The organism is Alteromonas sp. KUL42, assembly GCF_006538325.1.
Classification (GTDB): Bacteria; Pseudomonadota; Gammaproteobacteria; order Enterobacterales; family Alteromonadaceae; genus Alteromonas.
Genome location: NZ_BJKK01000012.1, coordinates 57,672 through 115,342 on the forward strand (window position 1 = coordinate 57,672; position 57,671 = coordinate 115,342).

The following is a 57,671-nucleotide window of genomic DNA, read 5'->3' on the forward strand; positions in this document are numbered from 1 at the left end:
AACATTACGCCGATTTCAGTGTTCAAATAAAAGCAGTAACTGGGAAGGATTTGAGTAACGCGGCATTTTTTAATAGCACATTAGACAACATAAAGCGTATTTTGCTGGATGGATTGAAGCCCTAGCTTTTCGAAATGACACTTTAATGTAATTGTGCCGTAATAGGTGACAGCGGTTCAATTACAGCGGTAATAACGACGTATTGTCAGATAAATACTCTGCCAATTTTTGTGTATTCACTATTTCTACACCACCATATTTCTTTTCTATCAAATTTAACGTCAATAACGTGTTCAATGCCTTATGTGCGGTTAGCACAGTAACCCCCAAGCGCTCAGCATAGTCACTTTGCCTTAGTTTTATGAGCCTCTGGTTAGACATCAGATAACCTTGATAAATAAGCTTTGCCAGTTGCACGTGAGTAGGCAGTCTTCGCATGTCGTCTAAACGCTCAAGTACAGTGTGTAATTTAATGGCCAATGAGCGCGTGATGAACGTAGATACTATGTCATGGGTTGAAATTAAGCGTTTATAAGCAGGCTCTGATATTTGTAAAATACGACAGTCATTAATGGCTTGAGCATGATGAGTACGCGCTAGTGAAGCATAAAGTGTAAATTCGCCAAAGGTTTCCCCACGCGTAAGTGTAGTTGTAATTTGATAACTTCCATCTAAACCATAGTTACCAATTTTGACCTCCCCCTCTACCACAATGGATAAACCGCTATTCTTACTTCCTCTGTTATGAATGGTTTGTGTCGCACAATAATGCTGGCACTTGCCAAAAGGCATACACAACGCAATAAGCTCTTCAGGCATTACGGTTTGCGCAACGGTTTGTACATAAGACATTTTATTCAAAATATATAGTTGTATATATTTTCAAACGTTAACCTAGTGTTAAATTTATTGCAATTAATTAACAGGAATGCAGGTATGTTTTATCAGTGGGTCATCCTTAGCGTGTTTGTTACCTTCGCGTTACTTGAAGCAAAAAATGGCAAACTGTTTAAGAAAGAAACGGAAGTAAGCGATGACGGAAAAGTAGAGGCCATCGGCACCCTTTTACTATTTGTGATCACACAGCCTTTGGTTTTATTTTGTGCTGGCGCACTGATGCTGGCGCTGTTTCCTCAATATAAAGGTGTTCTCGAACAGCGCTCTATATTCTTGCACATTGCACTACTGCTTATTTTCGACGATATGATGCAATACTGGTGGCACCGCTTGTCTCACTCAACACGCTTTCTTTATAACTTGCATCGGGCACATCACAATGCCAAATACATGAGTGTACGCATTATTTACCGGAACAATTTCTTCTACTACTTGTTTATGCCGTCACTGTGGTTCTCTGGTGTACTTATTTACCTGGGCCTTGGGTGGACATATGCGTTCTACTTAGTGGTGAAACTTACCGTAATTACCGGTGCTCATGCAGAGTGGAAGTGGGATAGAATTTTGTATCAAACAACATGGCTTCACCCTCTTGCTTGGTTAGTCGAGCGCACGATTTCCACACCATCAACACACAGCGCACACCACGGGTTACGTGCAGATGATGGCGTAACGAATTACAAAGGAAACTATGGAAATCTACTATTCTTTTGGGATGTGCTATTTGGTACGGCTAAAATAACGCGTCGATATCCAAAAGAATACGGCATAGAGGGTATGTTTTATGCGAACTGGAAAGAGCAACTATGTTGGCCACTGTATAAGACACCACGGAAAGCACAAAAGAGTAAAAATGTAGCAACACAAACGGTATCAAACCACTTGCAACAAGAAAGTGAAAGTAGATGATCAAGCCCTAACTGCCACAAGACGTGTTAAACTTGTGGCAGTTAAAGCCAAATAATTACCAAAGCTGATGAACAACCAACCGAATAACCCACTACACGGTTTAACTTTAGAAAATATACTAACCCAACTGCATGAGCGCTATGGATGGGATGGGTTGCATTACCGTATTAAAGTGAATTGCTTTAACAATGACCCTTCCATTAAGTCTTCACTGAAGTTTTTGCGAAAAACACCTTGGGCAAGGGAAAAAGTGGAACAGTTGTATATACAAACTTTTGTCCATTCCACTTAAATTAGCGCTTGCTAGGTATCAAACTAATTGACCTTAGTTTTACAACTCAACCAAAGCGCGTTATAACCAACACGCTCTAATCTTTTGACGACAAGTTTTCTTTTACCTGTCGCGCATCAAAGCTTGAACTTGAATCAGGGCGCGTACCACGTCCCAACTGAATATCCAGTGCGCTTTCAATGACACTTTTCTCCTGACCACCTACAAAGATGCCGGTAGATAACGTCGACTCAGGATAGGCGCGGGTACGGCAGGTCACAAGACCACAATCCGTCACTCGGGTATAACGCTTGGAAAACCCAGTTTCTGGCTCAACGGAGACCCTCTCGCGGTCGACCATGGTTTCACGATTTGCAACCACAAACCAATCATAACCTTCGTTAAGCGTCACTTCTGCTGCGCGTAACATGGCGTAATCCATTGCCTTGGTTTTGTCACTGCCCTTACCTTTAAAATACACGCGATATTGAGTGTCGGTCAGTTTGGTTTCCGAATAGCCGTATCCGCCATTTTCTGCCGCGCGATAGGCAGGCTGACTAGCACAAGCGGCCAATGTTAATCCCATAATCAGCGTTGCAAATTTCATTACTGTCTTCATCTTAACCTCCAACGGCAGTTATTGCTGCCAGTTCGTTTGAATCGCGTTTTGTTCTTGCTCCCGATTTAGCGGGGCACCCTGCATTATCTCGTCCAGCACGTTATCCAGCTCAGTCACTGAGGCTGCCGTTTGATATTCACCAAGTTGCCCTACAGGCTTATCCAGTGCTACTGCAGCGCGTTGCTGCCAACTGCCCTCTAGCTTACATGCAATCATGACGTCATAGCGCTCCGTGCCAGTAACGGTGAATTGTCTGCATAGTGCTCCGTCTTTATTCAGGAACGACAATTGCGGCATTACCGTTTGCGCGCCAGCCTGATATGGCTGCCCACTGGTTTGGCTATCCAGCACTGCCGCAACTTGTTGCCATTCGCTGTTGCCAGAAGACTGGCCATCCATTAGCTGCTGCCAACCCAGCAAACCGACGAGCGCGACACTGGCAGCCATCGCCATACCGCGTAACCAACGCACATTGCTTCCTTGAGCAAACATTTTCTGGTCGGCATTCTGAGTCTTGCACCTAACAAAGCTGGCTACGTTGCTCTCTTGTTCGGCGTCACACAACGCTTCTACATGAGCTGGTACCGGACTATTGGTTGCCTGTTCTGCGGCGGTTTTCACAACATGGTCCACCATACTCAATGCCGCCAAGCGGTCACACAATGTGTCATCCTGGGCTATGGCATCCCGCACCCGCGACATTTGCTGTTCATCCAGTTCGTTGTCTAAAAACGCGCTGAGTTGTTCATCGGTAATCTTCATGCCGTGACCTCATTGCTTTTATCCAAGTTCAGTATTTGTGCCAGCTTAGTTCTGGCCCTTGCCAATCGACTCATGACTGTACCCGACGGTACCGACAACACGGTCGCAGTATCCTGATAAGACATCCCCTGTACCGCCACCAAAGACAAGACCTCACGCTGGTCATCAGGCAGGGTCGCCATTGCGCTTTCCACCTGCTTTAGCGTGATATCGGCGGTGATTTGTGAAGTCGCATCAATGTCTGTCTGTTGCAGTTCTGGTTTGTGTACTGCGGCCTGTCGCACTTTGTTCGCTCTGTACTCATCAATCCATAAATTGCGGCATACCCGATAGGACCAGGCCAGTAATTCAACGTCTTCCGGGATCGGCTTACTCAGTAATTTTTCCACGGTGTTTTGTAATAAGTCGTCGGCGTCAGCCATGCTACCCGTCAGCGAATATGCAAATCGTCTTAGAACAGGCAGCATACTTTTGAGTTGTGCCGATTGTGTTGTTGTCATTGTATTTTCCTACACTGCAAGGAGGTGAAATGCCCCCTCAGGATTGCCTCTTTTATAGGGTTAACGAGGCAGCGTTTATTTTATTCCCTTTAATTGGAATTTTTTTTATTTATTTCGTTAACCCAACATATGTACCGGTTATCCGGCTGACGGAAATCGCTTTTCTAATACTGTCTTCATTGCTAGATGAATATAAAGCCGGTACCACCCTTTTCACTTTTGTATTAAGGTGTCGCTATGAAGTTTACTTATCCCAATACGTTTATGCGCAAGGTCATTCTTACCGCTGTTGCACTAACGAGTTATACACCTGTTACAGATGCACAAGTCCTGCCATCGGTAACGCGCACCGTCACTCAACCTATTGAGGACATATCCCGACGGGCGGCTAACGAACGTATTACAGACCGTATTAAACCACGTGTTGCACCGGCCTTACCCGATTTGCTGCCAGAACTCAAAACCACATTGACCACCGAATTATCACAGGCCTTATTACCCGTAAAGCAGGCACTTAATGTCGTCAATTCGATACAGCAAACGGTAATAAGGGAAGAAATTACCCCTCAAGGCGATCTGGCTATTGCCAGAGAGTGGGTGTTGTATGTCTCTGATGCTGACTTATCCTTGCTGGCAGAATCTTCATTCACTGTAGTTAAACAGCGCTACGTGTCATTACTGGACAACTGGCTTGTCAGTATCCGCGTGCCTGATGAATTAAATTCTGTTCAAGCGATGCAAGCGTCACTGCCAGCGCACCTGCAAACTCAGCTGGGCCGAAACCACATCTATCTTACTCAGGCGGGTTCAGCGTCAGGCACAATGAATAGCGAACAGAACAAATTAAATTCTGCAGCACAGTTGTGCAATCAGCCCTCTCGTATTGGTATGCTGGATTCAGCCATAGAGATGCATCATCCGCTGTTAACAAGCCTCAGCATTACGCAGCAACGTTTTTTAGATGAATCCCTTCCCATAAGCCAGGCTCATGGCACGGCGGTCGCAGGTATCCTTCAACAGCAGCTATCTCAGCGCAGTCAGGTTTTTAATGCGGCGGTCTTTTATTCCAGAACCCAGGTTTCCCAAGGTGCCAGCGTGTTCGATTTAATCAGTGGTATGGACTGGCTGTCGAAACAGCAGGTATCCGTTATTAATATGAGTTTTACCGGGCCACAAAACCCGTTGCTGGCGAAAGCCATTACACGGCTATCTAAAAGCGGTATTACGCTGGTTGCGGCGGTAGGTAACGCTGGCCCTGCTGCACCGCCTTTATATCCTGCGGCGTTCCCAGAGGTAATTGGCGTCTCCGCCGTGGATGCAAACGGTACAATATACCGCTGGGCAAATCAGGGCGAGCAGGTAGCGGTTTCTGCGTCAGGCGTCAGTGTTATCACTGCTCGAATAAACGGTGAAACAGGCCCTGAAACCGGAACGTCAATGGCCTCGCCTGTTATTGCGGGCTGGCTGAGCCACTGGTTAGCCTGTGAATCTTCTGAAGCAACCGGACTTGTTGAATTACCCCACCAACTACGCGATCAATTACAGGATAAGGGCGAGCCAGGATGGGATCCGGTGTATGGCGAAGGCGTCTGGCTACCCTAGATCAATTGCGGTTAAAAACTGGCAGTAAATCCCACATTGGCTTGATTTTCCTGATAGTCGGCAATCGCCAGATTCGACTGATAGTCTGCAAATTTTGCCCCCATATCCAGTGCAATATGCTCAGTAAGTTCATAACTGACTGTTAAGCCCAGGGTATGCTGACGATCGGTACGCTTAGTCACAGACAGAAACGCTTCTGCTTCGCTGTAGTCCCTGTACACAAACTGATACTGGGCTTTTAATGAAGTGGGCGCGCCCCATAATTGGGTGGGGTAAGTCCAGCTCAGCTGCCCGCTGTGTCCGGAAAAATCGAGTCTGTCAGTGTCCGCATCTTCGTATTGGTAGGTGTAACCGATGTTAATCATTTCGCAATCCAGGTTTGGCAAATAAAACCACTGCGTAGACAACTGCCCACCCTTAGCATCACGCTCAGGCAACGAATCAAAACGCTTTTGAAGGTAGTCAGCACTGACATGCAAATAGTTTTTTGCAGTAATGCTGTTTTGCCAGCTTACGCCCGATTGTTGGTATTGCATAAAGTCACTACCTGCTAATGTTGCTTCAGCCAGGTAGCTGTGCACACCCCATTTCCCCACGCTGGTTTGCCAGCCAGCCCCCACATTTAAAGTGGTAATAGCCAGATTAAAGTCTGTCGCATCCTGATAATGCGTGCGCTGATGGTTCACGCCAGCATTGAAAGACACTGCATCTGTAGCCTGCCATTCGGCGCTGAACTTACCTTTCAGATAACCGGCATAATCAGATTGATTGCTGGCGCGATCCAGTTCATTAACGGTCACGTTGGAATCGTACTGAGCACCTGCTTTCAACTCACCTTTATAGGTAACACTTGCCATCACAGGTACGCTGATTAAAACAAAGGTGGTAATTGATATTAATTTCTTCATCGTTAATGTCCTCAACAGCTTAAACATCGAATTAGAAGTGCAATAGCGTAAAAGCAAAGAGAGAGGCCTTCTGACCTCCCCCTTTTTACGAAGGACTAGTTACCCAGAATTGAGCTAATGTTTGCAGTTACTGCATCGTTAACGGTATTTGATACCGCACCTTCTACAGCAGTAGACACACTGTTGTTAACTGTGCTGTTTACTGTTGCATTAACCGAGTCACTGACTTGCGATACCGCTGAAGTAGATACCGACTGCGCAACACTTGTTGATACTGCTGAGGCGACCACTTGCTCAACAGAAGCTGTATCGGCTACCTGCATTACTGTGGCAGTATCATTGGTGTTTTGTAATGTGCCTTCAATTGAACCACCCGTATTCACCAGCGTATCAACTCCAGTTACCACCGTAGTGTCAACGCTGTTTCCAATACTACCCTGCAATGATTGTGACAATGCTTCCACGGGCAGGTTGCCGGCTATTTCAGTACCTTGTTCAACGGCCGAATCCATCAAGGCTTCAGCTTTCTGTTCTGTTTCGCCTACAGCATCCCCAGACTCTTCCGCGGTATCAGCAATCTCGGAGGCGGAATCTCCAGCCTGCTCCGCAGAGTTTTCTGTCATTTTCTCGCTGGAATCATTTGTTGCCTGTGCATCTGATTGATTTGACAACGATAAAGACAGCGATGAAGGTGCACCTTGCTCGATGTTAATCGACGCTTGAGAATCAACCGAGGTAGATTGGTTAATAGCAACATCTGTTTCAACAGACTGCGCCATTGCAGCACCATATGTAAGGCCCATCGCCAAAACCAGTATAGTAAAAGTGAACGTTTTCATAATCATCTCCTGTTATGTCACATTGACATTGAGTTAACGGAGACGCGTTAGGTTTTATTCCAATAAAACTGAAATTAATCGCAAATTGTGATTAAAGAAGCATGTGAATAACTTAATGAATATCTCATCACCTTTTTAAACCAGAAAACAAAACAAAGTTTTGTAGTTGGTATACATCACACCTAGAAAACCACCCTGTTATGTTATAACATTTACTAAATCTTCATTACTACTTTTAAGAATACCGTGAACAAGCAGTTTTTATTTTCATTATTCGTCATATCTAACAGCGCTTTAGCGCAAGATTTAGCACAAAATAGTACAACGCATACCTCAGGCTCTCCTGAAAATATCGAGCATATTGAAGTAAAAAGGTTATGGCAGCCTTATCGTGGAAACGTGCCACTGGTAGAAACACCACAAGCAGTTGATAGAATTAATGCCGACGCATTAGAGGTAGAGGGGATCACTCGCTTTATGGAAGCGTTGGAGTTATCGCCGAGTATTGTTAGACAAAATAACTCGGGCGGTATGTTTGACAGCTTTGCTATTCGTGGGTTTTCTGGTGATGAAAATAATCCTACAGGTTATTTAGTTAATGGTTTTAACTCTCGTGGTTATAACGGTAATCGTAGCACCGCAAATGTTGAAACCATTGAAGTGATGAAAGGGCCAGGTTCAGCGTTATATGGTCAAGGTGAACCTGGTGGCACCATTAATATCATCACGAAAAAACCGCAATTCGACAGACAAGGTTACCTTCAGGGAACCTTTGGAAATTTCAATAAGAAGCAATTTGAGTTTGATTATACGGATGGCTTAAATGATGAAATGGCGTATCGCTTAAATGGTTCGTATGAAGATTCTGATACCTATCGCGACCATGTTTTCATAGAAAGCTTCCATTTTAATCCATCGTTCTTATGGAATATTTCTGATAACACTAGCTTTAGCTATGAAATGGAAGTGCTTGATCAGAAAAAGCCTTTAGACCGTGGCGTATTTGTTTTAAATAACGATTTCGATTCCGTTGATGCTGAAGATTTTTACGGCGATGTTCGAGATGGCGCTCACGTTGTAGAGGCGTTGGGGCATCAGTTACTTTTCAACCATAAGTTAAACAATAATTGGCACGTATTGGCTGGCTTGGCCTATCGAGACTCATCATTTAAAGGTCAGTCATCAGATACTGAACTATCTAGTGGTCGTCAGCTTGTGTACACCAACCCAGACTTACTATCTCGCCAACGAAGAGAACGTGACTATCAAGCAGAGGATATATCTACTCGCTTCGAACTTAGTGGTGAACTAGCGCTTGGCGGTTTCAAGAATAATATTTTAATCGGCTTAGATTATTATCAATTTGAACTAGATACTGACTATCGTGTCTGGCGTACAGCATGGGGATCAGGTGATACTACTTATGCCATTGATCCAAATAATCCAGACTATACTCTAGAACAACCTGTAGCCTCTCCTAAAACACAAACAGCGGAGGAGCAAAAAGGTTTAGGCTTATATGCTCAAAACCTCATTGAGCTTACCGAAAACGCAAAGCTGTTACTTGGTTTCAGAGTTGATAACTTCGAGCAAAGTATCTTGAATATCGTAAATAATGAATCTCAAGAACAAGAGCAAACAGAAGTCACCCCTCGTATCGGTTTTGTCTATAAATTGAATGGCTCGGTCAATTTGTATTCAAGCTATGCGGAAGGCTTTAGACCAAACCCAGGCCTTGATGCTGACCGAAATGCTTTTGAGCCAGAAGAAACAACGTCTTTTGAGATAGGTGCAAAATGGGAAAATATTGCGAAAAGATTCTCAGGTAACCTTGCTTTATTTGATGCCGAAAAAACGAATATGTTAACGGCAGAGCCTGATACGGGGCTTTCTGCCACGTTGGGTAAAGTTGAAAGTCAAGGCGTTGAATTCAACTTAAACACGGTGCTAACCGACAATACGAGTATTGAATTTGCCTATGCGTATACTAATGCTAGAACAGCAAACGATGTGATCAACTCAGATTGGGGTGTCCCTATTCCAAAAGGGTCTCGTCTTATCAATATCGCCGACCATATCGGCCATATCTCATTGAAGCACCAAACCAGTTTAATGGGTAAAGAAACCTATTTAGCCACAACGATAAATTATATTGGAGATCGTTTAGGCGAAACTACCGACGCCAATTACATCTTACCGTCGTACACATTGGTAAATGTGTCAGCGGTCGTAGAACTCAACAACCAGTTGAGCTTAAGGTTAGACATCAATAACCTGCTTGATGAAGCGTATTTTGAGAACTCATACCACAAATTATGGACAATGCCTGGTTCGCCAATTAACTACAGTGCGAGTGTTAAATATCGATATTAACCCATTACTGTAATTGTCTAAAACAGCGAATGCCTGAACAGTCAGTTCAGGCTATTTTTTGTTTGTATAGCTTAATGTTTAACGATGAATAATTTAAAACCCCTTAAAAGTCGCATTCCATCAATCGATATTCTTCGAGGTATGGTGATTTTGCTTATGCTAGTAGATCACGTGCGAGAACGTTTTTTTCTGCATATGCAAGTTGCAGATCCAATGATTATTGATGAGACAAGCCACGCACTATTTTTTACCCGTTTTATGGCGCATTTTTGTGCACCTGTATTCATTTTTTTAACAGGACTAAGTGCTTGGTTATACGCCCACCCCACCAATAAACCACAACGCAATGTCAGATCGTTTTTACTTAAGCGAGGTCTTTTCATCATTTTGTTAGAAATAACCGTGGTGAACTTTTCTTGGTTTGGTAGCTACGACGCATTGTATTTGCAGGTTATGTGGGCCATTGGTTTAAGTATGATTGCGTTAGCACTTCTAACGTACTTACCACACCGCATTATCGGGCTTATCGGCATTGCCATTATCTTTGGCCACAATGCGTTAGATTTTATTACTTATACACCTAACGAATTTGGTTATTCTTTGTGGACAATCTTACATGACCGAGGCTATTTGTTTGCTGGCGAAGCGTTTAAAATAAAAGTGTCCTACCCAACATTGCCTTGGATTGGGGTTATTTGCTTCGGATACTTTATTGCACCTATTTTTTCTTCCAAATTTGATACGAATAGAAGACAGAATATTCTAATGCGCTTGGGCGCATTTAGCCTTGTTACACTACTTGTCGTTCGCTTAATGAATGTTTATATTGAGCCAGTTTTGTGGACTCACTTTGATGACTGGTTATTAACCGTGCAATCCTTCGTTAATTTTACGAAATATCCACCATCGTTAGGCTTTTTGCTGCTTACATTGGGTATGGCTTTTATCGTATTAGCACTGCTAGAAAAGCACAGTGGCGACAAGTTAAACTTCTTAAGACATTTTGGCTCGGCGCCTATGTTCTTCTACATCGTGCACTTATATGTTTTGTTGGTGTTATACCAGATACTCGTAACTACATTTGGTGCAAATAAAGGAATTTACTTTGGCGTAGATGATGTTTGGCAAGTTTGGGCAATTGCAGTTCTGCTAAGCTTAGCACTGTATTTACCTACAAAAAGGTTCGCTAGCTTTAAGAAAAATAGTCGACAAGCTTGGGTGAAATACATGTGACCTAGTGATGTTTTCTATACATCACTACGATAGCTATTGGTCGCAATAAACCTGATCGCGATTAATAGTAGGAAATCGCAGCGTTGACGTTCTACTTCTTGTTTACTTATTTTCTTTCTGTTCTGCCCATCAGTTTAATTAAAACGACGGGCAGACAGAATTAGATGCGCTATAGCTTAAGCATCGTTATACAGTGTTGTGATCCACTTTTCTTCGTTAATAAAGCTCCAACTCCAATCTGCCCATTTTTCATCAAGACCTGTTGCTTTCACTTCATCTAATGTTTTCCCCGCTTGTTTAAGTGCCTTTACATAGTTAAAGGTTTCGTCAATCATTGCCAAAAAGGCCGTGTACTCTGCTTTGTTACTTATTTTGCCGTGGCCGGGAATGATCACAGTGTCATCGTCAATTTTATTTAGCAGATGCTTTACCGACTCCATATATCCTTCTACATTACCACCAGCCCCTTGGTCGATGTATGGAAACATGCCGTTGAAAAACAAATCGCCAGTATGAAGTACATCAGGCTGCTCGAACCACACCACACTGTCGCCATCAGTATGACCTACTGGTAGGTGGATAACGTGTACCGTTTCGCCATTGAAATGAATTTTTATACCGTCTTCATAGGTAACCGCAGGTAGCGCTTCTGGCTTTATTTTTTCGTCGTTTGCCAAACGAATGCGCACATTCTCATGAGCAAAAATAGTGGCACCTGTATGGCTATGGAAAAACGCATTTGAACCCGTGTGATCACCATGATAGTGAGTATTGATGATGTACTTAGGTTTATCACTGCCCAGTTGCCCCAACGCCGTGGCTATTTTTTCTGCCAACGGAGCGAATTGATCATCAATAATTAACACACCATCTTCACCTGCCGACACCCCAATGTTACCTCCCATACCCGTAAGCATGTGCACTGAGCCTTTAATTGAAGTGGCAGTCACCTCCACATCAGCGAATCGGTCTTGAGAGAGTGCTTTGCTTAAAGGAAAGGCAGCGAGCAAAGCGGCAAAAAGCATTGAACGAGTGGGCATTTTCATGAGAATTCCTTGGTGTGTCTTTTTTCTGTTTTGATATCTGACTAAGCAACTTTGTCAGCCTTATGGCGTTATTAATAACACTATGTGATTTACACTACATTAGATCAATTTTTCACCTTCGGGAATATCTCCTACGTAGGCAAAACGTTGTAAAACTTTTCCGTCCTTCTCTACGCTTTCAGTAAACATATCGAGAGGTCTTACCCACAAAGCGCGCTCGCCATAGCAAGGGCGATAGACAACCAACTTGCTTTCATCTTCAGAGTGGGTGGCAACTTCATATACGTCGTAAAAGTTGCCTTTGTAATGTTGATAACGTCCTGGGGTAATTAACGTGGAATCGCTCATGGAATGCCTTCAATTGTGATGTAATTTATTTTTCGCCCATTAAATTTATACCTATTTTCTAAGGCTAAATTTAGGGCCATTCTTTTATGCCGAGCTTATCAGCCGATCTTTACAGCCTATACTTAGAAAAAGTCTTTTAAGATTTATAGTCGACTGCCTTAGTATAACTACTCGTCAAAGGGTAATATTAGTTGATGTGTAGATTGTTCCGCAGCAAGGCCAATATGTAACCCTACCAACCTAATACCTCTTCCATTGGCACGCTCAAAAGCTTCTTCCATTAGCTCGTGAAAATAACGTTCATCTAATTTACCTTGCCGATGTTCAACGGTTGTTAATTGAAAGTCGTTAAACTTTAACTTTACGCCCTGAGTACGAAGTCGCACAGGCTTTCCTGTACGTTTGCCATGATTGTCTATTCTAGACTGAAGCTTTTCAAGCAAATGGGGCAAAAAGGCTTTGCATTCATCAAGGGTATGAATGTCTTCACTTAAGGTCCGCTCCACACCAATAGACTTTCGCTCTCTCGATACCGACAAACTGCGTTCATCAATGCCATGAGCACGTTCCCATAAAACACTTCCGAATTTCCCCAGCTCTTTTTGAATGCGTTCAAACGGGTAACGTCGCACGTCCTCACAGGTATTCAGTCCTAAACGTTGTAGCTTTTGCATAGTGACTTTACCCACTCCCGGTATTTTTTTAAGGGGAAGTTGTCGAACAAACTCATCAAGCTTATCAGGTGTAATGACGCAAATACCGTCGGGTTTGTTTTCATCACTTGCCACTTTAGCCACGAATTTACAGGGCGCGACCCCCGCAGAAGCTGTTAACCCAATTTCGCTTTTGATACGCGCGCGTATTTCTTCAGCCATAAGAGTGGCACTGCCACCACAAAATTGACTATGAGTGACATCTAGGTAGGCTTCGTCTAACGAGAGAGGCTCTATTAAATCAGTGTAATCAGAAAATATACTGCGAATTTTCTGAGACTCGTTAACGTATACCTCCATCCGCCCTTTTACTAACGTGAGATTTGGGCATAGCTTCATTGCATAAGCCGTTGCCATGGCTGAGCGTACACCAAATTTGCGGGCAGGATAGTTACAAGTAGAAATAACCCCTCTTCTATCAGAGCTACCACCAATGGCTATGGGAATATCACGCAATGCAGGATTGTCGCGCATTTCTACTGCGGCATAAAAACAATCCATGTCTACGTGAATGATCTTTCGCATAAGTGTTAATCGCCTTGGGCAGGCACAACCCACAACTGTACAAAAGAACAGTATATTATTAAATGCGTGAAAATACACCACTTCGTTGTGATATCGCCTAAGGTTTCCTTACCTTACCCATACATGGTTTGTGCTTAATTCTTTCTGTCAGTGTGATATGGTTAAAATAACAACAAGAATCTGCCATCAAACTCAACACTTTAACTCAGTACTTTGACTCAGCGCATAAAGACAGCGGAAGCATATACAGGAGAACGGAATGACGTGGCTCGACTATTCCATTGTGAGTATTTATTTACTGGGACTATTGTATTTAGGGCTTAAGTTTAGACATCAACACTCCGGTAAGGAATACTTCCTCGGCGGGCGTTCATTAGCATGGCCAACTCTCACTCTGTCGGTTATGGCAACTCAGCTTTCTGCCATAAGCTTCATTTCTGCCCCAGCCTTTGTCGGGCTTAGAGAAGGCGGAGGCCTTATTTGGTTAAGCTACGAGCTGGCATTACCGATAGCAGTTATCATCATGTTATGGCGCCTTTTACCCACTTTGCACAATGCCCAAGTGGTCAGCGTTTACGACTATTTAGAGCAGCGCTTTTCTCGCTCTACCCGCGTACTTATCAGCCTTGTTTTTCAAATTAGTCGCTCGTTTGCTACTGCCATTATGATCTATGCCATTAGTTTGATCTTGCAAGGTACCATGGGGCTAAATCAGCTCAATGCTATTTTGGTCATAGGTGTTATCACCTTGGTTTATTCGGCAATGGGTGGCATGAAAGCGGTTGTTTACGGCGATGCTATACAAATGGTACTTATTATTGCCGGTGCTGCGCTGTGTCTATGGGCTGGTCTAGATATCATAGGTGGCTGGCAAAGAGTGTTTGATGTCATACCGTCAGAACGTCTTCAGGCTACCAATACTATTACCGCGGGATTAAATGGTAGTGACTTCGGTTTGTTACCCATGCTATTTGGCGGTGTTGTATTGTATGCCTCTTACTATGGATGCGATCAGTCTGAGGCGCAGCGGGCACTGTCCAGCCACAGTATAAAAGACCTGAAGAAAATGATGTTAGCCGTGGCCTTTTTGCGCTTTCCCATAACATTACTATACTGCCTAGTTGGCTTAGTAATTGGTGCCCTTGTCATATCAACGCCAGAGTTACGCGCGCAAATCCCTGTGGGTGAACCCGATTGGATGATGCCCATATTCATTATTAATTACCTTCCCGCCGGTGTAGTCGGCATTCTGGTAGTTGCTATTCTGGCGGCTGCTATGTCATCCCTCAGCTCTGCCATTAATAGCTTAGCAGCTGTTACAACCGAAGATATTTGCCGTATAACCGGCGCAAAACCCGATGAAGATACTTATCTGAAACGTGCGCGATTTGCCGGTATTGCATGGGGGTTAATTACGCTTCTACTTTCCCTTTATGCCGGAAATATCGCCCCTACGGTCATTGAAGCAATCAATAAAATTGGCTCTGTTTTCTATGGTCCGGTATTAGCTACCTTTCTGGTTGGCATTCACAGTCGAAAAGTATCACCCGCGGCAGCGAATATCGGGTTGCTCGCTGGGGTTGCAGCCAATGTATTTCTTTGGCTAAGTGACAATACCTTGTTTTGGTTCTGGTGGAACCTTATTGGCTTTGTTGTCACCTTGAGCTTCGCATTATTGCTATCGCAGATATGGCCTAACGATGCAGATCACAAACTGCCGTCGGTGAGAGGGATAAGCTACCGTGCAGCCACAGTGCTGACAGCATGGTCGGCTTTTTTAGTTGTCACGTTAATTTATTTACCCAGTTGGTTAGGGTAGCGTCAATCACCTAAAAGAAAAAAGCGCCATTGAGACAATTCAAACAGCGCTTTTTAACGTCTTAGAATTTCTGCTAAGTACTACAAAATTTGATTTTGTTTCCACTCATCTAGTTTTTTCTGACGAGCAGCTTCTTTCTCCATTCGTGATTTTTTGCGATCACAAGGCTCAGGACAATCACACGCTTTTTCGATACCCAAGGCACCTAAACCGCCACAACTTCCTGAAATGGACTTTCGCTGAACTAAGTAGCCCACTGCCATTGCTAAAACCATAGCAAGGAAAAAGCCAAATGCTAAAATGAACGTAGACATCGCTACCCCCTAATTATGAACTGTCACCAGTTTATCAAATTCTGGCGACGCATACTCTTCAAAACCATTAGCTGTGCGACGAATAAGGAAAACCGCAAGCTGTTCTTGCTCTGCAATTTCGATTGCTTTATCCCAACCCATTACATTAAACGCTGTTGCCAGGCCATCAGCCGTCATCGAAGAAGAGTGGATAACCGTTACTGATACCAAGTTGTGAGTTATAGGCGCCCCTGTAGTTGGGTCAATCAAATGAGAATAACGAACACCGTTATCTTCATAATAATTGCGATAATCGCCAGACGTCGCCACTGCATGAGTACCAATAGATACCACTTTTTGAACAGCGCGTTCTGTCGTTACCGGCTTTTCTATTGCGATTAGCCATTCACTTCCATCACCACGCTCTCCTCTTACTCGCATTTCACCGCCAATCTCGACAAGATAATCAACAATGCCTTGCTGTTCTAATATTGATGCGACTTCGTCCACACCATACCCTTTTGCAATTGTCGATAAATCGACATACAACATAGGGTGACTCTTCTTAAGACCGGTTGGCGTTGTAGAAAGTTTCGAGAAACCCACATATTCGCGAATAACATCAATGTCGGCTTGGCTAGGCACTATCTCTGGACGTTTAGTCGGCCCAAATCCCCACAAGTTGACCAACGGACCCACTGTGACATCAAGTACTCCACCACTGAGCTGCGCTAGGCGAAGCGCTTCATTCACAACAAACAAGGTGTCAGGAGATACATTAAAATTATCAGTAAATCGATATTGATTAAAACGCGATAACTCTGATGTTGGGTCGTAGGTCGACATCAACTTATTCACTTCAACCAAGCGTGCATCAATTTCACTTTGTAGTCTTTGCGCATCCACGCCATTGGTTTCAGCTTCATCCAGTAGATACTTAACATTATATGTTGTACCCATGGTTTGCCCTTGCAAATGCACTACAGGGCGTTGCTCATCGCTACAACTGGCAAGCAATAAAATGCCAATAGCAACCACGGCAAGAAAAATTCGAATGGCAAATCGAATCACGTTATCTTCCTTTCATTCATACGCTGCGTTGATGATTCATTCACAATCTAAAGTAACGTTACATCAAAACAAACAAAAAAGGGGCTAACGCCCCTTTTTTACAATACTAACTGCGTAGATTAACCACCGAAGTCATCTAGCATGATGTTTTCGTCCTCAACACCTAAATCTTTAAGCATGTTGATTACGGCCGCGTTCATCATAGGTGGTCCACACATGTAGAACTCACAATCTTCTGGCGCAGGGTGATCTTTCAGATAGTTCTCTAAAAGAACTTGGTGAATGAACCCAGTGTAACCTTCCCAGTTGTCCTCTGGTTGAGGATCTGAAAGCGCTACATGCCACTGGAAGTTCTCGTTTTCTGCTGCAAGCTCATCGAAGTCTTCAACATAGAACATTTCGCGAAGTGAACGAGCACCGTACCAGAAGCTGATCTTACGGTCAGACTTAAGACGACGAAGTTGGTCGAAGATATGTGAACGCATTGGCGCCATACCTGCACCACCGCCAACGAATACCATTTCTGCGTCTGTGTCTTTAGCGAAGAATTCACCGAACGGACCAGAGATAGTTGCTTTATCACCTTCTTTCAGGCTCCAGATGTAAGAAGACATCTTACCTGCAGGTAGGCTTAGGTTATTAGGCGGCGGCGTAGCGATACGCACGTTTAGCATAATAATGCCTTCTTCTTCTGGGTAGTTCGCCATTGAGTATGCACGAATAGTTTCTTCGTCCACTTTAGACTCAATATCGAAGAAGCCGAAACGTTCCCAATCGCCACGATATTCTTCTGGAATATCGAAGTCTTTGTATTTAACGTGGTGCGCAGGCGCTTCAATTTGAATGTAACCACCCGCACGGAATGGAACGCTCTCGCCATTTGGAATTTTAAGCTTAAGTTCTTTGATGAACGTTGCTTTGTTATCGTTAGAGATAACTTCACAATCCCATTTTTTAACACCAAATACAGACTCTTCAAGTTCGATGTCCATGTCTTGCTTAACCGCAACCTGACATGAAAGACGACAACCTTGACGGGCTTCACCCTTGGTGATGTGATCAAGCTCAGTAGGTAGAATTTCACCACCACCTGAGTGTACATCTACACGACACTGACCACATGAGCCACCGCCACCACATGCAGAAGATACGAAGAAACCCGCATCTGCTAGTGCACCTAGTAGCTTGCCACCCGGTGCAGTTTTAATTGCCTTGTCTGGGTCTCCGTTAATGGTAATAGTTACATCACCTGTCGGTACCAACTTAGACTTGGCAAACATAATTATAAATACTAGCGCCAATACAATGGCAATGAACATGCCGACGCCTAGATATATTTCTACATTATTCATTTAGTTGCTCCCGAGCTTTATTACAGCTGAATACCAGTGAAAGACTGGAAGCCAAGTGCCATAAGGCCCGCAATCATGAATACAGAACCCAGACCACGAATACCATCAGGCATATCAGCATACTTCAGCTTCTCACGTACTGCCGCTAGCAATACAATTGCTAGTGCCCAGCCCATACCACTACCAACGCCATACACGATGCTTTCAGTGAAGTTGTACTCACGCTGTACCGCGAAAGCCACACCACCGAAGATTGCACAGTTAACGGTAATTAGCGGAAGGAAGATACCTAATGCGTTATACAACGCTGGGAAGAACTTATCTAAGCTCATCTCTAGAATCTGAACCAATGCCGCAATAACACCGATAAACGTTAGGAAGTTAAGGAAGCTAAGGTCAGCTTCAGGAAAACCTGCCCACGCAAGTGCGCCTGGAGCAAGAATGTTTACGTAAATAACTTGGTTAACCGGTACAGAGATACCTAGTACTACGATAACCGCAACACCAAGGCCCATAGCCGTTTTAACTTTCTTAGATACCGCAAGGAAGGTACACATACCCAAGAAAAGTGATAACGCCATGTTCTCAACAAAGATTGAGCGAACAAATAACGACAAATAATGTTCCATGACTTACTCCTTAGGCTCTACTTGCTCTGGACGGATGGTACGGATAAACCAAATCATACCGCCAATTAAGAAGAACGAGCTGAATGGTAGGATTAACAAACCATTACCTTGATACCAACCACCATTTTGAATTAGTGGAAGAATTTCGAAACCTAAAATAGTACCGAAACCAAATAGCTCTTTAATTGTACCAATTACAATAAGAATAAATGAGTAACCCAAGCCGTTACCAATACCGTCTAGGAAGCTCATTAGAGGTGGGCTCTTCATCGCATACGCTTCCGCACGACCCATTACGATACAGTTAGTAATAATTAGACCAACGAATACCGAAAGCTGTTTCGAAACTTCATACGAATATGCTTTTAGAATTTGGTCAACAACAATTACCAACGACGCAATGATTGTCATTTGGATGATAATACGAACACTCGACGGAATTTGCTTACGAATGAGTGATATAAACAAGTTTGAGAACGCTACAACGCTTGTAAGCGCTAATGACATTACCAATGCTGTTTCCAGCTTAGTAGTAATTGCCAATGCTGAACAAATACCGAGTACCTGTAGGGCGATCGGGTTGTTGTCCATAATTGGCCCAAAGAGGGCCTTTTTCATTTCTTTAGTATCTGCCATGAGACTTCCCTTATGAACGCCATGCTTGGTTCTTCAGGAACTGGCCGAAGCCTTGCTCACCTACCCAGTAGCGTACTGTGTTTTCAACACCGTTACTGGTTAGGGTTGCACCTGAAAGCGCATCAATTGTGTGAGGATTGCTTGGGTTAGCATTTTTCACTACACGAATAGCAACGTCGCCATTTTCGAATAGTTCTTTACCATCCCATTTCGCCTGCCATGCAGGGTTTTGCACTTCACCACCTAGTCCTGGCGTTTCTTTTTGCTGATAGTAAATAAGCTCGCGAACCGTTTGGCCGTCTGCATCTACCGCTAAGAAACCGTACATAAGATCCCAAAGGCCGCTACCGTGAACAGGAAGAATGATACGAGATACATCACCTGCTTCGTTGCGCACTAAGTAAACACTTGCCACGTTAGGGCGACGCTGGAAGCCAACATTGCTGCCTTCTACTTTAGTGCTTAGCTCATTTACCTTTGCTGCTTTATACATGTCATAACCTTGGCTAGGCGCTTCAACGAAGGTACCTTGGTCAAGATTTACAAAGCGCTGCTCTACTCGCTCGCTATACGTGCTTTCAATTGCGCTATTGCTCATGCCCATTTCATACAGGCCTGCAGCAGTTAGAATGTTGCTCTTTTTATCAAGAGCTGCGTTTGTTTGTTGTAAAGAGCGAAGGCCAACTGCCGCGCCAGAAACAACAATTGAACAAACTAAACATACGGCTACAACTACACCAATAGTTTTGCCTAAAGATTCTTTCTTAGCCGACACGTGCTACCCTCCGCTTGATGTTGCTTTGCGCGACGAAATAGTCGAACAGTGGCGCCCACAAGTTAGCAAACAAGATTGCTAGCATTACACCTTCTGGGAAGGCTGGGTTTAGGACGCGGATTAGTACCGTCATGAAACCAATGAAGATACCGTAAGCCCACTTACCTTGGTTTGTAAACGACGCAGATACAGGGTCTGTCGCCATGAAGAACATACCAAAAGCAAGACCACCAACAACAAAGTGCCAATGTGCAGGCATTGCAAACATAGGGTTTGTATCACTGCCGATTAGGTTTAGTAGTGTTGCGAAGAACGCTACACCAATAGCCACACCTGCAACAATGCGCCAGCTAGCTATACGCATGTACATGATGAACAAGCCACCAAGGATAATGGCTAATGTAGATACTTCACCTGCTGAACCAGAAATAGTACCGATGAAGCTATTCATCCACTGGTCCATGTTGGTGTAGTCAAGGTTGCCTGAAGCCGCTTGGCTAAGAGACGTTGCACCAGAATAACCATCTGCTGCTACCCATACTTGGTCACCTGAAATCTGTGCAGGATACGCAAAGTAAAGGAATGCACGACCAGACAGTGCTGGGTTAAGGAAGTTACGACCTGTACCACCGAATACCTCTTTGGCAATAACAACACCAAAGGTAATACCTAGTGCAACTTGCCAAAGTGGAATAGTAGCTGGAAGTGTTAGTGCGAACAGTACTGATGTTACGAAGAAGCCTTCGTTAACTTCGTGCTTACGCACAGAAGCGAAAAGTACTTCCCAGAAACCACCTACCGCAAAGGTTACTGCGTAGATTGGAAGCCAGAAACATGCACCGTAGAAAAATAGGCCAAGTGTGCCCGCATTTGCCAAGTCGCCGCCAAGCGCTGCGAATAGGCCTGCTTGCCATGTATCAGGTAATGTACCTGCACCCATTGCAATTGCATCTTGCGCTTGCAAACCGATGTTGTACATACCGAAGAACATAGCTGGGAATGTTGCCATCCACACCATGATCATAATGCGCTTAAGATCAATGCTGTCACGCACGTGGGTGTTGGCTTTGTTTACCTTACCAGGAGTATAGAAAATAGTAGCTGCTGCTTCGTAAAGCGCGTACCACTTTTCGTGTTTACCGCCCGGCTCGAAGTTTGGTTCGATTTTTTCTAAATACGCTTTTAAACCCATGACTTAACCCTCTTTCTCAATGGTGGTCAAACAGTCGCGTAAAATTGGCGCATAGTTGTATTTGCCAGGGCATACATAAGTACACAATGCCAAATCTTCTTCATCCAATTCTAAGCAACCCAACGACTGAGCACCGTCAGTATCACCAGAAATCAGGTCCCTAAGCAGAAGCGTAGGAATGATATCTAGGGGCATAACGCGTTCGTAATTACCAATTGGAACCATTGAGCGTTCAGAACCATTGGTAGTTGTTGTCATATCAAATGTCTTGCTGCCACTTAGGTGACCTAAGTAAGCACGAGTCACTGAGTGCTGATTTGAGCCAGGTAAAATCCAGCCAAATAGCTTCTTCTCGCGACCTTCTTTTAGTAGTGAAACTTGCGTGTGGAAACGACCTAGGAAGCCGTGTACACCTACCGCAGTTGTACCGCTAAGTACTGAACCAGATATCACGCGTACTTCACCTTCAACCAACTCGTTAGTTGTTAGCTCAGTTAAGTCGGCACCAAGTACGGTGCGAACCAAGCGCGGGTTCTTCGCTGCAGGACCTGCCAGCGAAACAACACGACGGTTATCTAGTTCACCGGTTGTCAACAATGCACCAATCGCCATAACGTCTTGGTAGTTAACATGCCAAACGGTTTTATTCATGCCAGCAGAATCAAGGAAATGAATGTGTGTACCTGGTAAGCCCGCAGGGTGAGGACCACCAAACTCTTCCACATCTACCGCTGCATCACCAGTAGGTACAGAAGCACCTGCTGCTTTACAAACGTATGTCTTGCCACCGCTCAATTGTGTTAACGCTTTAAGACCATTTACAAAATCGTCTTGGCGCTCAGCAATAATGACCGCAGGATCTGCAGCCAATGGATTAGTATCCATTGCTGTTACAAAAATTGAGCTTGGAACAGAATCTAGCTTCGGCGACCTGCTGAATGGACGCGTACGTAACGCTGTCCACATGCCAGATTCCACAAGGATTGATTGAAGTTGCTCGCGTGAAGCACTCGCGATCTGGTCAGCTGCAATTTTATCGAAGCTAACGGCGTCATTGCCGCTTACTTTGATTACTACAGACTGAAGAACACGTTTTGCACCACGGTTAACCTCTACCACTTCACCCGCAGCAGGAGCAGTGAATTTAACGCCAGGGTTCTTTTTGTCTTCAAAAAGAACTTGGCCTTTCTTCACTACATCACCAACTTGGATGTGCATGGTAGGGCGCATACCCACATATTCTTCTCCCAGAACGGCAACGCGCGTTGCAGCAGATGCATCAGCAATCCCCTGCTTTGGCGCTCCCTCAATTGGGAGGTCGAGACCTTTCTTGATTTTTATCATATGTAATCGCACTACTCTAATAGAAATACCCTTTTGCATGACCGCAGTAATCCTGCCTGTCAGCATGCAAAAGCGCACTATTAACAGGTGTTAAACACCTTTTTGTTGTTGATTGATAGAACTAGACCTAATTTGCCACGGTCAGCCTGTTATGAAGCCGTAACCACTAGTTCATTTTTTGCGGACGTTCAAAACCGCCCTATAACTTTAGAGAACCAACAAAAACGCCACTTATTTTTATTCTTGTGACACTGTGTGTTTTGCTGCTGTTTTGGTAGGAGTAGAAAAGCCCCCTACTTAATTTCGGGATTTTAGCATTAACCCATGGGTTTGTGCCATGCTATTTCAAGATAAAGCTAAATTTTTCTACAATTTAATGTAAACCTTTAGTCGCACTAGAGCGTGTTGACCTATGAGGGAATAAAAAACGCCGCCTTAAAAGACGGCGCATTCTGTGCAGGAATCAATACATGCGAATAGATTTAGGTATTACCAATTAACCATTGGCTCTACATCTTGCTCATAGTCAACTGAGTCAATGTCAAAACCAAACAGCTTTAAAAACTCGTGATGATAGCCTTCATAATCACTCAAATCATGGAAATTCTCTTGTGTTACTTCATTCCATAATGCTTTGATTTTCGCTTGAGTTGCATCATTAGTTTCTTTGCCATCCATGCGATAACGGTTTGCTTCATCAAGCGTTGGTGTATTGCCAAACAAACACTCGGTAAACAGGCCGAAAATTTGTTCAATACAGCCTTCGTGTGTCCCTTCCTCTTTCATCACTTTGTAAATCAAAGAGATATAGAGCGGCATTACAGGAATGGCAGAACTAGCTTGAGTAACCAGCGCTTTCAATGAACTCACATTGGCTTGAACTAAAAGATTGCTGTTTTTACCAATGATGGCTGCCGCAGCGCGGTCGAGATCTTCTTTTGCTTTGCCGATGGTCGCTTGACCATAGATAGGCCATGTGAGTTCCTTACCAATATAGGTATAAGCCGTGGTTTTACATCCTTCGGCTAAAACATCAGCCTCGCGAAGGAAGTCCATCCAACGCTCCCAATCTTCACCACCCATCACTTTAATAGTATTGAGAATTTCATCGTCATTGGCTGGCTCGAGTGACACTTCATGTACTTTATCTTTGTCAGTGTCATAAGTCTTTGTAGTGTAAGCTTGGCCAACAGGCTTAAGGGTCGACTTGTACGTCACCCCTGTTTCTGGATCTGTTCTTCGTGGTGATGCAAGACTGTAAATTACAAGGTCAACTTTCCCCATTTCCGCTTTGATTTTATCAATAGTTTCCACTTTGATTTCATCAGAAAACGCATCGCCATTAATGGTGTCAGCGAAAAGACCTTTCGCTTTTGCTTGTTCGTGGAATGCTGCTGTGTTGTACCAGCCTGCTGTACCTGTTTTGCGCTCTGTCGGCGCTTTTTCGAAACAAACACCTAAAGTTTTCGCGCCGTAGCCAAAAGCAGAAGTAATGCGCGAGGCTAGACCGTAGCCTGTTGAACTACCTATAACCAGCACGTTTTTAGGACCTTCACCTAGGTCGCCTTTCGCTTCCACATAAGCAATTTGTTCTTCTACTGCTTTTGCACAACCTACAGGGTGCGCGTTTGTACAAATGAAGCCTCTCACTTTAGGCTTGATAACCATAATAATTTTCCTTATTTGAGCATGGCGCTATTGTAATGCCGACGCGATAGATAACAACTCGGAGCAGATGGAACTAGCATACCGCAAGTGTTGGGTATTAACAGTCATTTCATTTATTTTAGAAAAGTGTTGAGCGCTAGAGATGAAAGACTATTAGAGCGTGTTTAAGGTTAAAAAAAGAAAGTTGTGAGCTATCTTTGAATATGTGAGCAGAGTAGCGACAGGAGTGATGGCACACTCCTGTCAACAGGCATTAGCCTAAGATATCGAGTAATTCAACATCGAATACCAATGTGCTGTATGGACCAATTGCCGCACCCGCACCTTGCTCGCCGTATGCAAGATCATGTGGGATGTGTAAACGGTATTTAGCACCTACTTTCATAAGTTGAAGCGCTTCAGTCCAGCCTTTGATAACACCGCCTACAGGGAATTCTGCTGGCTGACCACGCTCGTACGAGCTGTCAAAGGTGTTTCCATTGATAAGTGTACCGTGGTAATGAACACGTACTGTGCTTGATGCTGATGGAACTTCACCGTCGCCTTCAGCAATGACTTCGTACTGAAGACCAGACTCAGTTACTGTAACTTCGTCACGCTTTGCGTTTTCTTCAAGATACTTAGTGCCTTCTTCAATAACCGCTTTGCTCGCTTCTTCTTTCGCAGCTTGCATGCGCTTATGAATTTCACCAAACGCGTCACGTAGTGTGTCGTTATCTACTTGAGGTGCTTGACCAGAAAAAGCATCTTTTAAGCCAGCAACAACTGCATCTATGGCAAGTCCTTCGAAAGGATTTGATTGCAATTGTTGACCCATTTGAAAGCCAATGCCGTAACTTGCTTGGGTTTCTACTGTATTGAATGTATCAGTCACAAAAACTCCTGAAATTAAATTACAAATGCAGTACAAATTTCAAACAACACGCTAAGTGCGAGAATGTTTCTGCATTTTCCGGTGCAAGAGTGTACCACACCAGAAATCATCTTGCTTTGAGCAATAGTCTGATAGGGGTGAAAGTAGCAAAATGTTGTAAATTATAACCGAAAGTGGTTAGACAAGACGCAAAGGACACAGTATTGTTAAGACCATATATTTAGGAGGATAGCATGCAAACACACTACGATGCTGAACTAAAAGACACGGTTCGATACCTTGGAAAGACCCTTGGTGAAACAATTAAAAACCAGTTGGGTCAAGAGTGGCTAGATCGTATAGAAAAGATACGTAAAGGCGGCCGAGCTTCTTATCAGGGCGACGCGACATGTAGCGAAGAACTGAAAGAAACTTTCAAAACAATGTCTGACAGTGATTTGTTGACAGTTGGCCGTGCATTCGCGCAGTTCTTGAACTTAGGCAATATTGCTGAACAAGAATACAACGCCGCAATGAACGTAGATGCATCCATAGATGCGCTATTTAAGCACCTAGATAAGGCAGAACTTACTGCTGAAAAAGTGCAAGAGGCTGTAGCAAAGCTCAATATTGATCTTGTGCTTACCGCACACCCCACAGAAGTTACCCGTCGTACGCTAATTCACAAGCACAAAGAATTAGCCAATTGTTTGCAAGCTATTCACCAAGAATCGCTTAATGACGTAGAGCGTGGCAAAGTAGAAACCCGTATTGCAGACCTGATAGCACAGGCTTGGCACACTGAAGAAATTCGCTCTGTTCGCCCAACGCCTGTTGATGAAGCGCGCTGGGGATTCTCGGTCATTGAAAACTCATTATGGGAAGCGGTTCCTGACTTTATGCGTGAACTTGATGGACGCTTAAACGAAGATTACCAAGTTTCTTTACCATTAGATTCATCACCGGTTCAATTCAGCTCTTGGATGGGCGGCGATAGAGATGGGAATCCATTTGTTACATCTAAAGTAACAGAACAAGTACTGCTACTTGCCCGTAAGCGCGCAGCTAAGCTTTTTGCCATCGATTTAGACCGCTTACAAGTTGAATTGTCGATGTATGACTGCAACGATGAGCTACGTGCCAAAGTTGGTGATGCTAACGAGCCTTATCGCGCACTGCTACGCCCTCTAGTTGATAAGTTCGTATCAACTCGTGATGGCATTAGTGATTACTTGGCTGACAAAAATCCAGATACGTCGAACTGGGTAGAAAGTGACGACGAGCTTATCGAGCCATTGATGCTTTGCTATCAGTCATTGCTTGATTGCGGTATGCAAGTGGTCGCAAACGGTCTGTTGCTAGACACGATCCGTCGTGCAAGAGTATTCGGTGTGCATTTACTGCGCCTTGACGTGCGTCAAGACTCTGAACGTCATGCGGATGTATTCAGTGAACTTACGCGTTACCTTGGGCTAGGTGATTATGCCCAATGGAGTGAAGCCGATAAGCAAGCATTCTTGCTCCGCGAATTGGGTTCTAAGCGCCCCCTATTCCCTGCTCAATGGGATGCGTCTGATGATGTAAAAGAAGTACTCGATACCTGTAAGGTTATTGCTAAGCACAGCAAACACGGGTTCGGTATTTACATTATCTCTATGGCCAGTGAGCCATCCGACGTGCTTGCCGTACAACTACTTCTACAAGAAAGTGGCGTAGATTGGCCAATGCCGGTAGCCCCATTATTCGAAACCCTTGACGACTTAAACAACTCACCTGATGTAATGCGTAAGCTATTGTCTATCGACTGGTATCGCGGTTATGTGAAAGGTCGCCAGTTTGTCATGATTGGCTATTCAGATTCAGCTAAAGATGCAGGTGCATTGGCAGCAGGTTGGGCACAATACCAGTCACAAGAAGCCTTGGTAGCTATAGCCGATGAGTTTGATGTTAGCCTTACCTTATTCCACGGTCGTGGGGGTACAATTGGTCGTGGCGGTTTACCAGCGCATGCAGCTATTTACTCTCAACCTCCTGGTTCCCTTGAGGGCGGTTTCCGTGTAACTGAACAGGGCGAAACTATTCGTTATAAGTTCGGTATGCCAAAATTGGCAAAACGCAGCTTAGGCATATATGCCAGTGCGATTATTGAAGCAATGCTATTCCCACCTCCGGCACCGAAGCAAGAATGGCGCGAACTTATTACAGCGATGGCTGCACAAGGCCGTGATAACTATCGCGCGACTGTACGTCACGACAAAGAGTTCGTTCCGTATTTCCGCGTTGCCACACCTGAGCAAGAACTTGGTAAATTGCCATTGGGCAGTCGACCCGCGAAGCGTAAGCCACAGGGTGGTATCGAGAGCTTACGTGCTATCCCTTGGATTTTTGCATGGGCACAAACCCGTTTAGTATTACCAAGCTGGTTAGGTGTAATGCGTGCAATTGATAGTGTTAAAACCCCTGAAAACGAGAAAGTGGTTAACGAGATGTTTAGCCAGTGGCCATTCTATCGTTCGCGCTTATCTATGCTGGACATGGTTTTCCACAAAGCTGATCCGCGTATTAGCGAAGCTTATGATGCCCGACTTGTTCCTGATGAATTGAAACACTTTGGTGAAGCGCTGCGTAGCGAACTTAAAGAGAGTATTTCCTCTTTATTGGCGATTACCGGTGACGATGACATTATGAAAAACGACCCGCAAGGGAAGGAATCGATGGAAATTCGCGCCGCGTATTTACAGCCCCTACATTATCTTCAGATAGAGTTGTTAGATCGTATCCGTAAAGCTGGAGACGGTGCGCAAAACTCTAGCTTAGAACGTGCTATGATGGTGACCATTGCAGGTATTGCGATTGGTATGCGCAATACTGGCTAACACTAATAAAGGTTGTTCTACATATCTATACCGGGCTTGCTGATAAGCCCGGTGTTTTTTATTCATCGAAAAACCAAGTTCCAAGATCAAAGCTACACTTTAAACTGGTTTACGACCTCCTCCAGGTCCTCTGTTTTTTGTTCATGCCATCAGCAGTTTGTGCGTTATTCTGTGCAATCTTACTTAGTCCATTGGTCTGCTCTGAAATTTCAACAACGCGCTTACTAATATCATCAACCACAATACTTTGCTCTTCTGCTGCTGCGGCTATTTGCGTATTCAAGTCATTCATCATTGTTACTTCGTTAGCAATATTGGTAAGTCCATCTGCGGTATCTTTAATGCTGTCCTCCACAAGAGTACTGCGTTTTATATTGTCGTCCATTACGTTTACCGCATTACGCGAACCGCTTTGCAGCTTACTGATCATCTCTTGAATCTCTTCCGTGCTGCCTTGGGTTTTACTGGCTAAGTTTCTTACTTCATCTGCAACCACAGCAAAGCCTCGCCCCTGCTCACCTGCCCTAGCCGCTTCAATAGCAGCATTAAGTGCAAGCAAGTTAGTTTGTTCAGCAATACTCTCAATGACTTGAAGTACCGCGCTGATGTTTTCAACATCTACACCAACTTGGTGCACAACTTGGCTCGCCCTCTCCATTTCCACTCGTAGCTGTGTCATTTCGTCTCGGCAGCCTTCTACTTTGCTCAGTGCATCCATTCCATTTGACTTAGCCTTTTGTGCTGAAACCGCAGCACTTGCCGCATTTGAAGCCACTTCTTGCGCGGTCTGTGACATTTCTGTAATAGCGGTTGCAACCTGTTCTACTTCACTTCGTTGCTTCACACTCACGTCTTCAATTTTTTCTACGTCAGTGAGCAATACAGAACTTTCTTCTTTTACACCTATTGATACTTCCCTCACTTTCAATATAAGCGAGTGAAGCGCTTCTAAAAAGGTATTAAGGCTTCCAGCTAAATCACCTAATTCAAATTTATCTCTAACGGCTAATCTTTGTGTTAAATCGCCATTGCCATCTGAAAGGGTCTTGATTGAACGAGTAACTTCTTTAAGTGGGGTGAGTATTGAACGTGCCATGGCGAAGCCAATTGCAGTAAGAATACCGGTGATAATAACCGCAATTACAATAACTGAAATGAACATTGCATTGCCTGATGCAATGGTTTGTTCTTTAAATACATCAACTTGCTTTTCTATCGTATCAATATAAATACCAGAGCCTATCATCAAGTCCCAACGGGGAAGGTATATTGAATAGGATAGCTTGGGAATGGGCTGTGTACCTCCTAATCGAGGGAAGTGATAAGTTACAAACTCGTTTCCCTGCCCTACGCCATTCTTTTTACTCGCCTTGATAAGTTCATTGATGAGATAGACACCATTAGCATCTTTGAAATCTTTAAAGCTATCACCTATGCGGTCTGAAGAAGATCCACTGAAAACGCGTATAGAATTACTGTCATAGCCAAATATATAGCCATCTTCACCAAATTCCATTCTTTTCAGTAGAGCAACAGCGTCTTCTAACGAACCTCCTTCATCATAAATTGGCTTGATGGTGTTATAGGCAACATCAATAATATTTTTGAGTTCGTCTTGACTTTCTTCCAGCAACGCCTCTTTCGTGTTAACAACTTGTAAATCGACTAACTCACCCACTTCGCCCTTAATAATAATTAGCATTGTCAATGCCATAATGAGCATTGGCAACAATGAAATAAGCATCAGACGTGCGCCGATTGAGAAACGATCAAACATAGATACCTCCAAGTAACTTAAAAGGTGAGCCTCAGAGCTAAAACAATAGCATCATGTAAAATTTTTAATGTGCATGAAAATATATTTAGAAATTTCTTATATAAAAATTTAAAGCCGATCAAAACATTTAGCAACATAAATACGTAAATTACCTTCAGATTTACTAATTTACTTTTATTAAATGACAGTTTTGCTGCTAACCCAAAAGTGGCGACTAAATTCACTAGTACTGAGTTTTGCTTTACCTGATAGTCATATTCGTGAAAGACAAAGCTAGAACCTTATAATTTAGTAAAACACCAAACACAATTAACATTATATTAACAGGCAACCTTAAGTCTAATGTAGTGCAGTTTTCAAGCAATCGCACGTGAAACGTCAAAGTAGATATAAAACAAAGAAAAACAAAAAGAAATGGGGTTACGTAAGGTCGCAATAGGCCGTTCTTTTTCTTAGAAACCTCGGGGATTGGTTTATTGAGGTGTTTGGAGTTGGCGAGGCTTTGATAAGTAGGCTCTCCACCGCATGAATGCGGTGGCGAAGCCTACAGGGAAGTATTCACGGCGTGCCTACGTTCAAAGGCCCGTCAATGATACTTGATACTCACGAATTAGCCGTTTACGAAGTCAACGCCTAGCTTGATGTCGCCACGTAGGCCTTCAAGCATGTCGTTTTTGGCTTTCTCTTCGAATGCGCTAAGCTCACCGTATGGCAAGATTTCTTCAACGCCGTTTGCGCCAAGGCGAACAGGGTGTGCGAAGAAAGCTGCGTCATCGCTGTCATCAGTTTGTACATAAGTGTACTCAACCACGTTCTCGCCCTGCATAGCAGCAACAAGAGATAGACAGAAACGCGCTGCTGCTTGACCCATAGAAAGGGTTGCAGAACCGCCGCCAGCTTTAGCTTCAACAACTTCAGTACCCGCGTTTTGGATACGCGTAGTAAGGCTAGCAACTTCTTCGTCAGTAAACTCTACGCCTTCAACTTGTGAAAGCAAAGGAAGAATAGTCGTACCAGAGTGACCACCAATTACCGGAACGTGCACAGACGCTACATCTACACCTTTAAGTTCAGCAACAAACGTTTCTGCACGGATAACGTCAAGCGTAGTTACACCGAAAAGTTTGTTCTTGTCGTAAACACCTTTTGCTTTAAGCGTTTCAGCAGCAATAGCAACAGTAGTGTTAACTGGGTTAGTGATGATACCAACACACGCATTCGGGCAGTTATCAGCTACACCTTCAATAAGGTTTTTAACAATGCCGGCGTTGATGTTGAATAGATCTGAACGATCCATACCTGGCTTACGTGGCATACCAGCTGGAATAAGAACTACGTCTGCTCCAGTAAGTGCACCAGCTAGGTCATCTTTACCGTGACCGGTTACTTTAACTGCAGTTGGGATGTGGCTCAAATCAACAGCAACACCTGGAACTACTGGCGCTACATCGTATAGCGCTAAATCTGAACCTGCTGGCAATTGCGTTTTCAACAACAAAGACAGCGCCTGACCAATACCACCGGCAGCACCTAACACGGCTACTTTCATACCATTTCTCCTATGGGATTACTTCACGTATTTAAACGGAACGTCACACTAATGCAACGCGGGGGAAAACTCAATCACCGGATGGTCTTAATAGCCTTATTTCAGGCTATTTTTATCCGATATTCATTATCATGAATGATTATGCAAACAAATTGCGCAAAGTCCACCTGTGGGGCACAATATAGGCATAATAAATTTTATATCTTATAACGACCGACAAAATAGAAAAGAGCGCTAATGGCAAACGCAAAACAAGAGCAATTGATTAAAGCTTTCAAAGAAATTCTCAAAGCTGAGAGCTACGGTTCACAAGGTGAAATTGTTGACGCTTTAAAGGCACAAGGCTTTGACAATATCAGTCAGTCAAAAATTTCCCGTATGCTGAGTAAGTTCGGTGCGGTACGTACACGCAACGCCCGTGGCGACATGGTGTATTGTTTGCCGCCTGAACTTGGCATGCCAACAGCGAAAAGCCCACTAAAGCAGCTTGTTTTGGATATCGTTCACAATAATGTGATGGTGATTATAAGAACCAGCCCCGGTGCAGCGCAACTTATTGCTCGCCTACTTGATTCTTTAAGCAAAAAAGACGGTGTACTTGGTACCATCGCTGGTGATGACACTATTTTTATTGCGCCCGCCGATGTATCTGAAATTGAAGAACTACGTCAGCGCGTCGAAGACTTATTCGAAAACGTATAATTATATCTCCTCATTTACGTACTCAATACAAATAAGGTGTTGGGTACGCTCCATAATAAACTTACCTTTTTAGAAAAAGTCACTGAATTGACTCTAGTGAATTTCTACGTGTAGGCGTATTCCCAATACATACTTTCACTGTTAAGTTTCTCTCAAAAGACATCAGCCCAATAAATCATGCCGATATAAACCCTGCGGCTTCGCAGTATTTATTCATTAACCTTGTTGTAAGTGGTGAATATAGAAAATCGATGGAATAAGAAGGGATAACTTGAAGGGATTACTTTTAGAAAAGCGAAATACATACGCAGCAATATATCAGGCATAAAAAAGTGCCACCCCCGAAAATGGAAAGTGGCACCTAACACTACAACTTTTATGTTGTTAACTACAGCTTATTAGAAGCGGTAGTTAACACCTACACGTAGTTCCCAAAGTGATGCATCACCTTGGCGACGCTCTGGGTTTGCAGTACCCACAACTGCTGTGTTGAATGAAGTTTCTTCAAGAATACCCCAGTCATCATTCAGCATGTTAGTGAAGTTATCAACAATGAAGAACACCTGTGCTGTGTGATCTTTGTTGAACGCTGGAATATCTTGTCTAACTGCGATATCCACTTTCGCCCACCAAGGACTTTCTTCATCGTTACGCTCTGCACCCATTGGTAGTACGTTGTTGCTATCCAAGTATGGAGTGAAGTTAAAGATACTATTAACTTCATCTTCAGAGATTGTGAAGCTGTAAGGCTTGCCAGATTGAGCCAACGCAAACATCGAGAAAGTTGTATCATAACCATCGAAGAATTGTGTTGTATAACGCAAGTCTAACGTTAAGCGATGCTTAATGTTCCAATCAGACAGTGAAGACACTTCTTCGTTCGGGTTAGTGAACGCACGGAATTGGAAGTTAGAGAACGCAACCGAGCTTGTCATTGGTTGTACGTCTTCTGCGTGGCTGTAGTTGTAGCCCGCAACTAGCGCAATGCCGTTATCCCACGCTTTATTCATGGTGGCAGTTAATGAGTAAGAGGTTGACTTCTCACCAGAGTTAGTTAGCTCAAGAGAACCTAGACCTGTGCGCTCGTATTGAACATAGCCTTCATCATTAAAGCCGACAGGCTCAATGCCTTTGTACTTAATCATTGCTTGGTCTTGCGTAATGCTTACCAAGGCGTCGAAGTTAAATACATAGTCGTCGTCTGTAATGTGCGTTAAACCAGCAGAAATTTTCCATTCACTTGGCATTTCGAAGTTTGGATCTAGGTTGTTTGGTTCGAAGTTACTACCCTCACCAGCATCCATTCTAGCATCAAGATCGCCTGGTACTGAGTAACCTGGCCCTGGTGTTACGCCATCTTCAGTGTTAACCCAAGTAATGCTGCCATCGAAAAGACTTGCGTAATCGCCTCTAACTTCGCCACCAGTAACGTTAGTGTTTTGGTAGTTGTTTGTCATCCATACGTTCGGGTTACCGCCTGAGAACAAGCCGAATCCACCGCGAACTTCAGTGCTGTCACTAACTGTGTAGTTGAAGCCAACACGTGGTTGTAGCAAATCAATACCATCTAGGTTAGCAGAGTTACTGTAGCCGTAAGATTCAGTAAAGTCTGTATTTTCTAAAGGACGGTCAGATGTTGTGATCCAGTCGTAACGAAGACCAGCAACAATTTTCAAGTCGTCAGTTAGGTAGAACTCATCCTGTGCGTAAGTTGAGTGTGAAGTGTAACCCCACTCAGCAGCACGGTCATTTAGGTCACCAGAGTATGCATAGCCATAGTCAATACGTGCGTTTGTGCCATTTGCAAAATCTTCAATGCTATTGAATGAAATTGTAGTCTCGGCGTGCTGAACGAACAAGTTGAAAATGTCTAGCTTGTCATTCTCATAACCGAAAGTCAGTGTGTGACCATTGTCGAAGTAGTAATTACCGCGGAACATGATGCTAGTTGCATCCCAGTCAAGATCGTTTGCTTGACGGCTGTCGTCTGAACCAAGATAAACAGATAAGTTATCAGAGTTATCATCTGGATCGTTCGCCATTCGGATAATGATTTCACCAAAATCATTTCCACCTGGAGTACCGTCACCATACAGTGAACGCTGCAGGTTATCTAGCTTAGTACGTGAAACACGGATTTCAGTTGAGAACTTGTCTGTCCAGTCAGAGTATAGTACACCGATGAAAGATTCTAGTTCTGCGCCGCGCTCGTATAAGTGACTGCTGAATTCGAATTCATTAGAGTCACCGTCTGATTGCGCAAAATTATTTCCGTCGTTGTAGTTATACGTCAATGCAAAACGGTGCTGATCGTTGATGTTCCAGTCTAACTTAACAAGTAACTTTTCATCTTCGTTAGCCATGCTTGAAGGCACACTACCGGCATCAAAACCATAAACACTTTGAGAAATTTGTTGGATTTGCGCTACTTGGTCTTGTGTAATGTTAACTTCGTTAATTGCACCAGAACCAATTGCACCACGGTCGAAGGTGTTCGCACCTTCTAGTTTCTCGTAGGCAGCAAAGATGAATAGCTTATCTTTAATAAGCGGTGCACCAACAGAGAAGCCGTAACGTTTTTCAGTATAACCGCCTAGGTTAATGTCATCACCTTCTAGTGAATCACCACGTAAGCTGTCACTACCGTAGTCGTAAAATGCAGTTCCGTGAACTTCGTTAGTACCTGTTTTACTTACCGCACTGATGTTACACGCAGAGAAACCACCGTAAATTACGTCGAATGGCGCGATTTCTACTGAAACACCTTCAATAGCGTCAAAAGAGAAAGGCATTCTTTCAGTTGGGTAACCGTTAGAGTTAAGACCGAAAAGGTCGTTCATGCGAACACCGTCAACAGTCAAGCTGTTGAAACGCGGGCTCTTACCCACACACTGGATACCGTTGCTGCCGCCTTCATCTACATAGATACGCGGGTCAATACGAACGATGTCTGTGATGTCACGGTTAATTGCAGGCGCTTCTTGTAACGTTTTCAAGTCGAAGCTAGCAACTGGACCAGTTTGACCAAAAGCAAGGCTGCTTACTTGAGAACCAGTAACAACGATGTTTTCATACTCTTGTGCTGGCTGAAGAACACGTTCGATTGTTGCTGAATCGCCAAGTTCAAGATAAACGTCGTTAATAGTTTGGTCAGCGAATTCATCTGAATCGATAACAACAGTGTAAGGACCACCTACGCGAAGACCGCGAAGACTAAATGTACCACCGCTGTTTACTGTTACAGTTTTAACCGCACCTGTAGGAACGTGAGTTACTGTAACTACAGTACCTGGAGCTGGGTTACCTTGCGGGCCCATAATCTTACCGTTCAGTTCTGACGAAGTAACTTGCGCCATTGCTGTCGAAGACAAACCGATTGACAGCGCAACCGCAGCCGCTATACGACTGAATTTAGCTGATGAACTCATGTGTGTGTTTCCCTTTTTGTTTGAATATCTTTTTGTAGGGTCGTTTTGTAGGGTAAGTCCCGTCGACGACCTCAATTAATGTCTACCACTAAAATTGTCATCAAAATACATGTCAATTTTATTACAGTTTTACATTTTTATTTAACAGCAATCCCCCGAGGCTTCTGACCTTGCTAAAAATTACTTGACCAGATGGTCAGGTTAATTTACTTATTATTATTATTGTCAATCATTGGTGATTAGCTGAACCTATTCTTGCCAGATATATGACTAATAACCAGCGTTTAATAAAAATCAGGTTAACCTGTAATATATCATTAAAATTCAATAATTTAACCAATTAAAATAAATTTACCTATTGCAATAAGTAACCTTAACTGATGAAATCCTCATATAAATCGTTAATTCACTTGGTCGTTTTTTTGGCTAATTTTAGAATTGTTGCTTCTGGAAAGTGGATCATATTTCTCCTCACTGCATGTATTTGCGGTGCGGTAAACTATTTTCAAAATTCCACCACTTATAGTGACATCGCACCACAAACTGGTCAATATTTAAACTGCAAGACCAAATTGCAGGGTAATGATGATGTATTTTTTGCCTATGTGACCGACGGAAGAATTGCCCAAATGGTCAGTGAGAGATTGTGTGCAAACACCACCATAGAGCGTCAATACAGTGAAGTGAAAGTAATTATTGGGCAAAGTGACTACGATACATTTAGATATATAAATCATGGCGTAGTCGATCTTGCCTTGGTCAAGCACAATGTTGTTGAAGCTTTTGGCGCTGACCAAATATATGGCTTAACTAAAATAGCCGCCCATCCTGACTATTCTGCGTTCTTTATTGCACTTAGAGAAAAACCACGCCTCAATAAAGAATACCTGCTTGGTAAAAAGATAGGTTTGTTGGATTACCCAAGTAGTCGCTCAGGGCACATTGTGCCTAAAACCGTTTTACAAGACTTAGGATTGAGTGATAACAACCTAGATATTGTTTACTTTAGTTCTCATCAAGAGCTACGACGTGCACTGCTAGCCGGCGACGTAGACATTATTTCTACTTATTGGGCGGAAGAAGATGGCAAGCGCTTTTCACGAAACTACGCTACCCCTTTACAAGAGAGTGTAAGTGGCATGCAGTGGTTTTTAAAAATGCAGACCCAGAATACCGATTTATATTGTGCAGTTCAGTCTGTTGTAGAAGATATTTCAAAAAATCATCCTCGACCCTACTATAAAGATATTACATTAGAAGCGGGGTGCAATTAGTGACTTCGTCCAATGTACAACTTCAATCTAAACCTGTAATAGCACTTAATTGGCTGTGTGTATTTCTCGCTTTTCACACAGTTGCATTTATTGCTCAATACATCGGAAATGAAACATCTATTCACAATGCAATAGATAAAGTTGAAAGACGTATTAGTTTAGATAGCGCATTTTTAGATGTGGGTAATAACACGTTAAATACACCCGTTAATGAATACGCCATATATCGTTACTTAGATAAACTAAATACCACATTAAAAGCGCAAGTTTCTCCAGTACTGGTAGGTGCTATTCAAGAAATAACCGTTAAGGATGAAACATTAAGCACTTTCCCCGAATTGCACCAAACGTCGTTTGTAAACGCAGAACAAGAAATTAGCATACTGCTACGCACCAAGTCGCCTTTGCAAGGGCTGTCATTCAGTTGGGTAGCACTTGTCGCCTCTTTATTGGTTGCACCGTTTTTTGCTTTTGCTAGTAGACGGGCAATAAGAAAGGCTATTGCAGAGGCAGAAGCGCCACCGCCTCAACCTAGACTGATTATAAATTTACAAGATAAAACCATATCAAATGGTATTAATGACAAAGTGGTTACGCTACAAAACAAGCCACTGTGTTTTTACACTGCCTTAGTGAAATACTGTATTGAAAACCCCAATGCGCCCTTGCCTCCTCATAAAGATGTGCCCCATGAATTGATGGCACTGGCAAATAAAAGCTTTGGGCGTTTAATAGAGTTAGGACACACAAAGCGGAAGCGCCCAGACTTCAATGCCAATTTAGATAAAACGTTAAGTGAGATACGCGCAGCGCTTGATGAAGTCTTTACTGGATTTATTGAAGAGAAAGAAACTTATTACCCACCAAGAGCACAAGGTGAAGGTTCTCGCTCTAAGCAACACTCCTATGCACTACCATCAATTAAAAAAGAGGATATTGAAATTATTGGAAATTAACGCAAGTTGCTCGCTGTTATTTACTGAGAAAAACTTGCAGTTATCAATAAAGTGAAATAAAAACTGACCATTTGGAAGACTTTTTGTTTTATTTCTAATTGCCTGCAATGCATTGAAAATACAATAAAGTTGAAGCAAAGACTGATCCATAAACGAAGATCTTGTGAATATTACATTGATTCGCGAGGCCTAAACGCGTATCTTTGCTTCAAGAAAATCAGCTTTATAGTACTATGCAATCGCCATTAATTATTGCCATTTCTGGAGCTTCAGGCTCTGGAAAGTCTCTTTTTACAAAAAATTTGTTTAACGGTTTTTGTGCTCAAGGCCGCCCTGTGCAAGTCTTGCGTGAAGATCATTACTATCGCGCTCAAGATCATTTACCGATGGAGCAGCGTGAGAAAAATAACTACGACCACCCAAATGCGTTTGAGCATGAGCTTTTAAAAGCACACCTTCAAGCACTGCGTGAAGGTCAACCTATAGACTACCCTCACTATTGCTATAAAACGCACACTCGCCTACCAGAAACAGAGCGACTAAATCCCGCACCTGTAATTATTCTGGAAGGCATTATGTTGTTAGCACGCACCGACCTTCTGCCGTTATACGATGTAAAAATATTCATTGATACACCATTAGATATCTGTCTTATGCGTCGAATGATGCGCGATTTGAAAGAACGCGGTCGAAGCATTGAATCAGTGGCAAAACAGTACGAAGAGACTGTAAAACCTATGTATCACCAGTTTATAGAACCAAGCCGCTTCACTGCCGACGTAGTGGTGACGCAAGGTGGAAAAAACCAAATTGCACTCGATGTGATCAAATCACACATTCAGCAAGCGCTTCTTTAAGGGAATAAATCTATGGTAAGTTTATTGGGCATCGCGCTCCTATTGGCTATTGCTTTTTCGCTATCTTCAGCGAGAAGCAGTATTAATTGGCGTACGGTGGGTGGCGCTTTTGCTATCCAGGCATCAGTTGGTGCATTCGTCCTTTATTCTGAACCAGGTAAAGAAGTGCTGTTGGCTGCAACCGAATTTGTAGCCAACATTATTGGTTATAGCCAAGAAGGTATCGATTTCTTATTTGGCCCAATTGGCAATAAGTCTATTGGGTTCATTTTTGCTTTTAACGTACTGCCTGTTATCGTTTTCTTCTCCGCCCTCATTGCCGTGCTTTATCACATAAAAGTGATGGGCGTTGTCATTAAGGTTATTGGCGGCTTTTTGCAAAAAGCACTCGGTACTAGCCAACCTGAATCTATGTCTTCTGCTGCAAACATTTTTGTAGGCCAAACCGAAGCACCCTTGGTGGTTCGTCCTTTTATTCCTCATATGACAAGCTCAGAGCTATTTGCTGTTATGGTAGGTGGTCTTGCTTCTATTGCGGGCTCTGTAATGGCGGGCTATGCGGGAATGGGGGTCGATCTAAAATACCTTTTAGCAGCCAGCTTCATGGCGGCACCAGGCGGACTATTGATGGCCAAGATCATCTTGCCAGAAACCAGTAAGCCCAATGAAAATTTAAAAGACGTAGAAGCGGAAGATACCGGCTACGCCAACGTATTCGATGCTGCTGCCAGCGGCGCAGCATCAGGCATGCAACTCGCGTTGAACGTGGGGGCCATGCTATTAGCTTTCATAGCACTTATCGCTTTAGTAAACGGCCTTGTTGGCTGGACAGCTGAGCTTTTTGGTTATGAAAACGTAACGTTTGAAGGGATCCTGGGTTATGTACTTCAACCTCTTGCATGGGCAATCGGCGTACCATGGGAGGAAGCACAACTTGCAGGTAGCTTTATTGGTCAGAAAATGGTGGTCAACGAGTTCGTTGCTTACCTCAATTTCTTAGAAAACCAAGCTCAGCTATCTGAAGCGTCTCAGGCCATTATCACCTTTGCACTTTGTGGTTTTGCAAACTTCTCTTCTATCGCTATTTTGATGGGTGGAATTGGTGCTATGGCACCAACACGCAGAAAAGAAATTGCGCGACTGGGGTTAAAAGCTGTTATTGCTGCAACGCTATCTAATTTAATGAGTGCCGCTCTAGCGGGCTTTTACCTCACTCTCGGTTAAAACATTCAAATTAGACCAATTGGTCAGTTTTTACTGGACTAATTGGTCAGGTTTATGTAAATTACGCGCAAATTCCTCGCGGGGTTGATTTGTATCAAATTCCGCGACTTTTTTCTGTAGCCCGTCTACCTTTATAATGCCGCAGTCAAAATATACGGGATAAAGTTATGCAATTAGTTGCTGTTGATTATCAAGCGGAAAACGCACAAGAAGAATTCGTAAAGTCGCTTCGTGAGACTGGTTTTGGGGTTTTAAAAAATCACCCTATCCAGCAGTCATTGGTACAAGGTATTTACGATAACTGGCAGGCTTTCTTCGATAGCGAAGAAAAAATAATTACTTGTACAACAAAGGTAAGCAAGACGGATTTTTTCCTCAGAGCGTTTCTGAGGTAGCGAAAGGGTTTACCAAAAAAGACATTAAAGAGTACTACCACTATTACCCATGGGGTCAGTGCCCTGAGTCATTGTTGCCACAGATTTCTCAGTATTATGGAGAAGCCAATACGCTTGCAAAAGAGTTACTTGGATGGATTGAAAAGCACTCTCCGGCTGAAGTGAGCGACAAATACAGTCAACCTTTAGGTGACATGATCAAAGACTCTGATCAAACATTGTTGCGTATTTTGCATTACCCACCATTAAAAGGTGATGAAGAAGTTGATGCTATTCGCGCTGCTGCTCATGAAGATATTAACTTAATTACTATCTTACCAGCGGCAAATGAACCGGGACTACAAGTTAAAGCAAAAGACGGAAGCTGGCTTGATGTTCCTTGTGATTTTGGGAACTTGATTGTAAATATTGGTGACATGCTTCAAGAAGCATCAGGCCATTACTTCCCGTCAACAACCCACAGGGTAGTGAACCCAGATGGCGCAGACATGACGAAATCGCGTATTTCTTTGCCATTGTTCTTACACCCTCGACCAGATGTTGTTCTTTCAGAACGTCATACTGCGGGGTCATACCTGCAAGAGCGCCTTCGCGAGCTGGGCGTAATTTAAATTAAGTTCCTTTTGTAGTGTTATTTTGCCACGGCTTGTCCGTGGCTTTTTTTGCCCAAATTTAGCTGCTTGCAATGGCGGCAAGCTTAGACATGTAGCGCGTTTTATCTTGGTCATTGTCTGCCTGCTTTAACGCTTGCTGCAGGTAGCGTTGTGACTGGTGAATATCGCCTAATTCATGAAGTACCTTCGCCATGCCAAACAGTATTTCGTGATGCCCATCATCTAACCTCAACGCTCGTTGATAATGGCTAAGGGCTTGTGCAAGTGCCCCTTCATCAAATGCTTGCTCTCCTAATATAAAATGATAAAAAGGGTTTGTTCTTCTTTTGGTCTTTACCATTTCTGTAATGGCCATGGCTTCATCACTACGCCCTTGGTGGACGTACAAAATGGACAAATTTTCCCACGCAGTAAGATTATCCTCATTTAAAGAAAGTGCGTGCTTGTAGGTTAGTTCCGCTTGGTCAAGCGCGCCTATCTTACGATAAAGCACGCCTAAGTTAACCCAGCTCTGTTGTAGCTGCGGAGACATTAACGCTGCAGCGCGAAAGTACCCATAGGCCCGTGTATATCGATTTGCCACCAGCGCATCTGCACCTTTGTTGTTATAAAACATCGACAGTACTTTTTGTTTTGAAATTACCTTGCGTGGAAATGGACTGCGCAACATCTGCGGGTCAAAATCTATTGTTACTGCCGACGCTCCTACAGAAACTAGCAGCGGGTTATCCGGCACAGAAACCTGCAGATTTATGTGTCCGTTGAGCAAGCTATAACCGTCCCTTCTCGTCCAGTATTCAGGTATATCAATTTCATAGAATTCAGCGTCTAACCCAGCATGCTCCGCAAGTGCATAAGCCATAATTGATAATGACAAACAGTTCGCAGAGCGATTGTTGAAGGTAGAATTTGCTACGGTATTCGCATTATTTCGATACACAACAGCACCATCATTTTGATCAGAGTGCTCAAACAGGGATTTTGCAAACCGCTTGGGGTTTTTCTCAGAAATACTAATTTCGTAAACCGCTCTTTCAGCAAATGCCTTGGCGTCATCATCGAGAAAAAAGATTTCCTCTGGAGTCTCAACTGCGAAAAGTTGATAGGTGGGGAAAAGCGCATCGTTAAGCAGCGTTGGAGAATTTGACGTAGTCTGTTTGTCTGTGGATTGGCACGCAAATAACAGACAACTTATGAATAAAATAAATGTGTTTCGAGCATACATAATAGGCACCTTCTCTTTACTCGATATAAAGAGTATAGCCCACATAGAGGATTTAACATTTTATTTAAATGTATCCCTACCTAATGTATATCGCCCTATCGCTTTAGTATGAAGAAGTACACTTAAATTATCCTGGCTATTTACACCTAGTTGCTGTAATTGCGCGAAAAACAATTGCAACGTGGCTAGGGCATCATCAAGGGCATTGTGTTCGGGAAAACTGGGTAAATCTAAGCGCTGTCGACACACGGTAAGTGTTGCACTGTTATTTGGTAAAACTTGGTGTTGTTTGTTCAGTTGATACAAAGCCAGTTGCAGTGTATCGATATAAACAACGTCTAAAGGTGGGAATTTGTAGTCGCGGAATACCTTATCTAACGCTTTTAAGTCTAAACTCGCATTGTGAAATACAAGCACCGAGCCTTGAATAGCTTCACAAAGTGATGACAATGCTTTATCCAGCATAATCCCCTGCTCTAGTACATCATGGGTAAGCCCGTGTATTACAGGGCTTTGCCCAAGGTCTGCCGTGGTATTGATGACATGGTAGCCACAAGAAGACAATTTCACCTTATTGTTTAAGCCACTTACGTAGCCAATAGACGTAATATCCGTTGTACTTGGGTCTAGGGAAGTAAGCTCAAGATCAACAGCCGTAAACACTGTGTCATTTAACATTACGTTTTTGAGGCGAGCTCTAAAAGGGCTTTTAAACACACCGCCCTCGTTAATGACTTTTTTCAACAGAATTAAGAACTGACTTAACATGGATATATCAGCCAACACCGCCTGAAAACTTCATTACCATCGCCTGATTAGTCCGTTCAATGGCTTTAAATGCAGCCTTAAGTTGATGTTTTTCAATAGATGATAAAGTCCCTACAGAAACACAATTGTCTGTGACTTTATTTTCCAACTGATGACGCCAGCGCAACCTATTCAGAAACAACCATATGTCTCGTAAATTCGCTGCATCTCGCTTTGAAAGCTGAGATTGCTCAGACAATGCTTCTAAACGGGCGAGAGTACTGGGCAACGGTATACCATCTGCCAAAGCATAAATACGAGCAATATTATTGATAAGTGCCACTGCACGGGTTTTCAAATCAATGCTATCTTTTTGCTTTCTTCCTTTTTCATAGGAAAACTTTTGAAACATAGACAAAGGCACCGCCACATCATTACTTTGGCGTACCAGTGCAGCAAGAAACATCTTCTGTTGAAGCAAGGGTGCACGTCGCTTTTGAAGTTCTTTGAATAAACTGGTATCACCCGCAGCGCATCGTACATCCAGATAAATATTGAAATGCATGATTGCTTCTTTGGTTGGTGACTTTACCCATTGCTGTGCTTCTCTCACTGCCTCATCAAGTGGGAGTCGCAATTTGGGATTGCTGGCCATAATGTTCCCGTCACAAAGCTTAATGCCACATTTTGCTAAGCCATTGCATACATAGCTCGCCATATCAGCAAAATATTGCGCTTGTTGTGTATTGGGTGTGTTGGCTAGAAGTAAACCATTGTCTTGATCAGAGCCCATAGTCTGGTCTTCTCTCGCCTGAGAGCCATATACTAGCCATGCAAACATCATCGGCGCCTTGCCGTGCTCCTGCTGAAAAAAGCCAATTAACTTTCGGGTCATAATATCAGTGGCTTGTGAAAGTATTTTACCTGCTATATCGAAGTCACCTGCACGCTTGGCATGTGCTGCAAAATAATGCGGTAGCTGCCACGATAAGCGTGTTAACTCGTATAGATTCTCTGCCTTTGACAATTCACCGATAATAAAAAGAACATTACCGCGTTGATGACGAATAATATCACTTGCCGTAATCATACCAAGTGGCTGAGTGCTTGAAGGGTCGATAACTGGTAGGTGATGAATATTTTTCTCTGTCATTAACGCCATAGCGTCAAACAACGTTCTATTGCCACCAATTTGCGCAGGGTTAAGGGTCATTATTTCGCGCACGGATAGTGCTGTGTCGACAGATTTTGCAACTACACGAGAGCGTAAATCTCTATCGGTGACGATCCCCACCACTTTAGTATCTTCGGTAATAAGTAAAGAAGATACTTTCTTTTTCGTCATTAACATTGCAGCATCAGCGATAGATGCAGAAGTTTCAATAGATACAGGAGCTTTATTGATGACGTCCGTTAGCCCCTTATAGAGCCACATGGAATTCGAGTCAGACATTGCATGATTTTGCAGCGCATTGTTCTGAAGTCCGGCAAAAAAACTCTTAACTGGCGCCAAATCAAGAAGCGCATACATGGCATCAGCATTAAAGCAATAAACCAAACCTGGGCTGTCTACGGTAACACTAAGTGGTAATGCTCGTTTTTCTAATATGGATGGGTAGCCAAAAAAGTCACCTTCGCTTAAGTGGCGTGTTGTGCCATCACCATCTTGCACAGAGAATTGACCACTCTGTATCAAGTAAAGTTTAGGCGCACTGCCGCTAAGCTCATTTGCATTGTCGGCAGTTAAATACAGTAAGTCTGTTTGACCAATTAACGTAGCGCGAATGTCGCTATCTAATGCATCAAAAGGCGCTGATGTAGAGAGAAAATCTTCAACTTGTTTTGCGATAACGGCCATAGTTTTTTACTCATAAAACGAAAAACCAACCTACTCGCTTTCACTAATAGGTTGGTTGTTTTACTTTTTAACAGTTCACTATCTTAGTGAGCAGACGCTTGACCTGCACCTTTTGGATAACGAATGCTTTCTACCAGTTCCTGAATTTCTTCTGGCGCTTCATCGGTAGCTTTGAACACTAGGAAAGCTACAACAAAGTTCACTATCATGCCCAGTGTACCGATCCCCTCAGGAGATACACCAAACCACCAGTTGCTTGGGTTATTCGCAGCAGGATTTACAAACTTGAAGTAGATGATGTAAGCCGCTGTGAATACTAGCCCTGAGAGCATACCAGCAATAGCACCTTTATCATTCATACGCTTGCTGAAAATACCCATGATAATTGCAGGGAAGAAGCTCGATGCCGCCAAACCAAAGGCAAAGGCCACCACCTGTGCAACGAAACCGGGCGGATTGATACCGAAGTATCCTGCGATAACAATGGCCACACCCGCAGCAAGTCGCGCATACATCAGCTCAGCTTTATCGGTAATATCAGGCATGAAGTTACGTTTGAGTAAGTCATGTGATACCGATGTTGAAATTACCAACAATAAGCCCGCAGAGGTAGACAATGCAGCGGCAACACCACCAGCAGCAACCAGTGCAATTACCCATGCTGGTAAGTTCGCTATTTCAGGGTTTGCCAATACCATGATGTCACGGTCAACTTTCATTTCGTTGCGCTCATCACCTGAATAGAACATCTTGCCGTCGCCGTTTTTATCTTCAAAACCAATTAGGCCAGTTTGTTCCCAGTTCTTGATCCAAGATGGAGCTTCTGCATAGCTAGTACCCGTCATTTCTGAGCCGTTTATGGTCTCAATCATGTTTACGCGAGCAAACGCAGCAAGTGAAGGTGCAGTGGTATACAAGATAGCGATGAAAGCCAACGCATAACCCGCAGATTTACGTGCATCGTGTACTTTTGGCACGGTGAAGAAACGAACGATAACGTGAGGTAGACCCGCAGTACCCACCATTAGAGCGAACGTAATAAAGAACACATCAATAGTACTTTTCGTGCCAGAGGTATATTCATTAAAGCCTAGTTCCACTGAGAGCATGTCGAGTTTCTGCAACATATACATTCCCGAACCATCTGCTAATGTAGCGCCAAAGCCAGTTTGAGGAAGAATATGGCCTGTTACCATGATAGAGATAAATACCGCAGGAACGATATAAGCAAAGATAAGTACGCAATACTGCGCTACTTGCGTATAGGTTATACCTTTCATGCCGCCAAGAACGGTGTAGAAGAAAACGATAACCATACCGATAACAACACCAGATACGATATCAACTTCTAAGAAACGGCTAAATACTACACCAACACCACGCATTTGGCCTGCCACATACGTAAAGCAAACGAAGATTGCGCAGAATACGGCAACGGTACGCGCCGTCTGTGAGTAGTAGCGATCACCGATGAAATCGGGTACAGTAAACTTACCGAATTTACGTAGGTAAGGCGCTAAACATAACGCAAGTAGTACGTAACCGCCGGTCCATCCCATGAGGTAAACCGCGCCGTCGTAACCCATGAACGAGATAAGACCCGCCATTGAAATGAACGAGGCCGCAGACATCCAATCAGCTGCTGTAGCCATACCATTCATAACAGGTGGAACACCGCCACCGGCGACGTAGAAATCGTTTGTTGAACCTGCTCTAGCCCAAATTGCAATTGCAATGTAAAGCGCAAATGAGCCGCCAACGATAATAAATGTAAGTGTTTGAACGTCCATGGTTTACTCCTCGTCTACACCGTAGCGTTTATCCATAGCGTTCATTTTTGCCATGTAGACAAAAATCAAAGCAACGAACACATAAATTGAGCCTTGCTGAGCGAACCAGAAGCCCAGTTTAAAGCCAAAGAATTGAATTTCGTTTAATGCATCGACAAATAATATGCCGGCACCAAATGATACGATGAACCATACGACCAAAAGCTTGGCAAGGAGTGAAAGGTTCTCCTTCCAATATGCTTTTTTATCGTCTTCGTTTCTAAATGCCATTGTTTCACCCTCATGTCAGGTTAACTAGTTGTTATGTTTTTACATTTTCCTAACGCCCGGCCTTGTTAACGTTATTGCTGCATATAGAACTTAGCCATAAGTCTAATCAAAGCAGCAAAGTCAAGCATTTAGGAGATCAGGTACTACTCTAGACCTGCCTTAAAAAATACAAAATGAGACCATGGTCGTAGGTTAGACCATGGTCGAAATGATTATAATAACGACAGATTTGTTAAAACTTAGTTAAAGGTAAGCTTATGGTATTTGGTTGGGTTACATTGGCAGTGTTGTACCTTTTTCTACTTTTTTCACTTGCCAGTTGGGGAGAGAAAAACTCCTCCAAGGCGCGAGCAATCACGTCACACCCAGCTATTTATTCTCTTGCACTTGCCATTTATTGTACGGCGTGGACCTTCTTCGGCATGGTAGGGCAAGCCAGTCGAGATACGTGGATTTATCTACCCATTATGCTAGGGCCAATTTTGGTTTATGCATTGGGATACAAATTCATTTACAAGATGACGTTGGTCAGTAAAAAACAACATATCACCACAATTTCTGATTTTATCGCCTCTCGTTATGGCAAACGTCAAACGGTAGCATTGGTGGTAACTCTTATTGCACTGTTAGCAACTATCCCCTATATCGCTTTGCAATTAAAAGCCGTGGGGGCAACTTTTCAACTGCTTACTCAACAATCCAATAGCGATGCCATTATTTTAGCGGCGACAACATTTATTGGGGTGTTCGCAATTTACTTTGGAACCCGTCAAGCCGATGTTACCGAATATCGAAGAGGGCTAATGCTTGCCATTGCGTTTGAGTCAACAATTAAGTTACTTGCTCTGGTTCTTGTTGCTTTTGTAGGCTACACAGCTTGGAAAAACATTGAATCTGGCCCCTTCTTTGAGAGCTTTGTCAACGAAGCTGCGCTCGCACAATTTGGATCATTTTCATTTATAGCGCAGACTGTAATGGCAGCAGCAGCGATTGTTTGCCTACCTCGCCAATTCCACGTTGCTATTATCGACAATTTGAGTTTGGACCACATTCGCACTGCCCGTTGGTTATTTCCCTTATATTTAGCGGTAATATCAGCTGTCATCCCTATTATTGCTATTGCGGGCAAAGCCATTTTTGTAGGACAAGGTATCGAGCCAGATTCGTATGTACTCTCTCTTGCCGTATTTTCCGAGTCAACCCTACTTCAAGTTATTGTTTTTGTTGGAGGCTTGTCCGCAGCAACGGCAATGATTATCGTTGCCACACTTACTTTAAGTACTATGCTGACCAATGATGTTATTTTGCCAAGGATCCTCGCCTTTAGTGGTCAAACAGACAACAAGCAAGATCTGTCTAACCAAATTAGACTCATTCGTAGAATTGTCATTGCCTGTATTTTGATGTTGGCGTTTCTCTACCACCAGCAGATGACTGGAAGCCGTTCTTTGCACTCTATAGGGCTAATTGCTTTCTCGTTAGTTATTCAATTAATGCCAGCTATTGTAGGTGGTCTATACTGGAAGAAAGCACATGCCCATGGAGTCTACGCTGGCCTTATGGTGGGGTTAGTTATTTGGGTTTTATGGTTAGTATTGCCCATTGTTAGCGAGCAAGTTTCACAGCTAGAACAAAATGAGCTTATTAGCCAAGGAGCGATGATAAGTTTGGCTGCTAACTCAATTATTTACGCTTTGTTCTCTTGGTTTGCCCCACAGCGATTAATTGATCGTATTCAGGCAGAAGCATTTGTCTCACCTACGGTTTCCTCAAGTAATACTGTTAAAACTCAGGCTACCGATGTAACGGTTTCCGATTTAATCACCTTGCTGTCAACTTTTATGGGGTCGGGACGATGTGAGCAGTTACTCGAACAATATCAACAGCTCAATCACTGTGAGTTAAAACACGATGCTACGCCAAACGATTCTTTTCTTTCATTTTGTGAAAGAGCATTAGGAGGCGTTATTGGTGCATCGAGTGCGAAGGTATTGTTAGATAGTGCCTTGCGCGGTAAAAAAATGGACTTTACCGAAATTATCAATTTCTTCGACGATACCACCCAGGCCATGCAGTTTAATATGACCGCCTTGCTAACATCGTTAGAGAATATGGACCAAGGGATCAGCGTTGTTGATAAGCACCTAAATTTGGTGGCGTGGAACAAGCGTTATGCCGATCTTTACCCCTATCCAGATAACCTATTGGCGGTGGGAAATTCAATTGAAAAACTCATTCGCTACAATGCATCACAAGGCGAGTTTGGCACTGATAATGTTGAAGCTGAAGTAGAGAAACGCTTAAGCCATTTGCGTTCAGGCATGCCCCATAGGTTTACGCGTCAACGCAAAGACGGCCGTGTTATTGAAATGGTGGGCAACCCACTACCGGGTGGCGGCTTTGTAACCAGCTTTAACGACATTACGGGTCACGTTGAAATTCAACAAGCTCTTGAAGAATCGAACATTGACCTAGAAGCGCGCATTAAAAAACGTACTGAAGAAGTACATTCAATTAACGCCGAATTACGACTTGAAATTGAACGGCGCTCGGAAGCTGAAAAAGAGCTAATTCGGGCGCGCAAGGCTGCAGAGGATGCCAATGCCAGTAAAACCCGCTTTTTGGCGTTGGCCAGTCACGATGTATTGCAGCCTCTTAATGCGGCAAAGCTATATGTCAGTGCATTGGAAGAACAAGAACTGCCCGATTCAGCCCATGCGATTATTCAAAAGCTCAATCACAGTGTTATCTCAAGTGAAAACCTTATTGGCACATTACTGGATATTGCCAGACTCGATCAGGGTGAAATGAAGCCAGAATTCGAGTCAGTGGACGTGAATACCTTACTCTCTCCATTAGTGGATGAAATGGCTATGCGCGCAAAGGAAAAAGGCCTTAAATTTAAGGCAATTATTCGCCCGTGCTGGGTTAGCGCGGACAAAACCTACTTGTACCGAATTGTGCAAAACTTACTTTCAAATGCGGTGAAATACACCGAAAAGGGCCGCGTATTATTCACTGTTAAACCCGTAGGGCAAACTGTTTATTTTAAAATAATGGATACGGGAATTGGTATTTCAAAAGACAAGAAAGACAGTATTTTCGGTGATTTTTTCCGTGCTAATGAAAGCAAAGAGCACGGGCTTGGCTTAGGCTTAGGCGTAGTAAAGAGATTAAGCCTGCAACTCAACAGTAACATTCAAGTGACATCCAACGTTGCCAAAGGAAGCTGTTTTGCCTTTTCTTTGATTAAAACCGAACCTAAAGCTATTGCGAGTGAAGCGGCCAAGCCACGGAATACCACATTTAGCGGTATGGATGTACTTTGCGTTGATGACCAACGTGAGAACCTAGATGCAATGCAAACATTACTGACTAAGTGGGGAATAAATGTTGCGCTTGCCAACAATTGGGATGACGCCCTCACGTTGTGTGAAACCATTCAGCCGCAAATATTGCTAATGGACTATCAACTAAGCCACGACGATGCGAAAAACGGTCTGGCATTAATTGAGGAAATACGAACGCGCTTGAATATTGTCGTCCCTGCAGCTTTGATCACTGCAACCCCTGATGAAACATTGGTTACACAGTGCAAAGCGCAGGGAGTAAATTTCTTGTCTAAGCCATTAAAACCAGCGAAATTGAGAGCGTTATTGCAAAGTATGACGCGCTACATTCGCGAAGCAAAAAATATCACAGAGGAATAGGAAAAATTAGGGCGTTTTGACCTTTGCAGTTCACTATTATACCTGCGGTAACACGCCGCGATTACGAACATTTTAACTCTCGCTGAGTGGGTAATTATCTGTGCGGACTGATATTATTTCACGCTAAGTGAGTTTTAGCACGCCAAGTGAGTTTCAAGCAGAAAGGTCAATGCGCTTTGGTATAAGCGACTGCTTCTAACGTTACCGCTCTTCAGGTGTTTTACCTTCGTCAACTTTAAGGTGAGTGCTTTCAGTGGTAGATTTAGAAACCACTTTACCCATTGAGCCCCATTTCACTTTAGGGTTAAGCAGTACCGGCCGCGTGAGTATCAGATTGTTGGGGTACATTAAGGTTTCGCGTTCGGCTGTAACCAAACGTGTACTGAATGGGCCTAAATCAGCAATAACGCCTTCAATAAAGTTATCGCCATCCAAAATACGCACATAATTTCCGCGCCTGTAAGCAACATTGGTTAATAAAATGAAGTAGGCGGTAATATTACTTATTAACGACCAGCTTGCAAACAGCGCTACACCGGTAACGGTAATAATAGATGTAGATAAAACCAGTAGCCCAGAAAAATCAATCCCCCACGCTAGAAGAAGCAACGAAACAGAAAGTGTTGCAACGAGCACTCTAGCTGCGAATAACCCCTTTATGGCGCTGCTCGATTTGAGCTTAGATTTCTCGATGTTATTTTCTAACTTTGGCAACAGCTTTCTTGAAGTAGCCAAGTACACCAATAACACGATACCACTCCACACAACGTTAGATTGATATTCTGTCAACCATATCAAAAACGCGTGCCACCAATCATTCATCTAAAGCTACCTTAACACTGTTAATTCAACACAACTTGGTATGCTAACGCGATTAGTAGTGAAGTTCATTCATTAAAAGCAATCGACACAACAAGAATTATTCGTAAGACACATATTGCCCCATCACCTATTATGCGCGCAAAAATACTTGTCTAAAACGTATTCACGTTCTACCGTGGTATATGACAGAAATCGAACACCTTCAAAAATAATACAAACTACAGGCTTTTTTAAAATGCGTATCGCTATACTTTCCAGAAATCCACGTCTTTATTCTACGTCACGTTTAGTGGAAGCCGGGCAAGCTCGGGGCCATGAAGTTGATGTCATCGACACAATGCATTGCTACATGGATATCACAAGTTCGCGACCGTCTGTGCGCTATCACGGTAAAAAGTTACCCTACTATGACGCCGTAATTCCGCGTATTGGCGCGTCAGTGAGCTTCTACGGCACGTCTGTTGTTCGTCAATTTGAGATGATGGGCACATACAGCCTAAACGAGTCGGTAGCGATAAGTCGTTCAAGAGACAAGTTGCGATCGTTGCAGTTACTGTCGCGCAAAGGCATCGGCATGCCTAGAACGGGTTTTGCTCACCACCCTGACAAAATTGATGACGTTATCAAGACCGTTGGTGGTGCACCAGTTGTGATTAAGTTACTTGAAGGCACCCAAGGTATTGGTGTTGTACTTGCAGACACCCAAAAGGCCGCAGAGTCGATTATTGAAGCCTTTATGGGACTCAATGCCAGCATCTTGGTTCAAGAATTTATTAAAGAAGCCGGCGGCGCTGACATTCGCTGCTTTGTAGTGGGTGGAAAAGTTGTCGCAGCAATGAAACGCCAAGCGGCACCGGGTGAATTCCGCTCAAACTTACACCGTGGTGGACAAGCAAGCTTAGTAAGACTAAGCCCAGCGGAAAGAAAAACTGCCGTAGATGCGGCAAAAACTATGGGATTGAATTGCTGTGGTGTAGATATTTTACGCTCAAACAATGGCCCTGTGGTAATGGAAGTGAACTCATCGCCAGGACTTGAAGGCATTGAAAAGGCCACACATAAAGACGTGGCATCAATGATTATTGAGTTCATCGAAAAAAGTGCTGAACCCCATAAAACCAAAACCCGTGGTAAAGGTTAAGCAGCGTAAATCGCTGCCCCGTTCACAATAGGAAGACCTTAGTGGTAAAAGACGTGTTGACCATTGGGGGTGAAACTATCGCCCCTGGTGAAACTAAGAAAATTGAACTAGAAATGCCGCCATTGTATACCGCAACCAGCATGAGTATTCCGGTATACGTCAAACGCGGAAAGCGCCCTGGGCCAACCATGTTTGTCAGCGCAGCGATTCACGGTGACGAACTCAATGGCATTGAAATTGTTGGAAGGCTTATTCGTTCTAAGGCCATTTCACGAATTCGAGGAACGCTTATTGCGGTTCCTATGGTGAACGTTTACGGGGTATTGAACCAATCTCGTTATCTGCCCGATAGACGGGACTTAAACCGCAGCTTTCCTGGAAGTAAAAAGGGCTCTTTGGCGGGACGCTTAGCAAACCTTTTTTTCAAAGAAGTCGTGTCTAAATGTGATGTGGGGATTGATTTACACACAGGCGCTATCCATCGCAGTAACTTGCCTCAGGTACGTGCAGATCTTGACGATGAAGACGTACTAGAAATGGCAAAGGCCTTTGGTGTTCCCGTTTTACTGAATGCTGAACTTCGCGATGGATCATTACGCGAAGCAGCAAGTGCCAGTGGTGTAAAAATATTGCTGTACGAAGCTGGGCAAGCATTGCGTTACGACGAGTTTTCGATTCGCGCCGGAGTCAGAGGTATTGTGAATACCATGAGACATTTAGGCATGCTAAATAAAAGCCGTTCAAAAGGTCACAATATAGAGCGGTTTATCGCACGTCAAAGTGGCTGGGTACGGGCATCTGAAAGCGGTTTCGTTAATCATATTGCGCAATTGGGCGATCATGTATCTAAAGGCGATAAGTTGGCAACCATTGCAGATCCATTTGGCAACTTTCTAGACAATATTATCAGCCCAGCTGAAGGCGTGGTAATAGGCAAGCAAAATATACCTCTCACTCAAGAAGGTGAAGCGGTCTATCACATTGCCTACTTTTCTGAGCCCGACTCTGTTGCAGAACACGTAGAACTTTTACAAGACAATTTATTACCGCCAGAACAAGGCACCATTGAATAATACTCGGTAGAAACCCTATGAAAAATAAAAAATAGTTGGTGCAGTAGAGCTATGCGATTTGCCTAAATTAGCTATCAGTGACTTAAATGTGCGCGTCGATACAGGTGCTGCTACATCATCACTGCATGTTGATAACATTGAAGAAATAGAAAAAGACGGAGAGCTTTGGATCACTTTTGACATTCACCCTGATATTCACAATGTAGAGCGCGTTGTGCGCCGTGAAGCAAGAGTAGAAGGACAAAAGCGCGTTAAAAGCTCTACCGCGACTTTAGAAAAGCGTTATGTAATAGTAACGCCTATAATTATGGACGGAGAGCAATGGGATATTCAACTAACGCTGACTGACCGCTCTGAAATGACCTACTTAATGCTACTAGGCAGAGAAGCAATGAGTGGTCACTTCATTGTAGACCCTGAGTTCGATTTTATACTTACAGGTAAAGATTAATGCGAAAAGCGGCGGTGTTGTAGAGCGCGGATATAACGAATAAACTGGTTTTAGTACTGCTGAATTGTTCTACAACACTGGTTGTTTATGAGGCTACCTATCAATTGGCTAAGGTATCGACTGGATTCACTTATTGCTTGGGCGGCTCAAGCTCAAGTTGTGAGGCAATTAATACCGCTTGAGTGCGGTTATTAATACCCAATTTTTTAAAGATTGCGGTTACGTGTGCTTTTACTGTGGCTTCAGCAATGTCTAAATTAAACCCAATCTGCTTATTAAGTAAGCCATCGCGCATGTAACACAGTACTTTGTACTGAGACGGCGTGAGAGATGCTACCTTGTCGGCAAGTTCAGAAAATGCCTCGTTCACTTCATCAACATTGTCACTTACATTCTCAGGTAACCACACATCACCATCTAAAATAGCTTCAACCGCATTGGCGATATCTTGCGCACTGGCTGTTTTGGGAATAAAGCCCAACGCACCAACACTGATGATTTTAGAGATAAGGGTGGTGTCTTCAGTACCTGAAACAACTGCAACGGGTAAATCGGGAAATAATTTGCGGATATGTAATAAGCCGAATAAGTCATTACTTCCCGGCATGTGTAAATCGAGTAACAACAAGTCGATATCCTCATTGTTGAGAATATCGACTGTGGTATTCAAATCACCCGCTTCTTTTAATGTCAAAGTGGGTGAGGACAACGACAGTGCGCCTCTTAATGCATCGCGATACAGCGGATGATCATCTGCGATTAAAAGCGTTATCATTGTGTTTGTCCTTTATTATTTGTTAAGACGCTCCTCTATCAGTGTATCAACAACCGACGGATCAGCCAACGTAGAAGTGTCACCTAACTGCTCGTGTTCATTTGCTGCAATCTTGCGAAGAATACGACGCATGATTTTACCTGAACGCGTTTTTGGTAGACCATTTGACCATTGGATCATATCTGGCGTAGCAATTGGGCTTAGCTCTTGTCTTACCCACGCTTTCAGTTCTTTAGTTAGGTCTTCATCAACCGCTACACCTTCATTTGGTGTGACGTAAACATAGATACCTTGCCCTTTAATATCATGAGGATAACCCACAACAGCCGCTTCTGCTACTTTAGGGTGAGCTACCAATGCACTTTCAATTTCTGCAGTACCTAAGCGGTGACCAGATACGTTTAATACGTCATCCACTCGACCGGTTATCCAATAAAAGCCATCTTCATCACGACGGGCACCATCACCGGTAAAGTACACCCCTTTATAAGCACTGAAATACGTGTTGATAAAGCGCTGATGGTCACCATAGACTGTTCTGGCTTGGCTCGGCCAGCTGTCTTTAATAACTAAGTTCCCTTCTGCTGCCCCTTCTAGTTCATTACCATCTGCATCGAAAAGTGCCGGTTGAACTCCGAAGAATGGACGTGTTGCAGAGCCAGGTTTCAACTCAGTCGCGCCAGGAAGCGGCAGGATCATATGACCGCCGGTTTCGGTTTGCCACCAGGTATCGATAATTGGGCAACGGCCTTGACCAATAACGCGGTGATACCATTCCCACGCTTCCGGGTTGATTGGCTCGCCTACCGTGCCTAATAGGCGCAAAGACGAAAGATCACACCCTTCTGCCGGTACATCGCCGTGTGCCATCAATGCGCGAATTGCAGTTGGTGCTGTGTACAAACTATTTACTTTGTACTTTTCAACCACCTGAGCAATACGTTTAACGTCAGGATATGTTGGTACGCCTTCAAAAAACACCTGAGAGGCCGCATTGATCATTGGGCCATATACCATGTAGCTGTGACCTGTGATCCAACCTACATCTGCCGTACACCAATAGATATCATCTTCTTTGTAATCAAAGGCGTATTTAAACGTCATTGCAGAGTACAGTAAGAATCCACCCGTTGTATGGACCACACCTTTAGGCGTACCCGTTGAACCTGAGGTATATAGAATGAAAAGCGGGTCTTCCGCGTTCATGACTTCTGGTTCACACTGTGAAGCACAGCTATCAATAGCGTCGTGCCACCACACATCGTATTGCTCATTCCATTCAACATCGCCACCCGTCAACTTGTGAACAATGACGTTTGTAATTGAAGGGCATGCCCCACCCGCTAGCGCTTTATCAACATTCGCTTTAAGTGGAATGCTTCTTCCTGCACGACGACCTTCGTCTGCCGTAATCACGACCTTGGCGCTGCTGTCGTTGATACGATCAGCAATAGCGTTAGGAGAGAAACCACCAAATATAACCGAGTGAACGGCACCAATTCTGGCACAAGCCAGCATTGCATAGGCCGCTTCAGGGATCATAGGCATGTAGATAGCAACGCGGTCGCCTTTTCCTACGCCCATGCCTTTTAGTGCATTAGCCAACTTGCACACTTCGTAGTGTACTTGCTGATAAGTAATATCTTGACTGTCTTGTGGAGAATCACCTTCCCAATGAAAGGCTACCTTTGTTGCATTTTTGGCAAGATGGCGGTCAATACAGTTATAGCTAGCATTAAGCTCACCATCTTCGAACCACTTTATGGACACATCATCTGCGCCAAAGTGTGTGTTCTTGATCTTAGACGGCTTTTGATACCACTCGAGCATAGATGCATGTTCAGCCCAGAATGCTTCAGGCTGCTCTACAGACTGCTTGTACATTGCATCGTATTGCTCAGCGTTTAAATGCGTAGACTGAAGGATATTTTCAGGTACTGGATATGTCTTATTGGCGGTCATAAAACTTGCCTCCACTATGAATAATGTAAAATTCTTGTTGTATGGTGCAACACTCTAGCCTGTCATCAATAAAGCAAAATGAGACTTTGGTCTTAACAATTATCCAAAATTAGTTCTGGGTCTTTAGTACTACGACTATGGTCTTATGCGACCATGGGCGTATTTAAATCTGGGATAATACGTTCACAATTAGCAATGTTAACGTTGAATTTACATTTAATTAACCACTTTTTTGGAAAACACGATGAAAGCTAAAATAAAAAACCACAGCAGCAGCCGTTGCACTTTGCTTAGCAGCATCAAGCGGTGCAGTAAATGCAGCCACGATTGGCGACACAAGTGTGAAATTCACGGGCTATATAAAAATGGACGCCATGGTAAGTGATTACTCTGACGGTACCATCGCATCAGGCAGCGTCGGTCGAGATTTTTATATCCCTTCACTAACTCCGGTTGGTGGCGTTGACGAGGATGCCCAATTTGATGCTCACATCAGAACATCACGCTTCCGCTTTTCAACATCTACGCCGACTGCTGAAGGTGACACCATTAATGGTGTGTTCGAACTAGACTTTGTAGTCACCAGCGGCGGTGATGAGCGTATTAGTAACTCTTATGTTCCTCGTGTTCGTCACGCTTACCTTACCTACAAAAACTGGTTAGTAGGTCAGACGTGGACAACATTCATGGACGTGGGTTCACTTCCAGAATCACTAGATTTTATTGGTATTACTGATGGCATTACCTTTGGTCGTCAAGTTATGGTTCGTTATACCAGCGGTGGTCTACAGCTGGCTCTTGAGAATCCCGAGTCGACCATTACGCCATTTGGCGGCGGTGGCCGAATTGTAAGTGACGACAACACAGTACCAGATTTTGTTGCTGCTTATACCTCAAAGTACGATTGGGGTTATGTGAAAGTGGCAGGTCTGTTACGACAGTTATCGTACGACAATGCCGGCGATATCGATGCAGATGAAACCAGTTTTGGCGTAGCGGTATCCGGTAAATACAAACT

General features: G+C 43.6%; 47 protein-coding genes and 2 pseudogenes (2 of these 49 cut by a window edge). 19 read left to right on the forward strand and 30 right to left on the reverse strand.

Features of this window, described 5'->3' with window-relative positions; all coding sequences use genetic code 11:
* Positions 1-125, forward strand: the 3' portion of a protein-coding gene (gene rutR / locus EYR97_RS15420) for an HTH-type transcriptional regulator RutR (protein ID WP_131094557.1). 541 nt of this gene lie to the left of the window's left edge; the window shows 125 of its 666 coding nt (coding positions 542-666); the start codon falls outside the window, past its left edge; it ends in the stop codon at positions 123-125.
* A gap of 55 nt (positions 126-180) precedes the next feature.
* Here the strand turns inward: rutR and EYR97_RS15425 are convergent, their stop codons facing one another.
* Positions 181-852, reverse strand: coding sequence for a Crp/Fnr family transcriptional regulator (locus EYR97_RS15425; protein WP_131094558.1), 672 nt, complete (start codon positions 850-852; stop codon positions 181-183).
* A gap of 84 nt (positions 853-936) precedes the next feature.
* Here EYR97_RS15425 and EYR97_RS15430 point away from each other — a divergent pair, with 84 nt between their 5' ends.
* Complete coding sequence (locus EYR97_RS15430) at positions 937-1,806, forward strand: sterol desaturase family protein (protein ID WP_131094559.1); 870 nt, start codon at positions 937-939, stop codon at positions 1,804-1,806.
* Positions 1,807-1,873: 67 nt separating this feature from the next.
* A complete protein-coding gene (locus EYR97_RS15435; protein ID WP_131094560.1) occupies positions 1,874-2,098 on the forward strand; it encodes a VF530 family DNA-binding protein in 225 nt (74 codons plus the stop codon).
* Between the two features lie 76 nt (positions 2,099-2,174).
* On the opposite strand, the gene EYR97_RS15440 is transcribed toward EYR97_RS15435, so the two are convergent.
* The 3 genes from EYR97_RS15440 to EYR97_RS15450 are packed head-to-tail and all read right to left on the reverse strand — an operon-like array spanning position 2,175 to position 3,958.
* Positions 2,175-2,696, reverse strand: coding sequence for a CC0125/CC1285 family lipoprotein (locus EYR97_RS15440; protein WP_131094561.1), 522 nt, complete (start codon positions 2,694-2,696; stop codon positions 2,175-2,177).
* Between the two features lie 18 nt (positions 2,697-2,714).
* Positions 2,715-3,458 (reverse strand): anti-sigma factor, encoded by a 744-nt coding sequence (locus tag EYR97_RS15445; RefSeq protein ID WP_131094562.1) that lies wholly within the window; start codon positions 3,456-3,458, stop codon positions 2,715-2,717.
* On the reverse strand, positions 3,455-3,958 hold the full coding sequence (locus EYR97_RS15450) for an RNA polymerase sigma factor (protein ID WP_131094563.1): 504 nt from the start codon (positions 3,956-3,958) through the stop codon (positions 3,455-3,457). Before EYR97_RS15450 ends, EYR97_RS15445 begins: the two co-directional genes overlap by 4 nt.
* 237 nt (positions 3,959-4,195) lie before the next feature.
* On the opposite strand from EYR97_RS15450, the gene EYR97_RS15455 reads away from it, so the two are divergent.
* Positions 4,196-5,560 (forward strand): S8 family serine peptidase, encoded by a 1,365-nt coding sequence (locus EYR97_RS15455; RefSeq protein WP_131094564.1) that lies wholly within the window; start codon positions 4,196-4,198, stop codon positions 5,558-5,560.
* Between the two features lie 11 nt (positions 5,561-5,571).
* On the opposite strand, the gene EYR97_RS15460 is transcribed toward EYR97_RS15455, so the two are convergent.
* Both EYR97_RS15460 and EYR97_RS15465 read right to left on the reverse strand, forming a co-directional pair.
* A complete protein-coding gene (locus EYR97_RS15460) occupies positions 5,572-6,468 on the reverse strand; it encodes a surface lipoprotein assembly modifier (protein ID WP_165478068.1) in 897 nt (298 codons plus the stop codon).
* 95 nt (positions 6,469-6,563) lie between these two features.
* Positions 6,564-7,307 (reverse strand): hypothetical protein, encoded by a 744-nt coding sequence (locus EYR97_RS15465; RefSeq protein WP_131094566.1) that lies wholly within the window; start codon positions 7,305-7,307, stop codon positions 6,564-6,566.
* A 246-nt stretch (positions 7,308-7,553) separates the two neighbouring features.
* Between EYR97_RS15465 and EYR97_RS15470 the strand changes: the two genes are divergently transcribed.
* On the forward strand, positions 7,554-9,680 hold the full coding sequence (locus tag EYR97_RS15470) for a TonB-dependent siderophore receptor (RefSeq protein ID WP_131094567.1): 2,127 nt from the start codon (positions 7,554-7,556) through the stop codon (positions 9,678-9,680).
* A gap of 84 nt (positions 9,681-9,764) precedes the next feature.
* Positions 9,765-10,913, forward strand: coding sequence for a DUF1624 domain-containing protein (locus EYR97_RS15475; RefSeq protein WP_131094568.1), 1,149 nt, complete (start codon positions 9,765-9,767; stop codon positions 10,911-10,913).
* Positions 10,914-11,089: 176 nt separating this feature from the next.
* Here the strand turns inward: EYR97_RS15475 and EYR97_RS15480 are convergent, their stop codons facing one another.
* The 3 genes from EYR97_RS15480 to dinB form a co-directional block, all read right to left on the reverse strand.
* Entirely contained in the window at positions 11,090-11,959 is an 870-nt protein-coding gene (locus tag EYR97_RS15480; protein WP_131094569.1) for an MBL fold metallo-hydrolase, read from the reverse strand.
* A gap of 99 nt (positions 11,960-12,058) precedes the next feature.
* The gene (locus EYR97_RS15485) at positions 12,059-12,307 is read right to left on the reverse strand and encodes a DUF1653 domain-containing protein (protein ID WP_131094570.1); all 249 of its coding nucleotides are present in this window, start codon (positions 12,305-12,307) and stop codon (positions 12,059-12,061) included.
* Positions 12,308-12,474: 167 nt separating this feature from the next.
* Positions 12,475-13,545 (reverse strand): DNA polymerase IV, encoded by a 1,071-nt coding sequence (gene dinB, locus EYR97_RS15490; RefSeq protein WP_131094571.1) that lies wholly within the window; start codon positions 13,543-13,545, stop codon positions 12,475-12,477.
* 259 nt (positions 13,546-13,804) lie between these two features.
* On the opposite strand from dinB, the gene EYR97_RS15495 reads away from it, so the two are divergent.
* Positions 13,805-15,364, forward strand: a complete 1,560-nt coding sequence (locus tag EYR97_RS15495) for a sodium:solute symporter family transporter (RefSeq protein WP_131094572.1) — start codon at positions 13,805-13,807, stop codon at positions 15,362-15,364.
* 80 nt (positions 15,365-15,444) lie between these two features.
* Here EYR97_RS15495 and nqrM read toward each other — a convergent pair whose 3' ends face one another.
* The 10 genes from nqrM to EYR97_RS15545 all read right to left on the reverse strand — a co-directional run bounded on the left by nqrM (position 15,445) and on the right by EYR97_RS15545 (position 25,198).
* Positions 15,445-15,678 carry a (Na+)-NQR maturation NqrM gene (gene nqrM, locus EYR97_RS15500; protein ID WP_131094573.1) on the reverse strand — a complete coding sequence of 78 codons (234 nt, stop codon included), beginning with the start codon at positions 15,676-15,678 and terminating at the stop codon, positions 15,445-15,447.
* A gap of 9 nt (positions 15,679-15,687) precedes the next feature.
* Entirely contained in the window at positions 15,688-16,728 is a 1,041-nt protein-coding gene (locus EYR97_RS15505) for an FAD:protein FMN transferase (protein WP_131094574.1), read from the reverse strand.
* Between the two features lie 119 nt (positions 16,729-16,847).
* A complete protein-coding gene (gene nqrF, locus EYR97_RS15510) occupies positions 16,848-18,080 on the reverse strand; it encodes an NADH:ubiquinone reductase (Na(+)-transporting) subunit F (RefSeq protein ID WP_131094575.1) in 1,233 nt (410 codons plus the stop codon).
* Between the two features lie 20 nt (positions 18,081-18,100).
* Positions 18,101-18,709: an NADH:ubiquinone reductase (Na(+)-transporting) subunit E gene (gene nqrE / locus EYR97_RS15515; protein WP_131094576.1), complete on the reverse strand. Its 609-nt coding sequence runs from the start codon at positions 18,707-18,709 to the stop codon at positions 18,101-18,103.
* Positions 18,710-18,712: 3 nt separating this feature from the next.
* Complete coding sequence (locus EYR97_RS15520; RefSeq protein WP_131094577.1) at positions 18,713-19,345, reverse strand: NADH:ubiquinone reductase (Na(+)-transporting) subunit D; 633 nt, start codon at positions 19,343-19,345, stop codon at positions 18,713-18,715.
* 10 nt (positions 19,346-19,355) lie between these two features.
* Positions 19,356-20,120, reverse strand: coding sequence for a Na(+)-translocating NADH-quinone reductase subunit C (locus EYR97_RS15525; protein ID WP_131094578.1), 765 nt, complete (start codon positions 20,118-20,120; stop codon positions 19,356-19,358).
* Complete coding sequence (locus EYR97_RS15530; protein ID WP_131094579.1) at positions 20,110-21,312, reverse strand: NADH:ubiquinone reductase (Na(+)-transporting) subunit B; 1,203 nt, start codon at positions 21,310-21,312, stop codon at positions 20,110-20,112. Before EYR97_RS15530 ends, EYR97_RS15525 begins: the two co-directional genes overlap by 11 nt.
* A gap of 3 nt (positions 21,313-21,315) precedes the next feature.
* Positions 21,316-22,656, reverse strand: coding sequence for a Na(+)-translocating NADH-quinone reductase subunit A (locus tag EYR97_RS15535; protein WP_131094617.1), 1,341 nt, complete (start codon positions 22,654-22,656; stop codon positions 21,316-21,318).
* A 489-nt stretch (positions 22,657-23,145) separates the two neighbouring features.
* Positions 23,146-24,324, reverse strand: a complete 1,179-nt coding sequence (gene fabV, locus EYR97_RS15540) for an enoyl-ACP reductase FabV (protein ID WP_131094580.1) — start codon at positions 24,322-24,324, stop codon at positions 23,146-23,148.
* 253 nt (positions 24,325-24,577) lie between these two features.
* Positions 24,578-25,198 carry an FKBP-type peptidyl-prolyl cis-trans isomerase gene (locus EYR97_RS15545; RefSeq protein ID WP_131094581.1) on the reverse strand — a complete coding sequence of 207 codons (621 nt, stop codon included), beginning with the start codon at positions 25,196-25,198 and terminating at the stop codon, positions 24,578-24,580.
* A 233-nt stretch (positions 25,199-25,431) separates the two neighbouring features.
* Between EYR97_RS15545 and ppc the strand changes: the two genes are divergently transcribed.
* The gene (ppc, locus tag EYR97_RS15550; protein WP_131094582.1) at positions 25,432-28,053 is read left to right on the forward strand and encodes a phosphoenolpyruvate carboxylase; all 2,622 of its coding nucleotides are present in this window, start codon (positions 25,432-25,434) and stop codon (positions 28,051-28,053) included.
* Positions 28,054-28,162: 109 nt separating this feature from the next.
* On the opposite strand, the gene EYR97_RS15555 is transcribed toward ppc, so the two are convergent.
* Positions 28,163-29,830: a methyl-accepting chemotaxis protein gene (locus tag EYR97_RS15555; protein WP_141354800.1), complete on the reverse strand. Its 1,668-nt coding sequence runs from the start codon at positions 29,828-29,830 to the stop codon at positions 28,163-28,165.
* Positions 29,831-30,440: 610 nt separating this feature from the next.
* Positions 30,441-31,379: a malate dehydrogenase gene (gene mdh, locus EYR97_RS15560; RefSeq protein WP_131094583.1), complete on the reverse strand. Its 939-nt coding sequence runs from the start codon at positions 31,377-31,379 to the stop codon at positions 30,441-30,443.
* 237 nt (positions 31,380-31,616) lie between these two features.
* On the opposite strand from mdh, the gene argR reads away from it, so the two are divergent.
* Positions 31,617-32,081 (forward strand): transcriptional regulator ArgR, encoded by a 465-nt coding sequence (gene argR / locus EYR97_RS15565; RefSeq protein WP_131094584.1) that lies wholly within the window; start codon positions 31,617-31,619, stop codon positions 32,079-32,081.
* Positions 32,082-32,479: 398 nt separating this feature from the next.
* Here the strand turns inward: argR and EYR97_RS15570 are convergent, their stop codons facing one another.
* Complete coding sequence (locus EYR97_RS15570) at positions 32,480-35,509, reverse strand: TonB-dependent receptor (RefSeq protein WP_131094585.1); 3,030 nt, start codon at positions 35,507-35,509, stop codon at positions 32,480-32,482.
* Positions 35,510-35,889: 380 nt separating this feature from the next.
* Between EYR97_RS15570 and EYR97_RS15575 the strand changes: the two genes are divergently transcribed.
* From EYR97_RS15575 to EYR97_RS15595, 5 genes and pseudogenes are all read left to right on the forward strand, one after another.
* Positions 35,890-36,783 (forward strand): PhnD/SsuA/transferrin family substrate-binding protein, encoded by an 894-nt coding sequence (locus EYR97_RS15575; protein WP_131094586.1) that lies wholly within the window; start codon positions 35,890-35,892, stop codon positions 36,781-36,783.
* Positions 36,783-37,739: a hypothetical protein gene (locus EYR97_RS15580; RefSeq protein ID WP_131094587.1), complete on the forward strand. Its 957-nt coding sequence runs from the start codon at positions 36,783-36,785 to the stop codon at positions 37,737-37,739. The genes EYR97_RS15575 and EYR97_RS15580 overlap by 1 nt, the downstream gene beginning before the upstream one ends.
* Before the next feature lie 233 nt (positions 37,740-37,972).
* Complete coding sequence (udk, locus tag EYR97_RS15585) at positions 37,973-38,596, forward strand: uridine kinase (RefSeq protein WP_131094588.1); 624 nt, start codon at positions 37,973-37,975, stop codon at positions 38,594-38,596.
* A gap of 12 nt (positions 38,597-38,608) precedes the next feature.
* The gene (locus EYR97_RS15590) at positions 38,609-39,820 is read left to right on the forward strand and encodes a NupC/NupG family nucleoside CNT transporter (RefSeq protein WP_131094589.1); all 1,212 of its coding nucleotides are present in this window, start codon (positions 38,609-38,611) and stop codon (positions 39,818-39,820) included.
* 167 nt (positions 39,821-39,987) lie between these two features.
* Positions 39,988-40,826, forward strand: a pseudogene (locus EYR97_RS15595) (2OG-Fe(II) oxygenase family protein).
* Between the two features lie 61 nt (positions 40,827-40,887).
* Here EYR97_RS15595 and EYR97_RS15600 read toward each other — a convergent pair.
* From EYR97_RS15600 to EYR97_RS15620, 5 genes are all read right to left on the reverse strand, one after another.
* The gene (locus EYR97_RS15600) at positions 40,888-42,054 is read right to left on the reverse strand and encodes a tetratricopeptide repeat protein (protein WP_131094590.1); all 1,167 of its coding nucleotides are present in this window, start codon (positions 42,052-42,054) and stop codon (positions 40,888-40,890) included.
* Positions 42,055-42,114: 60 nt separating this feature from the next.
* Positions 42,115-42,837 (reverse strand): 3'-5' exonuclease, encoded by a 723-nt coding sequence (locus tag EYR97_RS15605; protein ID WP_258313260.1) that lies wholly within the window; start codon positions 42,835-42,837, stop codon positions 42,115-42,117.
* Positions 42,830-44,659, reverse strand: coding sequence for a DUF294 nucleotidyltransferase-like domain-containing protein (locus EYR97_RS15610; RefSeq protein ID WP_131094591.1), 1,830 nt, complete (start codon positions 44,657-44,659; stop codon positions 42,830-42,832). The genes EYR97_RS15605 and EYR97_RS15610 overlap by 8 nt, the downstream gene beginning before the upstream one ends.
* A gap of 83 nt (positions 44,660-44,742) precedes the next feature.
* A complete protein-coding gene (locus tag EYR97_RS15615) occupies positions 44,743-46,449 on the reverse strand; it encodes a sodium:solute symporter family protein (RefSeq protein ID WP_131094592.1) in 1,707 nt (568 codons plus the stop codon).
* Between the two features lie 3 nt (positions 46,450-46,452).
* On the reverse strand, positions 46,453-46,719 hold the full coding sequence (locus EYR97_RS15620; protein WP_131094593.1) for a DUF4212 domain-containing protein: 267 nt from the start codon (positions 46,717-46,719) through the stop codon (positions 46,453-46,455).
* Between the two features lie 257 nt (positions 46,720-46,976).
* Between EYR97_RS15620 and EYR97_RS15625 the strand changes: the two genes are divergently transcribed.
* Positions 46,977-50,429, forward strand: coding sequence for a PAS-domain containing protein (locus EYR97_RS15625; protein ID WP_131094594.1), 3,453 nt, complete (start codon positions 46,977-46,979; stop codon positions 50,427-50,429).
* 201 nt (positions 50,430-50,630) lie between these two features.
* On the opposite strand, the gene EYR97_RS15630 is transcribed toward EYR97_RS15625, so the two are convergent.
* A complete protein-coding gene (locus EYR97_RS15630; RefSeq protein WP_131094595.1) occupies positions 50,631-51,251 on the reverse strand; it encodes a mechanosensitive ion channel family protein in 621 nt (206 codons plus the stop codon).
* Between the two features lie 235 nt (positions 51,252-51,486).
* Here EYR97_RS15630 and rimK point away from each other — a divergent pair, with 235 nt between their 5' ends.
* Genes rimK through EYR97_RS15645 form a run of 3 tightly spaced genes read left to right on the forward strand, consistent with a single transcriptional unit; the run spans position 51,487 to position 53,916 of the window.
* On the forward strand, positions 51,487-52,392 hold the full coding sequence (gene rimK, locus EYR97_RS15635; protein WP_131094596.1) for a 30S ribosomal protein S6--L-glutamate ligase: 906 nt from the start codon (positions 51,487-51,489) through the stop codon (positions 52,390-52,392).
* A 41-nt stretch (positions 52,393-52,433) separates the two neighbouring features.
* Positions 52,434-53,465 (forward strand): succinylglutamate desuccinylase/aspartoacylase family protein, encoded by a 1,032-nt coding sequence (locus EYR97_RS15640; RefSeq protein ID WP_131094597.1) that lies wholly within the window; start codon positions 52,434-52,436, stop codon positions 53,463-53,465.
* Positions 53,466-53,496: 31 nt separating this feature from the next.
* A complete protein-coding gene (locus EYR97_RS15645; RefSeq protein ID WP_131094598.1) occupies positions 53,497-53,916 on the forward strand; it encodes a RimK/LysX family protein in 420 nt (139 codons plus the stop codon).
* 130 nt (positions 53,917-54,046) lie between these two features.
* On the opposite strand, the gene EYR97_RS15650 is transcribed toward EYR97_RS15645, so the two are convergent.
* Together EYR97_RS15650 and acs are read right to left on the reverse strand one after the other, a co-directional pair.
* Entirely contained in the window at positions 54,047-54,691 is a 645-nt protein-coding gene (locus tag EYR97_RS15650) for a response regulator transcription factor (RefSeq protein ID WP_131094599.1), read from the reverse strand.
* A 15-nt stretch (positions 54,692-54,706) separates the two neighbouring features.
* The gene (gene acs, locus EYR97_RS15655; protein WP_131094600.1) at positions 54,707-56,653 is read right to left on the reverse strand and encodes an acetate--CoA ligase; all 1,947 of its coding nucleotides are present in this window, start codon (positions 56,651-56,653) and stop codon (positions 54,707-54,709) included.
* 244 nt (positions 56,654-56,897) lie between these two features.
* Between acs and EYR97_RS15660 the strand changes: the two are divergent.
* Positions 56,898-57,671: pseudogene (locus EYR97_RS15660) on the forward strand (DcaP family trimeric outer membrane transporter); it runs 391 nt beyond the window's last position.

Excerpts from the sequence above, each read along its gene's own strand:
- EYR97_RS15425 (WP_131094558.1), bottom strand. The coding sequence starts at position 852 with ATGTCTTATGTACAAACCGTTGCGCAAACCGTAATGCCTGAAGAGCTT.
- EYR97_RS15430 (WP_131094559.1), top strand. The coding sequence starts at position 937 with ATGTTTTATCAGTGGGTCATCCTTAGCGTGTTTGTTACCTTCGCGTTA.
- EYR97_RS15435 (WP_131094560.1), top strand. The coding sequence starts at position 1,874 with ATGAACAACCAACCGAATAACCCACTACACGGTTTAACTTTAGAAAAT.
- EYR97_RS15440 (WP_131094561.1), bottom strand. The coding sequence starts at position 2,696 with ATGAAGACAGTAATGAAATTTGCAACGCTGATTATGGGATTAACATTG.
- EYR97_RS15445 (WP_131094562.1), bottom strand. The coding sequence starts at position 3,458 with ATGAAGATTACCGATGAACAACTCAGCGCGTTTTTAGACAACGAACTG.
- EYR97_RS15450 (WP_131094563.1), bottom strand. The coding sequence starts at position 3,958 with ATGACAACAACACAATCGGCACAACTCAAAAGTATGCTGCCTGTTCTA.
- EYR97_RS15455 (WP_131094564.1), top strand. The coding sequence starts at position 4,196 with ATGAAGTTTACTTATCCCAATACGTTTATGCGCAAGGTCATTCTTACC.
- EYR97_RS15460 (WP_165478068.1), bottom strand. The coding sequence starts at position 6,468 with ATGAAGAAATTAATATCAATTACCACCTTTGTTTTAATCAGCGTACCT.
- EYR97_RS15465 (WP_131094566.1), bottom strand. The coding sequence starts at position 7,307 with ATGAAAACGTTCACTTTTACTATACTGGTTTTGGCGATGGGCCTTACA.
- EYR97_RS15475 (WP_131094568.1), top strand. The coding sequence starts at position 9,765 with ATGAATAATTTAAAACCCCTTAAAAGTCGCATTCCATCAATCGATATT.
- EYR97_RS15480 (WP_131094569.1), bottom strand. The coding sequence starts at position 11,959 with ATGAAAATGCCCACTCGTTCAATGCTTTTTGCCGCTTTGCTCGCTGCC.
- EYR97_RS15485 (WP_131094570.1), bottom strand. The coding sequence starts at position 12,307 with ATGAGCGATTCCACGTTAATTACCCCAGGACGTTATCAACATTACAAA.
- dinB (WP_131094571.1), bottom strand. The coding sequence starts at position 13,545 with ATGCGAAAGATCATTCACGTAGACATGGATTGTTTTTATGCCGCAGTA.
- EYR97_RS15495 (WP_131094572.1), top strand. The coding sequence starts at position 13,805 with ATGACGTGGCTCGACTATTCCATTGTGAGTATTTATTTACTGGGACTA.
- nqrM (WP_131094573.1), bottom strand. The coding sequence starts at position 15,678 with ATGTCTACGTTCATTTTAGCATTTGGCTTTTTCCTTGCTATGGTTTTA.
- nqrF (WP_131094575.1), bottom strand. The coding sequence starts at position 18,080 with ATGAATAATGTAGAAATATATCTAGGCGTCGGCATGTTCATTGCCATT.
- nqrE (WP_131094576.1), bottom strand. The coding sequence starts at position 18,709 with ATGGAACATTATTTGTCGTTATTTGTTCGCTCAATCTTTGTTGAGAAC.
- EYR97_RS15520 (WP_131094577.1), bottom strand. The coding sequence starts at position 19,345 with ATGGCAGATACTAAAGAAATGAAAAAGGCCCTCTTTGGGCCAATTATG.
- EYR97_RS15530 (WP_131094579.1), bottom strand. The coding sequence starts at position 21,312 with ATGGGTTTAAAAGCGTATTTAGAAAAAATCGAACCAAACTTCGAGCCG.
- EYR97_RS15535 (WP_131094617.1), bottom strand. The coding sequence starts at position 22,656 with ATGATAAAAATCAAGAAAGGTCTCGACCTCCCAATTGAGGGAGCGCCA.
- fabV (WP_131094580.1), bottom strand. The coding sequence starts at position 24,324 with ATGGTTATCAAGCCTAAAGTGAGAGGCTTCATTTGTACAAACGCGCAC.
- ppc (WP_131094582.1), top strand. The coding sequence starts at position 25,432 with ATGCAAACACACTACGATGCTGAACTAAAAGACACGGTTCGATACCTT.
- EYR97_RS15555 (WP_141354800.1), bottom strand. The coding sequence starts at position 29,830 with ATGTTTGATCGTTTCTCAATCGGCGCACGTCTGATGCTTATTTCATTG.
- mdh (WP_131094583.1), bottom strand. The coding sequence starts at position 31,379 with ATGAAAGTAGCCGTGTTAGGTGCTGCCGGTGGTATTGGTCAGGCGCTG.
- argR (WP_131094584.1), top strand. The coding sequence starts at position 31,617 with ATGGCAAACGCAAAACAAGAGCAATTGATTAAAGCTTTCAAAGAAATT.
- EYR97_RS15570 (WP_131094585.1), bottom strand. The coding sequence starts at position 35,509 with ATGAGTTCATCAGCTAAATTCAGTCGTATAGCGGCTGCGGTTGCGCTG.
- EYR97_RS15575 (WP_131094586.1), top strand. The coding sequence starts at position 35,890 with ATGAAATCCTCATATAAATCGTTAATTCACTTGGTCGTTTTTTTGGCT.
- udk (WP_131094588.1), top strand. The coding sequence starts at position 37,973 with ATGCAATCGCCATTAATTATTGCCATTTCTGGAGCTTCAGGCTCTGGA.
- EYR97_RS15590 (WP_131094589.1), top strand. The coding sequence starts at position 38,609 with ATGGTAAGTTTATTGGGCATCGCGCTCCTATTGGCTATTGCTTTTTCG.
- EYR97_RS15600 (WP_131094590.1), bottom strand. The coding sequence starts at position 42,054 with ATGTATGCTCGAAACACATTTATTTTATTCATAAGTTGTCTGTTATTT.
- EYR97_RS15610 (WP_131094591.1), bottom strand. The coding sequence starts at position 44,659 with ATGGCCGTTATCGCAAAACAAGTTGAAGATTTTCTCTCTACATCAGCG.
- EYR97_RS15615 (WP_131094592.1), bottom strand. The coding sequence starts at position 46,449 with ATGGACGTTCAAACACTTACATTTATTATCGTTGGCGGCTCATTTGCG.
- EYR97_RS15620 (WP_131094593.1), bottom strand. The coding sequence starts at position 46,719 with ATGGCATTTAGAAACGAAGACGATAAAAAAGCATATTGGAAGGAGAAC.
- EYR97_RS15625 (WP_131094594.1), top strand. The coding sequence starts at position 46,977 with ATGGTATTTGGTTGGGTTACATTGGCAGTGTTGTACCTTTTTCTACTT.
- EYR97_RS15630 (WP_131094595.1), bottom strand. The coding sequence starts at position 51,251 with ATGAATGATTGGTGGCACGCGTTTTTGATATGGTTGACAGAATATCAA.
- rimK (WP_131094596.1), top strand. The coding sequence starts at position 51,487 with ATGCGTATCGCTATACTTTCCAGAAATCCACGTCTTTATTCTACGTCA.
- EYR97_RS15650 (WP_131094599.1), bottom strand. The coding sequence starts at position 54,691 with ATGATAACGCTTTTAATCGCAGATGATCATCCGCTGTATCGCGATGCA.
- acs (WP_131094600.1), bottom strand. The coding sequence starts at position 56,653 with ATGACCGCCAATAAGACATATCCAGTACCTGAAAATATCCTTCAGTCT.